Origin of the sequence: Halomonas elongata, from assembly GCF_029081005.1 — a bacterium.
GTDB classification, from domain to species: domain Bacteria; phylum Pseudomonadota; class Gammaproteobacteria; order Pseudomonadales; family Halomonadaceae; genus Halomonas; species Halomonas elongata_B.
On sequence record NZ_JAJQTQ010000026.1, the window covers coordinates 1 to 51,413 of the forward strand.

The window sequence follows — 51,413 nt, forward strand, 5'->3', positions numbered from 1 at the left end:
TCTCGAATCTCGAATCTCGAATCTCGAATCTCGAATCTCGAATCTCGAATCTCGAATCTCGAATCTCGAATCTCGAAGCTCGAAGCTCGAAGCTCGAATCTCGAATCTCGAAGCTCGAAGTCCAGATATACATACCAGGCAGTATTCATGACCGACCAGATACAACGTTTCCTTTTTGACAACACCAATGTCCGTGGTGAAGTCGTTTCCCTCGAGCAGGCCCATGCCGAGGTCCTCGAGCGGCACGACTATCCCCCGGCGGTCACTCGCCAACTCGGCGAGCTGCTGGCCGCCGTGGCGCTGCTCACCGAGACCGTCAAGCTCGATGGCACCATGAGCATCGAGGTCAGGGGCAAGGGGGCCCTGTCGTTGTTGATGGCCGAATCGAATCCCGGGGGCGAGCTGCGCGCCATCGCCCAACTGGACGAGAACGCGGCGATTCCTGATGATGATGCCGGTTTTGCCGAATTGCTCGGTGAGGGCCAGATCACCATCACCCTGGACCCTCGGGAAGGGCGTCGTTACCAGGGAATCGTCACGCTGGAGCAGGACAGCCTGGCCGGATGTCTGGAAGATTACTTCAGTCGCTCCGAGCAACTGCCCACGCGACTCTGGCTGGCCGCCGATCAACAGCGTTGTGCCGGTTTGCTGCTGCAGCGCTTGCCTGACGAATCCCTGGATCAGGATGAGGATGCCTGGGAGCGCATGGTCCACCTGGCCGCCACGCTTACCGCCGACGAACTCCTGTCGCTGGAGCAGCATGACCTGCTGCATCGTCTCTTCCATGAGGAACAGGTGCGGGTGTTCGATCCCAAGGCACTGTATTTCGGTTGCAGCTGTTCCCGTGAGCGCATTGCCGGCGCCCTGCTGAGCCTGGGCGACGAGGAATTGCGCGACATCCTGGCCGAGCAGGGAGGAATCGCCACCCAGTGCCATTTCTGCCATACCCGCTACCAGTTCACCGTCGCCGAGGTGGAGGCGATGCTCGACGATCCGGAGGGGCCGCCGCCGACGGTCCACTGAGCCGGGAAGAAAGGTCGTCTGGTTGAATCGTGAAGTGATCGGTCATGATGTAGTAGTAAAACTACAAGAACGTCGGGCAACGTCGGCGTTTCCCGGCGGCCGGGTTTTTGCCATAATGCGCGCCACTCATCCTCACGCGGACGTCGCCGAACACGAGACGGGTAACCGCATGCGGCGTTCGAGGGATGGGCAGACACGCGTCCAGGACGCCCGGCAAACGAGAGAGAATCGGCCGTAAGGCCCAGGAACCGACATGACCACGACTCAAGCCGTTCCACAGGCTGCCAGTGCGCAGTCCGCCACCGCCCACGTCAACCTCAGCAGCGCCGAGTTGATCGAGCGTGCCGTGGCCAATGGCGAAGGCCGTCTGGCGGCCAATGGCGCACTGGTGGTGAATACCGGTCAACGCACCGGCCGCTCGCCCACGGATCGTTTCATCGTCGAAGAGCCGTCCACCAGCGGCCAGATCGACTGGGGCAGTGTCAACCGCCCGTTCGACGCCGACAAGTTCGATGCCCTGTGGGGGCGCGTCGAGGCCTATCTGAGCGCTGGTGAGCGCTATGTGTCCGAACTGCACGTGGGCAGCGATCCGGTCCACTACCTGCCGGTTCGCGTGACCACCGAAACGGCCTGGCACAACCTGTTCGGTCGCACCATGTTCGTGCGCCCCGAGCCCTATAATCCGTCGGCCAAGGATGAATGGGCCATCCTCAACGCTCCCTTCTTCGAGTGCGATCCGGCGCGTGATGGCACCAACTCCGATGGCACCGTGATCATCAACTTCGCCCAGAAGAAGGTGCTGATTGCCGGCATGCGCTATGCCGGCGAGATGAAGAAGGCCATGTTCTCGGTGCAAAACTTCCTGTTGCCGGCGTCCGACGTGCTGCCCATGCATTGCAGCGCCAACGTCGGTGAAGATGGCGAGACGACCCTGTTCTTCGGCCTTTCAGGGACCGGCAAGACCACCCTGTCCGCCGACCCGTCGCGCTTTCTGATCGGTGACGACGAGCATGGCTGGGGCGTGGGGACCGTCTTCAACGTCGAGGGGGGATGCTACGCCAAGTGCATCGATCTCTCCGAGAAGAACGAACCGGTGATCTGGAACGCCATCCAGTTCGGCACCGTGCTCGAGAACGTGGTGCTCGACGACCGTCGCCAGCCGGATTATGCCGATGACAGCCTGACCCAGAACTCGCGTGCCGCCTATCCTCTCGAGCATGTCGAGAAGCGCGTGGTCGAGAATCGTGCCGGCGAACCGAATGCCATTGTCTTCCTGACTTGCGACATGAGCGGCGTTCTGCCGCCGGTTTCCGTGCTCTCCAAGGAAGCGGCCGCCTATCATTTCCTGTCCGGCTATACCGCCAAGGTCGGGTCCACCGAGATGGGGTCCTCAGAGGGGTTGGCGGCTACCTTCTCCACCTGCTTCGGTGCTCCCTTCTTCCCGCGTCCGGCCCGGGAGTATGCCGACCTGCTGATCAAGCGCGTGGCCGAGAAGGATGCCCAGGTCTATCTGGTCAATACCGGCTGGACCGGTGGCGCCTATGGTGAGGGCGGGGCGCGCTTTTCCATCCCTACCACTCGCGCCATCATCCATGCCATCCAGTCCGGCGTGCTGCGCGATGTGGAAACCAGGCGCATCGAGGGCCTCAATCTGGACGTGCCGACGGCCGTGCCGGGCGTCGACTCCCGTCTGCTCGATCCGCGCGAGACCTGGGCCGACCAGGCGGCCTATGACCGCCACCTCGAGGAACTGGCCGCCAAGTTCGTCGATAACTTCAAGAAGTTTGAAGGGGTCAGCGAGGCGATCGTCAAGGCCGGTCCCCGTCTCGACTGAGATTGCGTGCATGGGCGCCGTCGAACGGCGGCGCCTCCGGAGGGTCGAAGGCGGAGAGGGGAGACCCTCTCCGCTTTTTCGTGCAGGCTGGTGTCGGCGGCCTGTCACGAATCGGTGGGCCACTTGCTGGAAGAGGAGTCGTGCCATGCAGCGTCGTCACTTTCTCGGCCTGTTGGGTCTCGGTGGCCTGGCCGGCCTGGTCCCGAGCCTGGCCGGTGCCCGCCCCAAACCGGATCTGTCCCCGGCGCCAGGCCTCGAGACGCTCGAGCTCAGCGAGGTCGAATGGCGGGAAAGGCTCAGCGAGGAACAGTTCGAGATACTCCGGGAAGCGGGCACCGAGCCGGCCTTTTCCAGCCCGCTGGACAAGGAGACCCGTGAAGGGGTCTATCATTGCGCCGGTTGTGATCTGCCGCTGTTCGAGAGCGGCATGAAGTATGATTCCGGCACTGGCTGGCCGAGTTTCTTCACCCATATCGAGGGGCATCTGCTCACCGAGCGAGATCTGGTGCTGCTGATACCGCGTACCGAGTACCACTGTGCCCGCTGTGGTGGCCACCAGGGCCATGTGTTCGATGATGGACCCGAGCCCACCGGCTTGCGTTGGTGCAACAATGGGCTGGCGCTGACCTTCGTACCGGCTTAGCGACGAGCTACGAGATTCGAGCGGCGAGCCGGGCTATCGCAGTTAAGCGTTGTCGCTCGGGCTGATCCGTCGACAGGCCTGCGAGGAGGCGCTGTGAATCCTTCCCTGGAGGCTACCGATGCCATCCATGGCATCGGACCCCCTCTTCGGCCTGTCCCCGGCGCCCCTCGCCAGATCCAACTGCGATACCCCTTGAGTTGCGAGCCTTTGGCTTGCGTGCATTCCGCGTAGTCTATAGAATACTTGCGCCCGTTCGTCCAGCGAGCGGGCGTCGTATATTCCGAGAACCACCTCCTTGCTTCCCCTGGGGTGCACAACGCCTCCACCGGAAGCTGCCAAACCGCAAGGAGAATCCATGCGTCATTACGAGATCGTCTTCATGGTCCACCCGGACCAGAGCGAGCAGGTCCCGGCGATGGTCGAGCGTTATACCGGCATCGTCACCGAGAACGGCGGAACCGTGCATCGTCTCGAGGATTGGGGGCGCCGTCACATGGCCTACCCGATCAACAAGATCCACAAGGCTCACTACGTGCTGATGAACGTCGAGTGCAGCGGCGAGACTCTCGATGAAATCGAGAACATCTTCCGTTTCAACGACGCCATCATTCGCAGCCTGGTGGTGCGCTGCAAGGAAGCCATCACCGAAGCTTCACCGATGATGAAGCCGGCCGAGGACAAGCGTGCGCGTCGCGACGAAAAGCCGCGCGCCGCCGAGTCCGCCTGAGCCCAACCGTCGCACGTTTGAAGGAGTCTTCACATGGCACGTTTTTTCCGTCGCCGCAAGTTTTGCCGTTTCACCGCCGAAGGCGTGAAGCAGATCGACTACAAGGATCTGGACACGCTCAAGGCCTACGTCACCGAGACCGGCAAGATCGTTCCCAGCCGTATCACCGGTACCAAGGCTCGCTACCAGCGTCAGCTGTCCACCGCCATCAAGCGGGCACGCTACCTGGCGCTGCTGCCTTACACCGATAGCCACCAGTAAGCTGGCGAGCCGATGCTGCCTGTCGCTCGATGGCTGATGCAGGGGCTGCCCCAGGCGACAATCGGGGCAGCCATCAGCACCCTGGTGCCCTGGCTGTTCTGGCTAGGGGCAGCCATCGCAGCGTTGGTCACGTTGCGAAGAGGACTGTCGCCGGCCCTGCCGGTGATCGTCGCCGCCGCCTTGCCGGCGGGATGGTGGTGGAGCCAGGGGGATGTCATTCCCCTGGCCAGTGTCCTGCTGGTGACCCTGATGGCGGTAGTGCTGCGCTCCCGGATGCGCTGGAGCGAAGCCTTGGTCGTCGGTGCCCTGGGAGGGGCGCTGATGATCCAGTCGGGGATCTTCCTGCCGCCTGGCGGCGTCGAGCCTCTACTGGAGCAACTACGCCAGGGCGCGCCGGAGATCGCGACGATGCTCGACGATCTGGCCAGTCAAGGCATGGATACCAGGCAACTCGCCAATCTGTTGATCGGCGGAGTCACCGGCCTGGTGGTGCTGCTGGTGTCGGTGGGGTGCCTGGCGCTGGCCAGGGGCTGGCAGGCCGGGCTCTATAACCCCGGCGGTTTTCGCGAGGAGTTTCATGCCCTGCGGCTGGCGCCTCGTGAACTGCTGGTGCTGTTGGGGGTTGGCCTTGCCGGCGTGGTGCTCGACCTGCCCGGGCTGGGCATGCTGGTCTGGGTTCCGCTGCTGGTGGCCGGCATCGCGCTGGTACACGGTTTTATTGGATTGAAGGGAATGCATGGGGTGTGGCTGGGCATCTTCTATGTCCTGCTGATCTTCACCTGGCCCATGATTCTCATCGTGCTGCTCGTGGCCCTGCTGGATTCGTTCGCGGACTTCCGTGCACGACTCGGCCGCGGCCACTGACAAGAGGTTAACGAGATGGAAGTCATTCTGCTCGACAAGATTGGCAAGCTGGGCGGTCTGGGTGACCAGGTCAACGTCAAGCCCGGTTATGGCCGCAACTACCTGGTGCCTTACGGCCTCGCCGTGCCGGCCACCAAGGACAACATCGAGGCTTTCGAGGCCCAGCGCGCCGAGCTCGAGGCCGAAGCGGCCGAGCGCAAGGCCGAGGCCGAGGCTCGCGCGGAACAGCTCAACGACATCGAACTGTCGCTGGTCGCCAAGAGCGGCGATGAAGGCAAGCTGTTCGGTTCCATTGGTCCGCGTGATCTGGCCGAGGCGATCTCCTCTGCCGGCATCGAGGTGGCCAAGAGCGAGGTTCGCATGCCGCAGGGGCCGATTCGCCAGACCGGCGAGTACGACATCGACCTGCACCTGCATGCCGAAGTCGACGCCACCGTGCGCGTGGTGGTCGTGGGCGAGTAAGCCCGACCAACGACGTCCACGTTGATGTCCAGGGGCGCGAGGGCTATCCTCGCGCCCTTTTTTGCTTGCTCGAGAGCCACCACCGAGGCATGGGGTCATCTTTCCCCTTCGGGTAGAATGGTGGCGCCGATGTCGCCAAAGGCCCCGCCGTCATGAATGAACCCCTCGAGATCGACAAGGAAACCGCGGCGCTCAAGGTGCCCCCTCACTCGCTGGAGGCCGAACAATCGGTACTCGGCGGCCTGATGCTCGACAACCCGGCCTGGGACAATGTGGCCGACCGGTTGGTGGCGGATGATTTCTACCGCTATGAGCATCGCCTGATCTTCAACGTCATGGGCCAGCTTGCCGAGGAGGCTCGTCCCATGGACGTGGTGACGATGTCGGAGGCACTGGAAGGTCGCGATCAACTGGACACCGTGGGCGGCCTGGCCTATCTGGCGGAACTGGCACGCAACACGCCGTCGGCGAGCAATATTCGTGCCTACGCCGATATCGTCCGTGAGCGCGCCACGCTGCGCAAGCTGATCCGTGCCGCCAACCAGGTGGCGGAAAGTGCCTTCGCGCCCCAGGGGCGACCTGCCGACGAACTCGTCAATGAAGCTGAGCGGCTGGTCTTCCAGATCAGCGAGGAGAGACCCAAGTCCGGTGGTCCCATCGGCATGAGCGATCTGCTGGCCAAGGCCGTGGATCGCATCGATGAACTGTTCAACATGCAGGGCGAGATGACCGGGCTCTCCACCGGTTTCCGGGATCTCGACGACATGACGTCCGGCCTGCAGCCTTCCGACCTGGTGATCATTGCCGGACGACCCTCGATGGGCAAGACCACCTTCGCCATGAACCTGGTCGAGCATGCGGTGATTTCCAGCGACAAGCCGGTGATGGTGTTTTCCATGGAGATGCCGGCGGAGGCCTTGATGCTGAGGATGCTGTCGTCGCTCGGCCGCATCGATCAGACGCGGGTGCGCACCGGCCAGCTCGAGGATGAAGACTGGCCGCGGCTCACTTCGGCGGTGAATCTGCTCAAGGACAAGCAGTTGTTCATCGACGATACGGCGGCCCTGTCGCCCAACGAGATGCGTTCGCGCATCCGGCGGGTGGTGCGTGAACATGGCAACCTGTCGTTGATCATGATCGACTATCTGCAATTGATGCAGATCCCCGGTTTCTCCGAGAACCGTACCGGTGAGATCTCGGAAATATCGCGTTCGCTGAAGGGCCTGGCCAAGGAGTTCGGTTGTCCGGTGGTGGCGCTCTCCCAGCTCAACCGTTCCCTGGAGCAGCGGCCCAACAAGCGCCCGGTCATGTCGGACCTGCGCGAGTCCGGCGCCATCGAGCAGGATGCCGATATCATCGGCTTCGTCTATCGTGATGAAGTCTACAATCCGGATAACCTGGACAATCAGGGGCTGGCCGAGGTCATCATCGGCAAGCAACGTAATGGCCCCATCGGCACGGTGCACATGGCTTTCATCGGCAAGTACACGCGTTTCGAGGATCTCGCGCCCGACAGCTATGGGGGAGGTTTCGGCGAGTGAGCCGCGACGCTTGAGCCGACGGACGAGCCCCGTATAATCCGATTCCCCAACAGCATACTGGAGGAAGACCATGGCAGGCGGATTCCGGCGCGGCAATCGTCGCCGCGCCCCGAAACTCGAGGCGCGCGGCGAACTGCAATCGGTCGAGCGGGAAGGGCCGTTCAAGGAATGGCTGGGCATGCCCGACCTGTATCGCTACCAACTGGTCGTGGATGGCGAGCACTACAGCTATCAGACCGAGGATGCCGAGCTGCCCGTCGAGATTGGCGATCGGGTGGTGCTGCGCTACAAGGAAACCAAGGCCGGCAACTGGGTCGATCGCAACTCCCTGGGCAAGGCCATCGATCCCTCGGAATACCAGTAGGGAACCCCCGGTCCCGCTATCAGTCATAGAGGCGACACGGATCGGTCATCCGGATGTCATGCGATATCCCCAATCTGGAGCCGATCCACCCAAGTCGACTCCCTGATGGAGGGATTCATGGACCTCAATGACCTCAAGGCCTTCGTGGCCCGACACGACAATTTCGAAATCCGCGTGATCGGCCATGCGGGCAATCGGTTCTACCAGGTGGAACTCGAGGACGTGGAAGGCCAGCGTCACATGCTGGCCCGTGCCGGCAAGCCGGTACTGTTCCGTTCCCTGGACGATGTCTACCTGGAGCTCAAGCGTGCCGGAATACACCGCGCCTACCTGGTGGAACAGGTGCCCGAGGACGAGATGATCGGCCACCGGGCTCGTTATCATGACCCACTGAACGCGCGCATGCCGCTGGTCTTCTGAACGGCGCAGCGACCCCTGTATTACCCCTTCCCACTGATACCACGATCACGACATTCGGCTCCGATGCTGGCGAGCCGATATGGTCTTCTTCGACTGCCTTCACGAATAGCTGCGTCGACCGTCGGGCCTTCCTCATGCGGGCTACGGCGGAACCTTGCGCTGACTGGAGGCCGATCCATGGGCAATCGATCCATGTTTCTTCTTGATCAATTCTTGTACAAATCAAGTTGATAGTATAAGTCTATTCTGCCGTCCGCACCGTCGATGATATCCTTGTGCCACGCTCACGCCCCGTACCACAGGAGACTTCGACATGGCATACCCCGAGGACATGGCACCCTCGCCGCAGACGCCTGACGGGCATCCCGAGCCTGTGGGGGGCAAGGTTGGCGTGGTCCTGGCCAACCTGGGGACTCCGGACGCGACCGACTACTGGTCGGTACGGCGTTATCTCAGCGAATTCCTCTCCGACCGTCGTGTCGTCGACTATTCTCCCTGGCTGTGGCAGCCACTCTTGCAACTGGTGATCCTCAGTCGCCGTCCCTTCGCTTCCGGAAAGGCCTATCGTGGCATCTGGAATCGAGAAAGGGACGAAAGCCCTCTGTTGACCATCACGCGCGAACAGACCGACAAGCTCGCGACGCAACTCGAACGTACCTATGGAGATCGGCTCGAGGTGGCGTTCTGCATGCGCTACGGCAACCCGTCGATCGAGAGTGTCCTGAAGCGACTGCAGGCCAACGGTTGTGAGCGAATTCTGTTCTTTCCGCTGTACCCGCAGTACGGCTCGCCGACGACCGCGACGGCCAACGATCAGGCTTTCCGGACCCTGATGACGCTCAAGTGGCAGCCGGCGATCCGGACCGTGCCGGCCTATTTCGAGCATCCGGCCTATCTCGAGGCCTTGAGTACCTCGGTACGCGAGGCCTATGCCGCCGCCGGCACTCGACCCGAGGTGCTGGTGGCCTCCTACCACGGCGTCCCCAAGCGCTTTCTCGACGAGGGGGACCCCTACTATTGCCACTGCCGCAAGACGACACGGTTGCTGCAGGAACAGCTGGGCCTGGATGACGATGCCATCGTCACCACCTTCCAGTCGAAGTTCGGACCCGAGCAGTGGGTGGGACCGGCTACCGTGGAGCATGTTGCCGAGCTTGCCCGGCAGGGCACCCGGCACATCGCCGTGGTGTCCCCTGCCTTTTCCGCCGACTGCGTGGAAACCCTGGAGGAGATCGAGGAGGAAATCCGCGGCGCCTTTCTCGATGCCGGTGGCGAGACCTTCACCTATGTGCCCTGCCTCAATGCCCGTGACGATCACATCCGGGCGCTGACGGCCATCGTCGAACGAGAACTCGCCGGCTGGCTATAAGTCGGCGGCACGTCTTCTACGCCGGCCACTCTCACTGAGCACTTCGACCGGGTTTGCGCACGAGCCGAATTTCGACGCTGTATGGTCGAGCACAGTACGTTGTAGACACCCTCTTAGTCGTGTCCGGCCTCGGAGTGGTGGGGCACCGGCGTTTTCCCGACTTCTTCGTCCCGTAGCTCGGCCGGCTGCCCCTGGGTCTTGTCCACGCGCTTGAGCTGCTGGTGCAGCCCCGTCTTGGCCAGCAGGTGGGCACTGACGGGGGCGGTGATGAACAGGAACAGGGCGATCAGCAGTTCCTGAATCACGGGGTAGTTGTCGATGATGCCGAAGTAGAGCATCGAGGCGACCAGGATGCAGCCGATACCCATGGTGGTGGCCTTGGTGGGGCCGTGCAGGCGCATGTAGAAGTCCCGCAGGTGGGTCATGCCCAGCGAGCCGATGAAGATGAAGGCGCCGCCGGCGATCAGGAAGAATGAAATCACGCCTTCCAGGAGTACATAGATCGACATGGTGGCTTGCTCCCGCTATTCGATGATGTCGCCGCGCAACAGGTACTTGCACACGGCCACGGTGCTGATGAAACCGAGCATGGCGATCAGCAATGCGGCCTCGAAGTATGTCTTGGTATTGAGCCACAGGCCCATCAGCACGATCAGCGCGATGGAATTCACGTACATGGTGTCCAGCGCCAGGATGCGATCCGGCATGTCGGGGCCGACCGACAGGCGGTAGGTGTTGAGCACAATGGCGATCAGCACCAGGGCCAGGCTGATCTTCAGCGCGATATCTAGCATTCGTAGATCTCCTTGAGCGGCCGCTCATAGCGCTCGTGGATCTGTTCGATGAGCGCGTCGTCATCCTCCACGTCCAGGGCGTGGATCAGCAGGGTGTCGCCGTCCATGCGCAGGTTGGCCGATACCGTGCCTGGCGTCAGGCTGATGGTGTTGGCCAGCAGGGTGATGGTGAAGCGCTCCTGCAGCATCAGCGGATATTCCACGAAGTGGGGGCGCGTGCGTCGCCAGGGATTGACGATCAACCAGGCGACCTCGAAGTTGGCGACGATGATGTCGCCCAGCACGCGGAGCACGAAGCGCAGCAGCAGGCCTGGACGGCGGACCCTCGGCTGGACATCCCAGAAGCGGTAGGTATACAGCGGAATGACCACCGCCAGGACACCGCCCAGCAGGATATGACCCGGCGACAGGCTGCGCACCATCAGCAACCAGACCGCCAGCAGCAGCAACGACAGCAGGGGAATGGGAAGCCAGCGTCGGGGCTTGATCATGGGGCGCCTCCGTTATCGGTCAGTAACGCGCTCACCAGGGCATCGGGATTGGCCAACTGGTCGGCGGTGGCTCGCGTATAGTCGTTGACCGGCCCGGCCAGTGCCACCAGCAGTGGCGAGGTGGCGAGCAGCAGGCTCACGCCGACCCATTGTTGACGAGGCAGGCGCTCGCCGCCTCGTTCGCCTTCATGGCTGCGCCAGAACAGCGTCGATCCCGCTCGGGACAGCGCGATGATGGCGCACAGGCCACTGATCAGCAGAATGGGCCAGAGCCAGGGGCGTTGCCCGGCGTCGGCGGCGTGCAGCAACAGCGCCTTGCCGATGGCGCCGGAGAGGGGAGGCAAGCCGGCGACGGCTGCCGCGCCAAGGAAAAACAGCCCCGCCAGGGCGCCCCCTTGGGTCAACGGGCGACCCTTGACGATGCGGGTGCCGGCCTTGCCGCGCTGCTGGCCGATCATGTCCGCCAGCAGGAAGAGGCCACCGGTTACCAGGGTGGTATGCACCAGATAATAGAGTAGCGAGGCGGTGGCCTCCGGCGTATCCATGCCGACCCCGGCGAGCAGCGTGCCGGCGGATACCAGAACGAGATAGGCGACCAGCAGGCGCAGATCCCGTGCTGCCAGCACGCCGATGGTCGCGGCGACCAGGGTGGCGAGCGCCATCCACCACACCCAGGGCTGCTCGAGGGAGGTGAGTTCGCCGGCATTCTGGCCGAAGACCAGGGAATAGACGCGCAGGATGGCGTAGACGCCGACCTTGGTCATGATGGCGAACAGCGCCGCTACCGGGGCCGGCGCGGCGGCATAGGCACGTGGCAGCCAGAAGTAGAGCGGCAGGATGGCGGCCTTGAGGCCGAAGACCACCAGCAGCAGCAGGGCGCCGGCGGTGACCAGGCCGCTGCGCTCGGCGGGCAGTTCACCGAGCCGTGCCGCCATGTCGGCCATGTTGAGGGTGCCGGTGGCGCCATAGAGGACCCCCACGGCAATCAGGAACAATGCCGAGCCGGCCAGGTTGAGCACTACATAGTGAACGGCCGACTGGATGCGTGACTTGCCGCCACCATGCAGCAGCAGGGCATAGGAGGCCAGCAGCAGCACTTCGAAGAAGACGAAGAGGTTGAACAGGTCGCCGGTCAGGAAGGCGCCGTTGATGCCCATCAACTGGAGCTGGAAGAGTCCATGGAAGTTGCTGCCTCTCTCGTCGTCGCCGCCGCAGGCGAAGATCACGCAGCCGATCGCCAGAATCGAGGTGAGCATCACCATCAGGGCCGAGAGCCGGTCCAGCACTAGCACGATGCCGAAGGGGGGCTGCCAGCCTCCGAGAGCGTAATAGGCGATTTCGCCATCGGCGGCCCGCAGCAGCAGCGCCAGGGAGATGGCGGTCAGTATCAGGGTGGCGGCCACGCTTGCAATGCGCTTGAAACGCGTGCTGCCGAACCGCGAGCGCAGCAGGATGACACCCATGACGAGTGGCAGGACAATGGGCAGGACGATCAGATGCTGTATCACCGACGCGACTCCTCTCGATCCTCGTGTTTCCGGCCATCGACATGGTCGTTGCCCATGTCGCCCCGGGCACGCATGGCCAGGATGACCGCGAAGGCGGTCATGGCGAAGCCAATGACGATGGCGGTCAGCACCAGGGCCTGGGGCAGTGGGTCGGCGTAATCACCATCACCGTTGACGACGACCGCGCCATCGGTGGTCAGACCGCCCATGGAGAACAGGAAGAGGTTGACCGCATAGGACAACAGCGTCAGGCCGACCACTACCGGGAAGGTCCTGCCCCGTAGTGTCAGGTAGAGACCACAGGCACTGAGCACGCCGGTGGTGATGGCATACAGGCTTTCCATCAGCTCGTCTCCTCGCTGGGGGTCGCGGTGTCGCTTTCCTTGCTCGGCCGGTGGGGCGTGGTCAGCTTGCCGAGGTTGGCCAGGATCATCAGCGTTGCGCCGACCACGGCCAGGTAGACGCCGAGGTCGAAGATCATGGCGGTGGCCAGCTCGAAGTCGCCGATCACCGGAAGGTGGAAGTGGCCGAAGGACGATGTCAGGAAGGGATGGCCGAACAGCCAACTGCCGATGCCGGTCAGCGTGGCCAGGCCGACCCCGGCGATGGCCACGGGCTGATACTGGAAGTCCAGGCGGGACTGGGCCCATTCCACGCCTCGGGCCATGTAGAGCAGTATCAGGGCCACGGCGGTGATCAGGCCGGCGATGAAGCCTCCGCCGGGCAGGTTGTGACCACGCAGGAAGATGAAGACGGAGACCAGAAGGGCCAGGGGCAGCAATGCCTGGGAAATGGTGGTCAGGATCATCGGATAACGATCCGGTGACCAGAGTCGGCCCTCGACATCGCTGTGCGGCATGAACAGGCGCAGGCGGTTGAGCAGCTTGAAGATCGCCAGGCCGGCGATCGCCAGCACGGTGATCTCGCCCAGGGTATCGAAGCCACGGAAGTCGACCAGAATGACGTTGACCACGTTGTGGCCACCCCCGCCGGGCACGCTGTTGTCGATGAAGAAGCCGGAGATGCTGGCATTGTCGCGGGTCAGGACGGCGTAGTTGAGGCTGGCGATGACCATGCCGAGTGCGGAGGCCAGCACGACATCGCGCAGGTTGCGTGGCATCGAGGACTCGCGGGGCGTCTTCTGGGGCAGGAAGAACAGTGCCAGCATCAACAGGATCATGGTCACCACTTCCACCGAGAGCTGGGTCAGGGCCAGGTCGGGGGCGGAGAAGCGGGCGAAGGTCAGCGAGACGAGCAACCCCACCATTGACAGCATCAACAACGAAATCAGGCGGTAGCGATGGGTGGCCACCGTGGCGATACCGCTGAACATCAACAGGATGGCGCCGGTCAGCAGTATGCCGTCGATATCGCTGGTCGGCTGGTCGCCGGCCAGGTTCGGCATCATGAACAGGCCCAGACCGGCCAGTACCAGTGCGGTGAGCAGCAACAGGCTCATGTAGCGTTGCAGGGAGGCATTGTCGAAGCGTCCGAGCAGTGTCTCGGCATGGCGACCGATGCACTGTACCGCGCTTTCGAACACCTGACGTGCATCCACCGGCTTGAAGCCCTTGAGGAAGCGTCGCAGGTAACGATGTCCCAGATAGGTGCCGATCCCGGCGACCAGGGCGATCAGGCTCATCAGCAGTGGCAGGTTGACGCCATGCCAGATAGCCAGATGAAATTCCATGGGTTCGCCGAGCACCGCCTGGGTGGCCAGGTCGAGCAGCCCGCCGGCCAGCGGGGAGGGGAGCAGCCCGACCAGGATGCAGAGCACTGCCAGCAGTTCGACCGGCGCCCGCATCAGGCGAGGTGGTTCGTGAGGCGGCTTGGGCGGGGCTTCCCGGGCGGGCTTGAAGAAGACGGCATGTACCAGGCGCAGCGAGTATGCGACCGACAGGATGCCGCCCAGCGTGGCCAGCACCGGCAATAGCCAGCTGATGCCGCCGAGCATGTCGGCCTCGGTGGCACTGGTGAAGAACATCTCCTTGGAGATGAAGCCGTTGAGCAAGGGAACCCCGGCCATGGCCGCCGCGACGATCGACGTCAGCAGGGCGGTGACCGGCATGGCCCGGCGCAGGCCGCCGAGGCGCGAGAGGTCGCGGGTGCCGGTTTCGTGATCGATGATCCCCGCGCTCATGAACAGCGCCGCCTTGAAGGTGGCGTGATTGAGAATGTGAAATAGCGCGGCCAGCACCGCCATGGGGGTGCCGATCCCCAGCAGGGCAGTGATCAGGCCCAGGTGGCTGATCGTGGAAAAGGCCAGGATGCCCTTGAGGTCGGTCTTCATCAGCGCGAACCAGGCGCCGTAGAGCAGGGTCGTCATGCCGACGAGGGTGACCACCAGGGTCCACAGCTCGCTGCCGGCGATGGCCGGGTGAAGACGAGCCATCAACAGGATTCCCGCCTTGACCATGGTGGCGGAGTGCAGATAGGCCGAGACCGGCGTGGGCGCGGCCATGGCATGGGGCAGCCAGAAATGGAAGGGAAACTGGGCCGATTTGGCGAAGGCGCCAAGCAGAACCAGGCCCAGTGCCAAGGGGTAGCGGTCATCGGCCAGGATGGCATCGCCACTGGCCAGTACCCGGTTCATGTCGAAGCTGCCGACGATGTCGCCGAGCAGCAGCATTCCGGCCAGCAGGGCGAGGCCACCGGCGCCGGTGACCGCCAGTGCCATGCGCGCCCCCTTGCGGGCGTCGCTGCGATGCGACCAGAACCCGATCAGCAGGAAGGACGACAGGCTGGTGAGTTCCCAGAACATCCACAACAACAGCAGGTTGTCGGCCATGGCGATGCCGACCATGGATGACATGAACAGGATCAGATAGGCATAGAAACGCCCGTAGGGTTCCTCGGGCGCCAGGTAGTAATGGGCATAGAGCAGGATCAGCAGGCCGATGCCCAGGATCAGCAGGTTGAAGAGCACCGACAGGCCATCCAGCCGGAAGGCAAGCTCGAGTCCGAGCGACGGCACCCAGTCGACAGCGAAGCGCAATGACTCGCCTTCGACGAGGGCGGGTACCTGCGCCAGTGTCAGCAGCAGGGCCACAGCCGGCAACAGTGCCGTGATCAGTGAACAGGTGGGGCGCTCGAGGCGCGCGCCGAGTGCCGGCACCAGCACCCCGACAAGGGGTAGCAACGCTATCCAGAGCAATGTCATCGACCGGTCATCCTTCGCGTGTGCGTGTGGCCAAGGGTGCTGTCCCGCCATGGGAGCTATCGACGACAAGCGCTGGGCTGCGCGTCCGTCCCTGGGGTGAACAGGCCCATCAATGGCATTTGTTTTCTACTCTAACGCAAAATGGACGCGTCTCGCCCCCTCTCTTGCCTTCAAGTGATGAAACTCTTTAGAGTCGGGCCGGTCCGTGGGGCTAATCCCGGTCGGCAGGAGTAGGGCATCTCATGCAGCTCGCAATACTGGCAGGATTTATACTGGCGGGGCTGGCGCCGTTGTTTCATCACTGGCTTGGTGCGCGGACACCGCTCGTGATGGCCATGCTGCCAGCGGGTATTGCGGCTTGGCTGCTTGCCCAATGGCCGGTCATTGCGGCGGGTGACACTCTGCTGCTGGAGTGGGCCTGGGTGCCGGGACTGGATATCACCCTGACCTTCCTGATCGATGGCCTGGCCTGGCTGTTTGCCATGCTGATTACCGTGATCGGTGCGTTGATTCTGGTCTACACGGGAGAGTATCTGAAGGGGGAGCGCGACCTCCCTCGCTTCCTGGTGGTGATCATCGCCTTCATGATGTCGATGCTGGGCCTGGTGCTGGCCGATAACCTGGTGGCGTTGTTCGTCTTCTGGGAGCTCACCAGTATCACCTCCTACCTCTTGATCGGTTTTCATCATACCGACCCCGTGGCCCGGAAATCGGCACAGCAGGGGCTCTTTGTTACCGTCGGGGGCGGGCTGGCGCTGTTGGCGGGCTTCGTCATGCTGGCTCAGGCAGGCGATAGCTGGTCACTGTCCGTGCTCAATGAACGGGGCGCGCAACTCGTCGGGCACGACCTCTATACGCCGCTGCTGGTCTGCGTCCTTATCGGTGCCTTTACCAAGTCGGCCCAGTTTCCCTTCCATTTCTGGCTACCCAATGCCATGGCCGCGCCCACGCCGGTCTCGGCCTATCTGCATTCCGCCACCATGGTCAAGGCCGGGATCTACCTGATGGCGCGCCTGCACCCGGCCCTGGGGGGGACCGGGCTCTGGGAGACGACGCTTTCGCTGGTGGGGGCACTGACCATGGCGACGGGCGCCTTCCTGGCCATTCGTCATACCAATATCAAGAAACTCCTCGCCTATTCGACGGTGATGGCGTTGGGTACCCTGACCATGCTGCTGGGCATCGGCACCGAAGGGGCCCTGGTCGCCTTCGTGACCTTTCTTCTGGCCCATTCGCTGTACAAGGGCGCGTTGTTCATGGTGGCCGGTATCCTCGATCACGCGACCGGTACCAAGGATGTCTCCGCCATGGGGGGCCTGCGTCGCGTGATGCCGAAAACCGCGGTGGTAGCCTGTATCGCGTCGCTTTCGCTGGCTGGCATGCCGCCGCTGCTGGGGTTTCTCGGCAAGGAACTGATGCTGAAGTCGGTTCTTGCCGCCGATCACCATGGCGGGTTGATGCTGCTGCTGGCCTTCACCGGGGCTTTTCTGACGTTGGCGGTGGCGGCCGTCGTGTCGCTGAGACCGTTCTTCGGGCAGCGGCGTGATACCCCCGAAACGCCCCACGAAGCACCTGTCGGCATGCTCGTCGGTCCGGCACTGCTGGCCGCGCTGTCCTTGCTGTTCGGTCTGGCACCCGGGACGCTCGACGCACTGGTGGAGGCCACCGTGAATGGCCTGGGTGCCGTCGATCCGGATGTGCATCTGACGCTCTGGCATGGCATCAATCTGCCATTGTTACTGTCGGTGGCGAGCCTGGTACTCGGTGCGCTGGTCTTTCGACACTGGGACGCGGTTCGGCATCGGCTCGCCTATCTCGATCCGGTCATCCGCCACGGCCCCGAACGTGGCTACGAGATGCTGATGGCCGGTATGGTGTACGTCGCCGAGTGGCAGACCCGCATCCTGCAGAACGGTCATGTCCGCAATTATCTGGTGATGACACTGCTGGTCCTGCTGGGATTGGTGGGACATGCATTGCTGATTCGACATCCCCTGGAGATCGACTTTTCGGTCGATGCCTATTTCCATGAAATGGTGGTGGCGGGGCTGATGGTCGCCGGCGCCTTGACGGCCTGCGTGATGCGTTCGCGTCTGGCCGCCGTGGCGGCTGTCGGCATCATGGGGTTTTCCATCGCCCTGATCTTCGTGCTGTTCAGTGCCCCGGATCTGGCGATCACGCAACTGCTGGTGGAAACCCTGACCGTGGTGCTGCTGGTGCTGGTGCTCTTCCGACTGCCGCGTTTCGCGACGCTGTCCACTCCGCTTGAGCGCTGGCGCGATCTGGCGGTGGCGGGCAGCTTCGGCACGCTGATGACGCTGTTGATGCTGTCGGTGCTGAATGGGCAGCGCCTGCCGCGCATCTCCGATTACATGGTGGCCAATAGCCAGCCATTGGGCCATGGCCACAATATCGTCAATGTCATCCTGGTGGATTTCCGGGCGCTCGATACGCTGGGCGAGATATTCGTGCTGGCGCTGGCCGCGGTCGGTGTTCACGCGATGCTGCGTTTTCACGCCGCCGAATATGATGCCGGCTACGACCTGGCCGGGGGGAGGGACGACAATGGTTAGATCGGGCACCCTGATCCTCAATGTGGCGGCACGCTTGCTGTTGCCCCTGCAGCTGTTGTTTTCCGTGTTCCTGCTGCTGCGTGGTCATGACGAGCCGGGGGGCGGCTTCATCGCCGGCCTGGTGGCCTCCGGTGCCTTCACGCTCTACTTCTTCGCCTATGGCCGCAGTGCCTTGAGCGAGATGCTCAAGGTGTCACCTCGCGATCTGGTGGCCATGGGACTGCTGTTCGGTGTGCTCTCGACCCTGCCGGCCTGGTGGTTCGGCGAGCCCTTCCTTACTGCCCAGTGGTGGACGATCCCGGTGATCGGCTTCAAGGCATCCACTCCGCTGGTCTTCGATATCGGGGTCTATCTGGCCGTCGTCGGCTCGGTGCTGACGGCAATCACCGCCCTGGTCGATACGGATCACGCCACCGAGTCACGAGACTGAGGAGAGGATCATGGAATCGTTGATGGCCGTCACGATCGGCGTACTCTTCGCCACGGCGATCTACATGATGCTGCGCCGCTCCATCGTCAAGCTGGTGATCGGCCTGATGCTGCTTTCCAATGCCGCCAACCTGTTGATCTTCTCCATGGCGGGGATGGTGCGGGGGGCTCCTCCGCTGGTGCCTGAAGGGCTATCGGCACCACCGGATGTGGTGGCCGATCCGTTGCCACAGGCATTGGTCCTCACCGCTATCGTCATTGCCTTCGGTGTCTTGTCCTTTGCCGTGGTGCTGGTGCGTCGAGCCTGGGAAGTCGTGCGTGCCGATGATCTTGATCGGATGAAGGATACCGATACGTGAACCCTCAGATTGCGCTACCCATCTTGATTCCATTGCTGGCCGGCGCCGTGTCGCTGGTGTTCTGGCGTTCCAGGGGCATGCAGCGCCTCATCGCCGTGCTCGGTACCGCCGGGTTGCTGGCTACCAGTATATGGCTGTTGGCCACGGTGAATCGCGACGGCATCCTGGTGATGCAGATGGGCGGCTGGCCGGCACCCTTCGGCATCAGCCTGGTGGCCGACGTGCTGGGCGCCATCATGGTGGTGTTGACCGGGATCATCGGTTTCGCGGTGGCGTTGTACTCGCTGGCCACCACGGGGCGTGGCCATGAGGCCTTCGGCTATTTCCCGCTGATGCACCTGTTGCTGGCCGGGGTGGCGGGCGCCTTTCTCACCGGCGATATCTTCAACCTCTATGTCTGGTTCGAGGTCATGCTGGTGGCGTCCTTCGCGCTGCTGATCCTGGGCAGCGAGAAGCCGCAGATGGAAGGGGCGATCAAGTACGTCACGCTCAACCTGGTGTCGTCGGTGATCTTCCTGATCGCGGTGGGGTTGCTGTACAGCATGGTCGGAACCCTCAGCATGGCCGATATTGCCCAGCGCCTGCCCCGGCTGGACGACAACGGCATGGTCGATGCGCTGGCGATGATGTTCCTGGTCGCCTTCGGTATCAAGGCGGCGGCGTTCCCCCTGTTCTTCTGGTTGCCGGCGTCCTATCACACGCCGCCGGTGGCGGTATCGGCACTGTTCGCCGGCCTGCTCACCAAGGTAGGGGTCTATGCGCTCTATCGTGTCTTCACGCTGATCTTTCATCACAGTCCGGGGTATACCCATGAGGTCCTGTTGTGGGGCGCCGGCTTGACCATGCTCTCCGGCGTACTGGGGGCCGCGGCACAGTTCGAGTTTCGGCGAGTCCTGTCGTTTCATATCGTCAGCCAGATCGGCTACATGATCCTGGGACTGGCGCTGTTCACGCCCCTGGCGATCATCGGCGGCGTCTTCTATATCGCGCACCACATCATCGTGAAGGCCAACCTGTTTCTGATCAGCGGTATCGTGCATCGGCTGTACGGGAGCTATCGGCTCGAGGCCCTGGGAGGCGTGTATCGCCAGCATCCCTGGTTGGCGGTATTGTTCCTGATCTCGGCGCTTTCCCTGGCCGGGATGCCCCCCTTGTCGGGCTTTTTCGCCAAGTTCGTCGTGATTCGCGCCGGGCTCGAGGCTGAAGCCTATGGCGTGACCTTCATTGCCCTGCTGGTGGGGCTGTTGACGCTGTATTCGATGATCAAGCTCTGGTCCGAGGTCTTCTGGAAGGCCGATCCCGGCGAGGACGATGATGCGCCGCGTCCCGCGATCAGGCGAGGTGAGCTCTGGCTGATGGTGACCCCGGTGGCCGGGCTCGCGCTCTGCACCCTGTTCATTGGACTCAATGCCGGGCCGCTGTATGCCCTCGCCGAGACATCGGCCGGCCAACTGCTGGCACCGGAGCGTTACATCGAAGCCGTGCTCGGCGACGCCGAAGGGGGAGCACGATGATCGGAGCGGCCTGGAATCTGCTGCTGGGACTCGCCTGGGTCGTGCTGACCGGAGACTTCAGTGGCGGCAACCTGCTGGCGGGGCTGGTGTTCGGCTACCTGGTGCTGGCGTTGATTCAGCCCCAGGTGCCGGCATTGGCGGGCTATGCTCAGCGGTTGCCTCGCCTGGTGCGTTTTGTCGGCTTCTTTCTCAAGGAGCTTGTGGTGGCCAACTTCAAGGTGTCATACGACATCGTCACCCCGCCCTGGTACATGAAACCGGGGGTCATCGCCATGCCCCTGGAGGCCCGGACGGAGTTCGAGATCGCCTTCGTGGCCAACTTGATTTCCTTGACGCCGGGGACCCTGAGCCTGGACGTGTCGGATGACCGCCGGGTGCTGTACATCCACGCCATGTTTCTCGATGACGAGCCGGCGCTCCGACGCAGCCTGGCCGAGCTGGAGCGTCGAGCACTGGCGCTGTTTCATTAGCGAAGCGCTGAACAAATCGACGAGCGGAGCAAAGACTAGGCCCGTTCCTGACGGGCCATCGCATTTCCCACTTCCTTGTGGGTCATGCAAGGCGCCCGGAGCGCAAGAACCGGAGCCTATGAGGTATAGGTGAGGATTCTGACCGGGCTGGCGCACCAGCACCGCGTAACGCAGCAATTTGTCCGCATAGGCATTTGTACCGTGTTTCCTTAGCGAGGAGGGTCGTCATGTCGACCATATTCCTGATCAGTCTGGCGGTGATGGCGCTGGCGTTGTGCCTGACCTTCATTCGCCTGTTTCGCGGCCCCAGCCTGCCCGATCGGGTGGTGGCCATGGAACTGTTCTCGTCGATCCTCGTCGGCATCATCGGGGTGGTGGCCATCGCCACCGATGTGGCCCTGTTGCTGGATGTTGCCATCGTCGTGGCACTGATGGGGTTCATGGCCACGATCGGCTTCGCACGCTTCCTCGAGCGCGGAGGGCCTCGCGATGACTGAATGGCTCGTTGCGGGACTGGTCCTGGTGGGGGCGGTCTTCATGTGTCTGGCGGCCCTCGGCGTACTGCGACTGCCCGATCTGTTGACGCGCATGCACGCCACGACCAAGGCGGCGACCCTGGGTATTTCCCTGGTCATGCTGGGAGTGGCCATTCACTTCGCCGAGGAGGCGGTGGTAGCCAGGGCCTTCGGGATCATCCTGTTCATCATGATGACGGCGCCGGTGGCGGCACATATCATCGGGCGTGCCGGTTATTTCGTCGGCGCCCGACTATGGGATGGAACCGTGAAGGATGAACTCAAACCGCATTATGACCCGTTGAGTCACCGTCTGGACAGCGGGCTGGAAAGCGAGCGGTGCGACAAGGTCGATGAGCGTGACCGCGACGCGTGATGGAATGGGCTGGCACCCGCTGCCGTTGTAGGCGATGATCGGGGCCGACACCGCCAAGGAATGCGATGCCATGACACTCAAGCTGCTCCCTCTCGCCATCCTGTGTGCCGCCCTGGTCGGCTGCCAGAGCGCCCAGCCCCGGGATGCCCGGGCCGAGTCCCCCTCGACGGCAGATACCGCCGCGCCGACCGAAGAGGCGCCCGTTTCCGAGGCCGAGGAGGCCTCCTTCGGGACCTGGCTGGCGAGCTTTCGGCGCCGGGCCCGTGCCGAAGGCATCGCCGAGGCGACCCTCGAGCGAGCCCTTGACGGGCTGCGCTATCGGCCTCGGGTCATCGAGCTGGATGGTGCCCAACCGGAATTCGTGAGACCGGTCTGGGAATATCTCGACAGTGCCGTGTCGGCCTCGCGCGTCCGCAAGGGACGCGAGCGCCTGGCCGAATATCGTGATACGGCCCGGCAGATGGCCGAGCGATATGGGGTGCCCAGCGAGGTGCTGGTGGCCATCTGGGGCATCGAGAGCAGCTATGGCGACTATCTCGGCGACTTCTCGACGCTGGAGGCGCTGGCCACGCTGGCCCATGACGGTCGCCGCCGCGACTTCGCCCGCGGCGAGCTGATTGCCGCGCTGCGTATCATCGAGGCCGGCGATATTTCCCCGGCGCGCATGAAAGGTTCCTGGGCCGGCGCCATGGGGCATACCCAGTTCATTCCCTCGAGCTTTCTGGCCCACGCCGTGGACGGCGATGGTGACGGGCGTCGGGACATCTGGAACAGCATTGCCGACGTGCTGGCTTCCACCGCGAACTATCTCGATGACGCCGGCTGGCGCGAAGGCGAGCCCTGGGGAACCGAGGTCCGCCTGCCGGAAGACTTCGATTATACCCTGACCGAGCCCGATATCCGTCGCTCCAGTGCCGAGTGGGCGGCGGACGGTGTGCGCTCTCGGGACAGCCGGGCACTGCCCGACTTCACCTCCGCGTCGGTGATCACCCCGGCCGGCGCTCGGGGGCCGGCCTTCCTGGTCGGTCCCAATTTCCGAGTCATCCTGCGCTACAACAATGCCACCAGCTATGCCCTCGCGGTGGCGACGCTGAGCGATGTCATCGCCGGACGCGAGGGTATCCAGGGCGACTGGCCGCGCGAACAGCCGCCCCTGAAGCGCAGCGACGTACGGGAGATGCAGCAGCGCCTGAACGAGCGAGGCTTCGATACGGGAACTCCCGATGGCATTCTGGGGCCGAATACCCGTCGTGGGTTACGTGCCTTCCAGCGCGAGATTGGCGTGACGCCCGATGGTTTCGCCACCAGGGGACTGCTCGAGCGCCTGCGTCCCTGAGCAAGGGAAGCACGCATCGATATTGACGCGGCAAGCCTTCATGCCGGGTCGAGCGCGGTACAGGGACATGCCGCCGACAATCGAAAAGATCGGGATGATCCACTTGGTTGCCTACGCTGCCGTCATGATCAAGGAGAGCCCTTCATGGATGCCATTTTTCGTCCACTGTTGTTGAGCCTGGTGCTGTGTTCATCGTGGGCGCTGGCCGACGACGATGTCGCGTCGAAGCGGCCGCTCGGCTGGGTGGAGAAGGTCACGCTCGAGCCCGGGAATGTGGAGATCAAGGCCAAGCTGGACAGCGGCGCCCTGACCTCGTCGCTGGATGCCCGTGACATCGAGATCTTCGAGAAGGACGACGAGGAGTGGGTGGGCTTCCGGCTCAAGCTCAAGAACGAGGCCAATGGCGAGCGTTTCTCCGAACGCCTTGAGCGCCCGCTCTACCGCGACCTGACGGTACGAGGTGCGGGCGGCCGAGACGAGCGGCCGGTAGTGCTGCTCGAGGTTTGCGTGGGAGATACGCGTTACGAGGAGCAGTTCAGCCTGCGCAATCGCGAGGAGATGAACTATCCGATGCTGCTGGGGCGGCGTTCCATCGGCCATCTTGGCGTGCTGGACGTGCGCGAGACTTTCACCACCGAGCCGGATTGCGATGCCGACTCGCCGCTGGTGTCCTTCGACCCCGACGAGGAGTGAGGCCTCGACGCCCCTCAGGCGAGGCGTGCCAGCAGGGCAGTAACGGCGGTCTCCACCCGCAGAATGCGCGGTCCCAGGTGCACGCCTCGGCAACCCGCCTCGAGCAGCTTGTCGACCTCCCAGGGAATGAAGCCCCCCTCGGGTCCGATCACCAGGGTGATCGGCTCGTCGACGCCGCGTGGACAGGCCTCCGGCATGCCGGGGTGTGCCAGCAGCCCGCGGCTGGTGGCCAGCAGCGCCGGCAAGTGGTCCTCGACGAAGGGGCGGAAGCCCTTGGCCAGCGTCACCTCGGGGAGCCGGGTGTCCCGGGCCTGTTCGAGGCCGAGGACCAAGTGGCGGCGGATCCTGTCTGGTCCGAGTTCCGGTGATTGCCAGTAACTCTTCTCCACCCGACGGGTATTGAGCAGGGTCAGGGACTTCACGCCCAGGGCCGTGGCGTGCTCGAGGCTGCGTGCCAGCATGCGCGGGCGCGGCAGTGCCAGGACCAGGTGAACCGGCAATGCCGGTGGCGGCGCCTCCTCGAGACCGCTGATGTCGAACAGCGCTTCGTCGTCGCGGTATTCGAGCAGGGTGCCGCGCCCCAGGAGACCGTTCTCGAGCCCCAGTGTCATGGTGTCGCCGGCGCGTGCCCGATGGACGTCCTTGAGGTGTGCCAGGCGGCGGGGATCTCGGACCCGGGCCAGGTGTCCGTTCTCGAGGTCCCGGGGCGAGAGCAGGATCAGGTTCATGGTGTCTCGTGATACCTTGTGGAAGATGGAAGGGCCATCGGGTCGTCGGCCGAGCGCCGATTTCCCCGGTTGTCTTGCATGGTGGGTGGCGCGGTGCACAATACGTGGATGAAGGGCGATCGCCCAGTCGACAATGACAAGGAGCAGCGCCGTGCGCGTGATACGCAAGTATGCCAATCGTCGGCTCTATGATACCGAACAGAGCCGTTATGTAACCCTCGAGGACCTGCGCAGCCTGGTGCTCGACGAGGTGCCCTTCCGGGTCGAGGACGCCAAGTCCGGGGAGGACCTGACCCGTACCATCCTGTTGTCGATCATCATCGAACAGGAGCAGGCCGATGGCGAGGCCGAGGTCTTCTCCAACGACCTGCTGGCCCAGTTCATCCGGGTCTACGACATGGCCAAGCCGCTGCCTCTGGCGCGTTACCTGGAGCAGGGTACCCGCCTGATGATGGAGCAGCAGAAGCACATGCAGGATCAGTGGCAGCAGGCCATGCGACACACTCCCATGGAACTGATGCGTGAGCTGGCCGAGGAGAACATGCGCTTCTGGCAGCAGAATCTCGGTGGAGGCGGTCACAACAAGCAGGACGATGACGACAACGACAAGTCCTGATCGGGCGGCGGTCGAGGCAAGTTTCTGACATAATGCCGCGACGTTTTCCCGAGGTATTGAGGTAGAGCACCGGATGAAGGTTCTGATCATCGGCGGCGGTGGCCGCGAACATGCCCTGGCCTGGAAGGTCGCCCAGTCACCCCGGGTCGAGACGGTCCATGTGGCGCCGGGTAATGCCGGCACCGCCCGTGAACCAGGGCTCGAGAACGTGGCGATCGGCGTCGACGACCTGGAAGGCCTGGTGGCCTTCGCGCGCGACGAGGGTATCGAATTGACGATCGTCGGTCCCGAGGCGCCGCTCGTCGACGGTGTCGTGGATCGCTTCCGCGAGGCCGGCCTGACGATCTTCGGCCCTACCGCCGGTGCGGCCCAGCTCGAGGGGTCCAAGGCCTTCACCAAGGACTTCCTGGCGCGCCATGCGATCCCCTCCGCCGAGTATCGCACCTTCGTTGCGGTGGAACCGGCGCTCGACTATCTCGCCGAGAAAGGGGCGCCGATCGTCATCAAGGCCGATGGCCTGGCCGCCGGCAAGGGCGTCATCGTGGCCATGACCGAGGCCGAGGCCGAGGCGGCGATCCGTGACATGCTCGAGGACAACGCCTTCGGGGATGCCGGGGCCCGTGTCGTGATCGAGGAGTTCCTCGAGGGCGAGGAGGCCAGCTTCATCGTCATGGTCGATGGCGACACGGTGCTGCCCATGGCCACCAGCCAGGATCATAAGCGCGCCCTCGACGGCGATACCGGTCCCAACACCGGCGGCATGGGGGCCTATTCGCCGGCACCGGTGGTGACCCGCGAGATTCATGAACGGATCATGGCCCGGGTCATCGAGCCCACGGTGCGGGGCATGACCGAGGAGGGCCACCCCTATACCGGTTTTCTCTATGCGGGGCTGATGATCGACGCCGAAGGCAATCCCAGGGTGATCGAGTACAACTGCCGTTTTGGGGATCCCGAGACCCAGCCGATCATGATGCGCCTGACCTCGGATCTCGCCGAGCTGTGCCTGGCCGGCGCCCGGGGAGCACTCGAAGGACTCGCCTGTGACTGGGATGAGCGCGACGCCGTGGGGGTGGTGATGGCCGCCGGCGGTTACCCCGGCGACTACCGCAAGGGCGATGCCATTACCGGCCTGGAGGCCGCCGAAGCCACCGGCTGCAAGGTGTTTCATGCCGGCACCCGGTTCGGCGAGGGCGATGAGGTCGTCACCGCCGGCGGTCGGGTATTGTGCGTGACGGCGTTGGGCGAAGGGGTCTCGGCGGCCAGGGATCTGGCCTATCGAGGCCTGGCCGAGATCACCTGGCCCGATGTCGCCTATCGTCGTGATATCGCCCATCGTGCCATCGCCCGCGGCGACGGTTGAGATCCCCGCCCATCGCGCGTGACATTCCGTTCGCGAGAACATCCAGGAGGCCCGCAACATGGAACGCGTCAGGCTCGAGTTTCCCGAGACGGATATCTGCCATCGTCATCCCCTGTCGGTGCGTATCACCGACATGAACTATGGGCGTCATCTCGGCCACGACGCGGTGGTGTCCTTGATGCACGAAGCCCGCGTTCAGGCGTTGGCCAGCCTGGGGCTCTCCGAGGGCGACATGGGGGGATATCCCTGCGTGGCGGCGGATCTCGCCGTGCAGTATCAGGCCGAATCGCGGTGGCCGGATGCCCTGGTGGTCGATACCGCCATTCCGGCGCCATCGCGCAAGGCGATCACTGTCTACCATCGCCTCCGCCGTGAGTCGGATGGTCGCACCGTGGCGACCGCACGCCTCAATCTGATGCTGGTCGATCCCGATGCCGGTCGTCCCGTGCCGGTCCCCGTCGCCCTGGCAGATCGTCTGATGGAGGGAGGCTGATGTCCCGGGAATATCCGATCATCGCCGTCACCGGTTCATCCGGGGCGGGCACGACCACCGTGAAGCGCACCTTCGAGCGCATGTTCGCTCGGGAGGACGTGCATGCGGCCTTCGTCGATGGCGATGCCTTCCATCGCTATACCCGGCAGGAGCTGGCGCGCATGTTCCGCGAGGAACCCGAACGCAAGGACGAGCTCTCGCACTTTGCGGTGGAAGCCAATCTGCTCGACAAGCTCGAAGAGCTGTTCCTGGAATATGGCGACAACGGCATCGGCACCTATCGGCATTACATCCATGCCGAGGACAAGTCGATGATCGAGGCCGGTTACCAGGTCGGTACCTTCACCGAATGGCAGTCGCTGCCCTCGGGCACCGACCTGCTGTTCTACGAAGGCCTGCACGGAGGGCTGGTCACCGCCGAGCACGATATCGCCCGGCACGTCGACCTGCTGGTGGGCGTGGCACCGACCATGAACCTGGAATGGATCCAGAAGATCGACCGTGACATCCAGGCCCGGGGCTACACTCAGGAAGCGGTGATCGACACCATTCTGGGGCGCATGGATGACTATGTCCGCTATATCCTGCCCCAGTTTTCGCGCACCCATATCAATTTCCAGCGCGTCCCCACGGTGGACACTTCCAATCCCTTCGAGGTGCAGGATATCCCCACCGATGCCGAGTCCTTCGTGGTGATTCGCTTTCGTGACCCCGCCACCGTGGACTTCCCGTATCTGCTGGCGATGATTCAGGATTCCTTCATGAGCCGCCCTCATACTCTGGTGGTGCCAGGGTCACGCCTGTCGCTGGCCATGGAATTGATCCTTGGCCCTCTGGTACGTCACCTGCTGGCCCAGCGGCGTTTTCGTTGAGCGGCGTCGAATCTCCGAAGCCGGGTAAGCAACATGGCCAGACGTAGCAAGGTAACCATCAACGACATCGCCCGACATGTGGGCATGACCAACATGACGGTGTCGCGCGCCTTCCAGGATCCCGACAAGGTCAAATCGCAGACACGCGAGAAGATTCTGGCCGCGGCACAGGAGCTGGGCTACGTCCCCAATGCCTTTGCCAGTCATCTCAGGAGCCGCAAGAATCGCCTGATCGGCCTGGTGACGGCCAGTGTCGACAACCCCTTCTACAGTGAAGTCATCAAGGCGATTTCCCGCGCCGCCGATCAGCATGACTACACCATCATGCTGATCGATACCGACGGGTCGCCGGCGCGTGAAGAAGTGGCGATCGAGACCCTGCTCAGCTATCAGGTGGCCGGTGTCATTCTCTCCCCGGTCTCCGACGACACCACCTATCAGCCTGCCTACCTCGATCGGCTGCGCGCCGCCAGGCTGCCGGTCGTCATGCTCGACCGGACCCTGGACGTGGCGGATTTCAGTCGAGTGGTACTGGATAACCATCTTGCCGGCCGACTGGTGGGGGAAGCGTTGGCAAAGGCGGGTATCCGCCAGGTGCTGGCACTCACGGGACCGAAGGGGTCCCGAATCACGCAGCATCGATTGGCGGGGCTCAAGGAAGCCTATGGCACCGCAGGCATCTCATTGAACCTGGAACAGCGACCGGGCGACTATACCCTGCAACCGGCCTATCGCGACATGGCCGATTTCCTGCGCCAGCGCAGGCCCCCGGAGGCCGTGTTCGGCTTCAATCAGTTGATCACGCTGGGGGCCATGCGAGCCCTGCACGATGCCCATGTGTCCCGCGACGATGTCTTCGTGGCAGGGGTCGATCGTTTGCCCTACGCCGATATCTTCGAGGTGTCGGTGCCCTGCGCGGTGCACGACACATATCGGGCAGGGCATGAGGCTTTTCGTCTGCTTTTCGAGCAGATCGAGGACCCTTCGGTGGCCGGCCGCGAGGTCGTCGTCTCCGCCGCCCTGATGCATTGATCCGTCATTCGCCACCGGGCGAATGCCTGCCCCTGTTCTTGCCATGGCTGCCGACCCGCACCAGGGCCGACTTCATGACGTCGTGCCGAATTCGCGATGGGGCGCGCGTCGTTTCAGAGGGATGCCAGACGATCGGCGATCCGCGCCTCCAGGTGTTCCTGATCCTCGGCGAAGCGTCGGATGCCTTCGGCGAGCTTATCGTTGGCCATGGCATCGTGATTATGGTTCCAGCGAAAGGCAGGCTCGCTGAGCGGAGACGGCCGGGGCCCGCCACCGTGTGCCAGGAGCATCCTGGGCCTGACATCGCCCGTCGTGGTGGCGAGCTCCTCGAGCAGCTGCGGTGATATGGTCAACCGCGGGCACCCGGCCAGCGCCAATACCTGGCCGATGTTGCGGAAGCTGGCGCCCATCACCACGGTGTCGTAGCCGCCCTGGCCAACCCGTTGGCAGACGCCACGCACGAACTGTACCCCGGGGTCGGTATCGGGCGTGAAGTCCTGGCCGGTTTCCTTCTTGTACCAGTCCGTGACGCGGCCGACGAAGGGCGAGATCAGGAAGACGCCGGCATCGAAGCAGGCCTGGGCCTGGGCGTCGCTGAACAACAGGGTCAGGTTGCAGTTGATGCCTTCTCGTTCCAGGATCTCGGCAGCGCGGATGCCTTCCCAGGTCGAGGCCAGCTTGATCAGCACCCGGTCCCTGGACACGCCATGTCGCTCGTAGAGTGCAATCAGTTCAAAGGCCTTGCGGATGCTGGCCTGGGTGTCGAAGGAGAGCCTGGCGGCGACTTCGGTGGACACGCGGCCGGGCACGATCCTGGCGATTTCACTTCCCATGGCCACGGCGAGGCGGTCTACGGCATGTTCTTCCCGACGATTGCCGGCTTCGGCCTTGACGTCGGCCAGCTCGCGATCGATTAGTGCCTGATACCCCGGCAGCTCGAAGGCCTTGAGGATCAGCGAGGGATTGGTGGTGGCATCATGGGGCCGATAGCGCCGGATGGCATCCAGGTCGCCAGTGTCGGCGACTACCAGGGAGTGTTGACGAAGTGCGTCGAGTCGATGGGTCATGGAGGGGGCTTCTCTCGAGTGAATGGTGGATCTAGTGCGACGTGAAACCGCCATCGACCGGCAGGCAGGTGCCACTGACCATCGATGCTGCCTGGCTCAACAGGAAAGCCACCGGCAGGGCGACTTCCCGCGGGGTGGCGAAGCGGCCCAGCGGGATGGCGGCCAGCATCGGGTCGCGCTTGGCGGGATCCGCCCAGGCGCGTTCGGCCATGGGCGTCAGGGTCACCGTCGGGTTGACGCTGTTGACGCGGATCCCCTTGGGACCGAGTTCGAGACACAACACTCGGGTCATGGCATCCATCGCCGCCTTGGAGGCGCAGTAGCCGAGGTGGTCGGGCAGAGCCGCCATGGCGGCCTGGCTGGAGACGTTGACGATGCTGCCCTGGCGGCCGTGTTCCAGCATGTTGCGTGCCGTTTCCCGCGCCATCACGGCACTGGCGGTGACGTTGGTGGCCATGATTCGCTCGAGATCCTCGGCCCCGACGTCCAGGACACTGTCGAGAATCGAGATCCCGGCACAGTTGACCAGACCATCCAGGGCGGGCATCTCGATAAAGGCCTTCGAGACCGCAGTCTCATCGGTAATATCGACGATCAGGGTGCTGGCCCCCAGTTCATGCTGGAGTTCGTCGAGCTTGTCCCGGTTTCGGCCGAACAGCACCAGATCGGCGCCGAGTTCGGCGAGGGTCCGGGCGATATCGAGGCCGATGCCGCTGGTCGCTCCGGTGACGAGAATGCGTTGATTCTGGAGTTCGAAGTTCATGGTGTGGCATCGTCCGTGAGGGCATCATTGATGTTGAGCCGGTGCATGATGGGCTTGAGCGCTGGATAGAGCTGGCAGTAAAGAGAGAACAGCTTGTCGTATTGGCGTGCCGCCGCTTCGGATGGCACGGCGCGCTCGAGCAGGGTGCTATGTCGCATCGGCTGGTCGAGGTCGATCACGCCGGTTGCCTGTCCGGCCAGCAGGGCGGCCCCCAGGGCCGCCTCCACGTTTTCGCGGTAGGTGTAGACCGGCATTCGGGTCACATCGGCGATGATCTGCATCCACAGGTCAGAGCGGGTGGCCCCGCCGACCACGATCAAGCGGGAGTCGAGGGCGCCGCCCTGGCGCTTGCCGGCTTCCATGTTGTGACGCAGGGCGAAGGTCACGCCTTCCAGTACGGCGCGATACAGATGATGTCGACGATGATAGAGGCTGAGACCGATGAAGCCGGCGCTGGCCCGGGCATCCCATACCGGGCTGCGCTCCCCCATCAGGTAGGGCAGGAACAGCAGGCCTTCGGCACCGGGGGGAAGTGCTCGGGCGGGGGGCTCGAGCCGGTCGTGGACGCTGCCATGTTCATCGGCGGTCGAACCGTCGCTACCCAGCAGGTCAACGAACCAGCTGACCGAGGCACCGGCGGTCAGGGCGCCGCCGAAGGTATAGAGGTCACGGTCGCTGTTCAGCACGTGGGGCATGCTGATCAGCCCCTGGCTGGCATCGACGCTCTGGTTGATCACGCCCCAGCACATGCTGGTGCCGAGCATGGCGACGTGATTGCCGGGGCGGGTCGCGCCGGCGGCCAGCGTGGCCATTACCGCATCGACGCCGCCGGCGACTACGGGGATATCGGCTTCCAGGCCAAGCGAGTCGGCCAGCGACGGCAGCAGGCCGCCGATCGCATCTCCCGAGGCCACCAGCCGGGTCGGAAGCTTGTCCTGGTCGAGGTCCAGGGCATCGAGCATTTCCGTCGACCAGCGGCGTGCCGCCAGGTCGTAGATGCCGCCGATGTTCCCGGCCGAACTGTGATCGATGGCGATTTCGCCGCTCAGGCGATAGTTGATGTAGCTGTTGGGGGGTAGCAGGTAACGCGTCTGATGCCAGACATCGGGGCGTTCGGCCTTGAGCCACATCATCTTGGTGAAACCGTAATAGCTGTCCACGCCATTGCCGGTGATGGCCTCCAGGCGGGCCATGTCGAGGTTTTCCCTTATCCACTGGACCTGGGGTTCGGCCCGACGGTCCATCCAGATCAGGCAAGGATGCACGGGGCGTATATCGGCGTCGACCGGGACGCCGGATCCGCCATAAAGGCTGCTTACGCATAGTCCCCGAACGCCCCGGGGATCCACCTCCGGGGCATCGAGGCAGGCGCGGAGGCAGGCAAGCACGGCGTCCCACCATACGTCCGGCCATTGCTCGGCCCAGAGAGGGCGGGGAGTGTCGACGCGGTAACCCTGGCTGTGCTCGGCCAGGATTCGGCCATGATGGTCGATCACCAGCGCCTTGGTACTCTGGGTACCGATGTCGATACCGATGACGGTGTCCATACGATTCTCCTGCTTGCGGCCAGGGCTGATCCCGTTCGTGCCGTCGGTCAGAGGGCGCGTTTGCGGCTGATGTAGATCGCCAGGAGGATGATCAGGCCCTTGATGACATTCTGGAGGTAGGGCGAGACCCCCATCAGGTTGAGGCCGTTGTTGAGCACGCCGAGCAGCATGGCGCCGACCAGGGTGCCGAGGATCATGCCTCGCCCGCCGGTGATGGCGGCCCCGCCAAGTACCACGGCGGCGATGGCATCCAGCTCGAAACCGACGCCGGCGTTGGGCTGGCCGCTCATCAGGCGCGATGTCAGGATCAGGCCGGCGATGGCGGCGGTCGTTCCGCTCAGGGTGTAGACCAGCAGTTTGTAGCGCGAGACGCGAATACCGGATAGCCGGGTCGCTTCTTCGTTGCCGCCGATGGCATACAGGTAGCGCCCGGTCGCGGTATGGCCGAGCAGCACATACCCGAGCGCATAGACGGCGATCATGATCAGGATCGGCATCTCGATGCCCGCCAGCGTACCGCGTCCGAAAAACGCGAATTCCGGCGGCAGGCCGGAAATCGGGTAGCCGCCGGTATAGATCAGACCGAGCCCGCGGGCGATACCCATGGTGGCGAGGGTGACGATGATCGGTGGCATGCCGGCGAAGGCCACGAAGACGCCATTGAAGGCACCGAAGGCGGCGCCGACCAGCAGGCCAAGGATGATGGCCAGTACCGGAGGCACGCCGGCGACCATCAGGCCGGCCATGATGGTACCCGACAGGGCCATTACCGGACCGACCGACAGGTCGATGCCGCCGGTGAGAATGGCCAGGCTCATGCCTACCGCGATGATGGCGATGATGGATGCCTGACGCGCCAGGTTGGCGAGGTTGCTCGAGGTCAGGAAGTTGTCGTTGATCATCGCCATGGCGAAAAAGACGACGATGAAACCGATCAGCGGATAGAAGACCGGGGTGCGGCGCCAGCGGGCCAGTCGTGCGGTGAGGGGCTGACGGGCCGTACCGGGTGTTGAGGCGAGCTGGCTCATGAGCTGAGTCCCCCCGTGGCATGATGCATGATGGATTGCGAGTCGAGTGCACTGCCTTCGAGTTCGGCGGCGATTCGCCCTTGATAGAAGACCGCGGCGCGGTCACACAGGCCGAGCACTTCGGGAAGTTCCGAGGAAATCATGATGATGGATACTCCCTGAGCGGTAAGCTCCTTCATCAGGGCGTAGATCTCCGCCTTGGCACCGACGTCGATTCCTCGTGTCGGCTCATCGAAGATCAGTACTTTGCATTGGTGGCCCAGCCAGCGTGCAATGACGACCTTCTGCTGGTTGCCACCGCTGAGGTCGCCGACGGGGGTTTCGGGACCGGGGGCCTTGACGCGTACCGCTGCCATCAAGTCAGCGGTGGTACGCGATTCCTGGCGGCGGCGAAGCAGTGGCAGGCTTCCCTGGAACTGGGTCAGGTTGTTCAATGAAATGTTGTCACGGCATGAGAACGGCAGGATCAGGCCCTGTGTCTTGCGACTTTCCGGCAGCAGACCTATGCCGTGCTTGAGGGCGGCGGCGGGGTGACGAAGCTTGACCGGCTGGCCCTCGATACGAACGCTGGCATGGACGGGGCGAGTCGCGCCGATCAGCCCTCTGGCCAGTTCGGTGCGCCCCGAGCCCACCAGGCCGGCGAAGCCCAGTATTTCGCCGCGGCGGAGCTTCAATGAGTGGTCGGGGCCGTCTGCCTCGAGTCGCAGGGCCTGAATATCCAGCACGATGTCGTCATGGTCGGCATCGCAACGGTAGTCGGGGAAAATGTTCTCGACGCGCCGGCCGACCATCTTCTCGATCAGGTCGTCAGGCGTGGTCGCGTGGGTATCGCAGTCGTCGACCTTCTCGCCATCGCGCATCACGGTGACGCGATCGCAGATGGTGAAGATCTCCTCCATGTGATGCGAAATGAACACCATCCCGACACCCTGCTGACGTAACTCGCGCATGATGGTGAACAAGTGGTCGGCTTCGCTGGGCGTCAGGGTCGCGGTCGGCTCGTCAAGGACCAGCAGGCGGGCATCCAGCGACAGGGCCTTGGCGATCTCGATGAACTGCTGGTCGGCAATGCTCAGCTCGGCGATGGGAAGGTCGAGGGGGATCGAGACATTGAGGCGGTCGAACAGGCGCCGGGCCTCACGGATCATGCCGGCCCGGTCGCGCAGTCCGAGACGGTTGCGTTTCTCGCGGCCGAGGAAGATGTTGTCCACGGCATCCAGGTCGGGAATCAGGCTGAACTCCTGGAAGATGATGCCGATCCCGGCGTCGAGGGCGTCCTGGTAACCATGGAAGTCGCGAGCCTGGCCATCGACGACGATGTCGCCCTCGTCCTGTCGGTAGATGCCGCAGAGGACCTTCATCAGGGTCGACTTGCCGGCCCCGTTCTCGCCGAGCAGGGCATGCACCTCTCCGGCGTGGACATCGAGCGATACATCCTGCAAGGCCTTCACCCCGGGGAACGACTTCGAGATGTGTCGCAGGGAGAGTAGTGGCGTCATGGGGGTATCCTCGTGTGCCGCCCGAGGCGGCACACCTTGTCAGCGTCTGGGAGCGAGGGTTACCAGCTGAAATCGGCAGCCTTCTCGTGATCGATCAATTCCACATCGATGGGGATCTCGGCGGGAGCCGTGCTGGCGCCCCAGTGCTTGGCCAGTCCCAGGCCGAGCCCCAGGCGCACCATGTCGCGAGGATACTGGGCGGAGGTGGCAATGAAGGAGGAATCGGGCTTCTGGATCTCGGCAACGGCCTCGGGGTGACCGTCGACGCTGACCAGCTTGATATCCTGACCGCTGGCGTTGATGGCGATCAGCGAACCCAGGGCACCGATGTCGTTGACGCTGAACAGGCCATCGAGCTCCGGGTTGGCCTGGATGATGTTCTCGGTCACCGTCATGGCGTGGGTGCGCTCCTGGCGACCGTTCTGCTTGTCGACCACTTCGATTCCGGCATACTCATCGAGTGCCGCGGTGCAGCCTTCGATGCGCTGCAGGATCGGCACGACCGGAATACCGTCAAGCAAGGCTACCTGACCTTCGCCATCGAGCTGCTTTGCCAGGTAATCGCAGGCCTTGTAGCCGGCGTCGTAGTTCCTGGAACCCACGAAACCATCCACCGGGCCGTTGGCCTGGGCATCGATGGCGATCGTGGTGACGCCAGCTTCCTCGGCGGCCAGAACCGCTGTCTCGACACCGACCGAGTCGGCCGGGTTGAGCAGAAGAATATCGATGCCGCGCTGAATCATGTCTTCGACATCGCTGACCTGCTTGGCGACGTCATGGCGGGCATCGGTCGTGATCACCTCGGCGCCGAGGCTGTCGGCGGCGCTTTCGAGCGCCTCCTGCATGGTCACGAAGTATTCGTTGTTGAGCTCCTGGAAGGACATGCCGATGGTCAGGTCCGACTCGTCGGCCGAGGCGGTGCCTGCGCCTGCGCCAAGAGGGAGCGCACAGGCGGTAATGAGGGCGGTCTTGCGGCAGCGTGCTGCGATCTCGCTGATCTTCATGTTGGGCTCCAGATTTGTTCTTGTCTCGTTAGGGATAGTGCAGTGTCGATGTAATGTTAACGTCAACATTTTGAAGGCTAGAAAGCCCTGTCGAGCGGGTCAATGGACTTGCGACCAATGTCTAGTGTCTGTCGAACCATGCGCTGGGGTGCCGGGAGGGCTCGATACGCCTTCGGGCCATCGCCATGGGGCACTGTCGGGCCGGCGATGATGGCGCGACTTTCAGCCGACAGGCTGCTCCAGGGATCATGCCGTCGGACGTTGGCTCAAAGATCGAAGTTGCTCGGCAGGACCACCATGTCCCGAATGGTCACATGTCGAGGACGGGTCAGCATGTACATGATGGCATCGGCCACCTCGGCGGGCTCGATGATGCTGCCGGATTCCTTCGCCTTGCGCAGGTTCTCTTCGGGCCAGTCGGCCAGCAGGGCGCTGTTGACGGGGCCCGGCGAGACGGAAGCGACTCGGATACCGTGTTTCAGGACCTGACGCCGGACCGTCTGTACAAAGTTGGTCATGGCCCACTTGGACGAGGCATAGACAGGCTCCCAGGGAACGGGGAAGTGCCCCGCCACCGAGCTTGTCACCATGATGTCTCCCGTACCGCGCTCGATCATGTGCGGCAGGATATTATGGACATTCTTCATCACCACGCTGACGTTCAGGCTGATCATCCGGTCGATGGCGTCCGGGTCGGTATCGAGCAGGTCACCGCCGATGTAGCTGCCGGCATTGGCGTGGAAGATGTCGAGCTGTCCGGTCTTTTCCAGGACCTGCGACAACAGCGTCGCGCAGTCTCTCGGGTCGAGCAGGTCGATGACCAGTGGAATCGCGGCTTCGCCCAGCGTCTCGCGGACTTTCCTCAGGGCCGCTTCGTCACGGTCGATCATGACCACTCGGGCGCCCGAGGCAATTATTGCCTCGACACTGGCCAGTCCAATGCCTGATGCCGCGCCGGTCACCGCGGCCACCTTGCCGGTCAATTCATTCGTCATTTCGCTGTCTCCTGTTCATGGTGTTTCGCCGAGCGAGGTATCGCCTGGGCCTTCGGGTCAGGCGTCGCGAGCCCCGGCGCGACAATTCGGGATTTAATGTTAACGTCAACATAAAGAGGCTAGGCAGCCATTCCCTCGAGGGCAATAGAGACAAGACCAATGTCTAAGGAAGCGCTGAACAAATCGACGAGCGGTGCGAATTGCAAGGCGCACGGAGCACAGCACCGAGCGGAGCGACAAACATCCGAAGGATGGCCCCGAAGGGGCGAGAAACCGGAGGTTTCGAGTCAACCGGAGCCTATGGGGTATAGGTGAGGATTCCGAGCACCGCGCACAAATTCGCCAGGAGCGAATTTGAACCGTCTTTAGACGGGCCCGCAGGGTAGCCGCCATGGATGGCGGCTATAGCGCAGTGATTTGCCCGCGCAGGCATTTGTGCAGTGTTTCCTCTAAGTCATCCATGATGACTGACAGGAGAGAGAACGCGGGGTAACCTCATGACCTGACAGCCTCATCCAGTATTCAACCCGATCGGAGCCCGACATGGATTGCCTGTTCTGCAAGATCATCAATCGCGAGATTCCCTCCGATATCGTCTATGAGGACGATGATGTCCTGGCCTTCAACGATATCGACCCCAAGGCGCCGACCCATATGCTGGTGGTGCCGAAGAAGCACATCGCGACCCTGAACGATATCGAAGAGGGCGATCTGGCCCTGGTGGGACGCCTCCAGTACACCGCCGCACACCTGGCCAGGGAGCAGGGATTCGCCGACGATGGTTATCGCGTGGTGATGAACTGCAATGACCAGGGCGGCCAGACGGTCTATCATATTCATATGCACCTGATGGGCGGTCGTCGCTTCACTTGGCCGGCTGGATAGCCGGAACCCGCGCGGCGCCAGGCCGTGCTACCGAAAGCGCTCGACGCATCGGGTGCATCTGCGCCGCCCGTGAGGCGGCGTTTTGCTTCGCGGGCGCTGTGCCTGGCGAGGCGCTCGGTTACAATGGCGTCACCGACCGCACAAGGGGGTGCCATGACTCGCCAATATTCCCGCGCCGACGACCTGATCCACCAGTTCGATACCGTATTGCGCACCCTGGTGCCCAGGGCGGCTCAGCCCTCGCGTCCTTCACCCGCCACCGACGAGGTGGAGGACGAGGCGCTCGACGAGGAGCAGCGCCACCATGCTGCTGGGCTGATGCGAATCAATCATACCGGTGAGGTCTGTGCCCAGGCGCTGTATCAGGGCCAGGGGCTGACCGCCAAGCTGCCCGAGATCCGTGGCCAGATGGAGGAGGCCGCCCAGGAGGAGGTCGATCATCTGGCCTGGTGCGATGCCCGCCTGCAGGAGCTCGATGGCCGTACCAGCCTGCTGAATCCACTGTTCTATGCGGCCTCCTTCGGCATCGGTGCCGTGGCGGGGGCCGTGGGTGATCGTGTCAGTCTGGGTTTCGTGGCTGCCACCGAAGAGCAGGTGGGCCGCCATCTCGACGAGCACATGGAAAAGCTGCCGTCCGGCGACCGTCGTTCCAGGGCGGTCCTTCGCCAGATGGCCATCGACGAGGCGCATCATGCCCAGCAGGCGCTGGAGGCGGGCGGGGCCCGTTTCCCGGCTCCGGTCAAGGCGGGCATGACGCTGATGTCGAGGGTGATGACCAAATCGGTCTACAGGCTCTAAGCTGGAAGCTTGAAGCCGTAAGCTGGAAGAAACCCCAAAAAGCGCCCCCCACCCCGATCTTGCCGGGGTGGGGGGCGCTTTTTCTTCCAGCTTCAAGCTTACCGCTTAAGGCTCCCGCGCTCCGCGCGGGCTAGTCCATGTTGCGCGAGTAGAAGATCTCGAGCATTTCCTTGCGCAGTCGTCCCTCGATGTCGCGGGCTTCCTCGAAGGAGATATCGCGACGCGACGTGCCGAACAGGTAGTTGTCCAGCGCGAAGTCCTTGAGCAGCATCTTGGTGTGGAACATGTTCTCCTGATACACGTTGACGTCGATCATCTGGTAGGCGCGCTTGGTGTCCTCGGCCAGGTAGTCCTGGATGGAGGTGATGTCGTGATCGATGAACAACTTCTTGCCGTCCACGTCCCGGGTGAAGCCGCGCACCCGGTAGTCCATGGTCACGATGTCGGAGTCGAAGCTGTGGATCAGGTAGTTGAGCGCCTTCAGCGGGCTGATCTGGCCGCAGGTGGAGACGTCGATGTCCAGGCGAAAGGTGCTGATGCCGTTGTCCGGGTGGGATTCGGGATAGCTGTGCACCGTGACGTGGCTCTTGTCCAGATGCGCCACGACGGTCTCCGGCAGGGGGCCGGGGCCAGGTTCCATCTGCTCGGGGTCCGTCTCTTCCAGCTCGTGCTCGGCGATCAGGATGGTCACGCTGGCACCATGGGGCTCGTAGTCCTGGCGAGAGATGTTGAGCACCTGGGCGCCGATGATGTTGGTGACATCCTTGAGGATCTGGGTGAGACGCTCGGCATTGTAGAGCTCGTCGATGTAATCGATGTAGGCGCGCCGCTGTTCCTCGGTCTTGGCGTAGCAGATGTCGTAGATGTTGAAGCTCAGGGAGCTGGTCAGGTTGTTGAACCCGTGGAGTCGGAGATTGCCGGTCACGTCCGAGCCTCCTTCGATATGGCTGATGGTGTTCATCCCGACGAGCGGCGCCGGAACCCGCGTGGCGATGGAAAGGCGCGTATTATGCACAGCCGGCGGTGGGCGCGCACCCGACAAGCCATGTTTTTTCCCGCCGGGCCTGGGCGAGGTGTCTCATTGCTCGACGATGGTGAAGGAGTGCGTCACCTCGACCCCGCCGTTGGCCAGCATGATCGAGGCGCTGCAATACTTGTCGGCGGAGAGTTCCACCGCGCGCTTGACCTGTTTCTCCTTGAGGCCCTGGCCGCTGACGGTAAAGTGCACATGGATCCTGGTGAAGACGCTGGGCACGCTGTCGGCGCGTTCGGCCTCGATGCTGGCCACGCAGTCCGATACCGGAGCACGGGACTTCTCGAGGATTTCCAGCACGTCGAAGGAGGTGCAGGCGCCGAGTCCCATCAGCAGCATCTCCATCGGACGCGGACCGGTATTGCGACCGCCGTGATCGGGCGGGCCATCGATGACCACGCTATGGCCACTGCCGGATTCGGTGACGAACTGGCGACCGTCTGTCCACTTGACGCTGGCTTTCATGGGGCAAGGTATCCTTGTTCAGAGGAGGAGTAGGGGAGGAGCAGCATAGCAGTTGCCCGCTTCCAACTCAGCCCCGCAAGGCCTGGTCCAGGGTGGCGAGTCGTTCCGGGGTGCCCACGTCGACCCAGTGCCCCTGATGGTGATGGCCGGCAATTCGACCGTCGGCGATGGCCGCGCGGAGCAGGGGTGCCAGGGCGAAGGCGCCCTCGGCACGGTCGGCCACCAGTGCCGGAGCGATCTGGGCGATGCCGGCATAGGTCAGTCGGGGGCCCGGTCCTTCTCGAACGCGACTGTTGGCATCGAGGAGGAAATCGCCCTCGGGATGATGGGCCGGGTTGTCGACCAGTACCAGCCGCGCCAGGTCGCTGCCCAGCGACGACGGTAGCGTGGCGGGATCGAGGTCGCACCAGACATCGCCGTTGACGAGCAGGAAGGGCATATCGCCCAGCAATGGCAGGGCCTGGCGGATACCGCCACCGGTCTCCAGGGGCGTCGTTTCATGGCTCCAGGCGATGGAAACCCCGTAGGCGCTGCCGTCACCCAGGGCGTCGACGATCTGTTCGGCGCGGTAGCTGACATTGATCACCAGGTCCCGAATGCCGGCATGGGCGAGCCGCTCCAGGTGGTGGACGATCAGCGGCTTGCCGCCCACGTCCAGCAGCGGCTTGGGGCAGTGGTCGGTCAGCGGGCGCATGCGCGTGCCGAGTCCTGCGGCCAGGATCATCGCCTTCATGCCACGCGCTCCCAGGCGATGCCCTGGGCTTCCAGTTTCGCCAGCAGGGCAGGGCGGAGGGTGTAGGCGACCCAGTCGCGGAAGTCGGCGAACTCGTCCTGTTCCGCCAGTGCATCCTCAAGGTGATCGAGGAAATGAGGCACGCGAGCCAGATAGCCCTGACGTCCGTCGCGCAGGGTCAGGCGGCAGAAGATGCCGATGACCTTGAGGGCGCGTTGCACGGCCATGCCGGCGGCCCAACGCTGGAAGGACGATGCGTCGATATCGTCCAGGCGGCCATCGGCCATGGCTCGCTGGCGGAACGCTTCGATCCAGGCGTGGCGCCGGCTCGCCGGGAAACGGCAATAGCGACCGTGCAGCAGCGAGATCAGGTCGTAGCTCAGCGGGCCGGCCACGGCGTCCTGGAAATCGATCAGGTGCAGATCGTCGTCGGCGACCATCAGATTCATGGCGTCGAAATCGCGGTGCACGGTGACGACCGGCTGGGCCAGGGCGTTATCGATCAGTTGTTGACGCAGCGTGGGCCAGCTCGGCGGTGGTGTCAGCGTCAGCCAGTGGTCGAGGCACCAGACCGGGAAGAGATCCAGCTCTCGTCCCAGCAGGTCGGCGTCGTAGGCCGGCAGCCCCACCGGTTCGGCACGATTCTGCAGCGCGTCGAGCAACGTCAGGGCCCTGTCGTGCCAGGCCAGGGTGGCCGGCGCTTCCGAGGCCCCGAAACAGAGCTGGAGGGGGGTGTCGCCGAGGTCCTCGAGCTCCAGGAAGCCGGTGTCCAGATCCACCGCATGGAGACGGGGGACCGGCAGGTCGGCGTCCGCCCAGCGACGTGCGATGGCCACGAAGGGGGCGCTGTCCTCCTTGTCCGGGGGCGCGTCCATCAGGATACGACGGGTGCCGTCGGCGAGGACCAGCCGAAAGTAGCGACGGAAGCTGGCGTCGTCGGCGGCCAGGTGCAGGTCGAGAGCGTCGGGTGCGACCCCGTGACGTTCGGCAGCCCAATGGCGGAGGGCGGATTGGCGCGAGGTCGTGTCGGCCTCTGGCATCTTCACCTCAATGTTTCGTCTGAGTTCGGGGCGTCCTTCGGTTGACGCCCCCGGGGCGTCGCCGCATGCTGAGGCCCGATGTCGTCGGCGATGAGAGGGGCTCGTCGGCGGGACAGTTTGAACAGTGACTGTATAATACCGATTCACTCCGCCAAGGACATCGTTGAACATGGGCAATCGATCCTCCTGGACGGCCCTGGCCGGCCTCGTGACCTCGAGCATGGTGACCGCCCCGCTATGGGCGGCGCCTCCCGAGTCGTTGCCGGCCGAGCAGCTGGACTGGCAGCCCTGGGGCGAGGATCGCCCCGAAGGTGCCGTGTGTCGGGGGTACTACCGGATGCCGGCATATCGGCTGCCGGCGCCGTCCGAAGGCAAGGTCGCCAGCGAGGCCGATGATGGCCAGTACGGTGAGGACGGCGAGACGACCCTCAGCGGTGAAGTGCTGTTGCGTCGTGGCGATACTCAACTGGAAGCGCCGCAGGTGCGTGTGCCTGCCTCCCGCGAACGCGTGCTGGCCGAGGGCCCGTTGGCGCTGCGTGATCGCAATCTGCTGGTGCGTGGCGATGCCGCCTCCTTCTCGCTGGACAGCGAGGCGGCAAGCATCGACCAGGCCCACTATGTGGCCCACGAGGAGCGGTTGCGTGGCGATGCCGTGCAGCTGGCGCGTGTCGCGGAAGGACGCTACCAGTTGACCGAGGCCAGCTTCACGACCTGCGAGCCGGGTAACGACCTGTGGCGCCTGGTCGGCAATGACATCGTCCTGGATCGGCAGAGCGGTTTCGGCACCGCTCGACATGCCCGCCTCGAGGTCGGCAAGGTGCCCGTCTTCTACTGGCCCTGGGTACGCTTCCCCATCGACGAGCGCCGCCAGACCGGCTTCCTGTGGCCGACGCTCGGCGTCTCCGGCGATGGTCTCGACTATGCCCAGCCGTTCTACTGGAATATCGCGCCGAACCAGGATGCCACCATCACGCCGCGTGTGATCAGCGACCGGGGCCTGTTGCTCGGGGGGGAGTACCGCTACTTGCTGCCCTCCGATGCCGGCGCCATCGAGGGGGCCTACATTGCCGACGACCGGCGCGCCGGCGATGATGCCTCGAGGTATTCGGCGCTGGAAAACGGCGACGCCCGCTGGTATCTCGATTACCGCCACGCCGGCCATGTCGATGAGCGTACCCGCTATCGGCTGCGCTATGGCGCCGCCAGCGATGGCCGCTATTTCGACGACTTCGGCCAGACGTTCGGCGAGACCGATACCCAGAGCATGAAACGCCTGGCCCAGCTCGAGTACCGCGGCGACACCTGGCGCCTGGAGGGCAAGGCCCAGGGCTACCAGGTACTGGACGATCCCCTGAACGAGAACGACAAGCCCTTCTATCGGTTGCCGAGCCTGACTGCTGCGGCACGCTGGGAACAGGATGTCGGTTTCTACGAGGAGTGGAATGCCAACGCCACCTACTTTTGGCGCGATATCGAGGGTGACGAGCAGGGTTTCTACGATTACAAGGACCAGCAGCGGCAGGTGCCGCTGCGCGAGGCGGCCAACGGGGCCCGGTTGCAATTGACGCCGGCCGTCGGTTGGCGGGGCGATACCACCTGGGGCTTTCTCGAGCCGCGACTGCAGCTGCATCACACCAGCTATGAGCTGGATTATGGCGACCGCCTCACCGAGCGTGACGAGAGCTTGACCCGTACGTTGCCGGTGGCCTCCCTGGATGCAGGCCTGGTCTTCGAGCGGGATCTCGATGTCGCTGGGGATGCCTACCGTCAGACCCTCGAGCCTCGGCTCAACTATGCCTATGTGCCGGCTCGGGACCAGAGCGAGTTTCCCGACTTCGACACCTCGGAGCTGGCCTTCTCCTGGAACCAGCTGTGGTCGCCCTATCGCTTCAGCGGCGGTGATCGCGTCGGCGATCTCAACCGACTCTCCTACGGGGTGCGCAGTCGCTTCCTCGAGGACCGTAGCGGGCGTGAACGGCTTTCCTTCGGTCTGGGACAGGCGGCCTATTTCGAGGATCGCCACATCGACATGCAGGGGGATGCCGACACCCTGCCGTCCGACCCGGACGAGCGCTATCGCGCCACCCGTCAACGTTCGCCCTGGGTGACGCAGCTCGACTGGCGGATCGACGATCACTGGCGTACCCGCTGGGAGTGGCTCTACGACGACCGCAAGAGCCGTACCGAGAGCACGGGGGTCGATGTGCAATACCGGGCGGATGCCGGGCATGTGGTGAACCTCGGCTATCGCTGGCAACTCGAAGGCTTCGAGCCCACCGAGGATATCGAGGACACGCGTACCTACGATCGGGAAGAGTTCTCCGCTTCCTTCGCCTACAAGGCGATGAATCGCCTGGACCTGATCGGCGGAGTGCGTTACGACAACACCAACGACCGGATGCTCGAGCAACTGGCGGGTGTGCAGTGGAACGACTGCTGCTATGGTCTGCAGCTGGTGTGGCGTGAGTGGATCGACGACGAGGACACCGCCAACACCATCGAGGACGACACCACCGATCGCGGGCTCTTTTTACGTTTCGTGTTCAAGGGGCTGGGTGGCGTCGGCGGAGAGGCCGGTCACTTTTTCGAATCGGCGGTTCCCGGCTATCGCGGCACCGACCTCGGCCGGCCCTGAGAGTCGCCTGCAAGCTCGCAAGGCAGCCATCTGCAGACGTCTCGCAACATTCATGACGAAAGGAAGGATAGACATGCGCAGCCGACAACTCGCCACCCTGACACTGGCCCTGTGCCTCGGCCTGGCGCCGGTGGGCGCCATGGCCCAGGATGTACGTCAGCCCCTGGACCGCATCGTGGCGGTGGTCAACGAGGGCGCGATCATGAACACTCAACTGGAAGATCGGGTCGCGCGCACGCGTGCCCAGATGGAAGCCCAGGGCATGGAGATGCCGCCGAACGATGCGCTGCGCCAACAAGTGCTCGATCGGTTGATTGTCGAGGAGATCCAGCTGCAGATGGCACGGGACGCCAATCTCAGCGTGGACGATACCGAGCTCAATCGTCAGGTGCGGGCCATCGCCCAGAATAACGAGATGAACCTGGAGCAGTTCGCCGATGCCCTGGAGGCCGATGGCCTGTCGCTCGGCGTGGTGCGTGACCAGGTGCGTCGTGAACTCCTGATGCGCCAGATCCAGCAGCGCCGCGTCGGCAGCCGGGTCAGCATCTCCGAGGCCGAGGTCAATCGCTTCATCGAACAGCAGGGCGGTGGCATGACGGCCGAGCGGGCGCGTCGGGCGCTGTTCCAGCGCAAGGCCAGCGACGAGATGGAAGCCTGGATGCAGGAAATTCGCTCCCAGGCCTTCGTCGAAGAGCGTCTCGGATCGGAGTCGTGAGCGACACCGACTTACCCGTTCTTGCCCTGACCACCGGCGAGCCAGCCGGTATCGGCCCCGAGCTCGCCGTGATGATGGCGAGCGAGTCGCCGCCTCCCGCCAGGGTGGTGGCGGTGGGCGATCCGGCGCTGCTCGAGGAACGTGCCCGTGCCATCGGTCGTTCCGTCACGGTTCATGCCCTCTCGCCGGGCGAGTCGCCACCGGCACCTCGCGCCGGTGTGCTGCCGGTATGGCCGGTGTCACTGCGGGCTCCGTGCCGGCCGGGGACACTGGACACGCGCAATGCGGCTTATGTGCTGGAGACCCTGACCCGGGCGGTTGCTGCCTGCCGGGCCGGCGAGGCGGCGGGCATGGTCACGGCCCCTCTGCACAAGGGGGTGATCATCGAGGCCGGTCACGCCGGTTTTCAGGGCCATACCGAATACCTGCGTGACGCCTGCGGGGTCGACGAGGTGGTGATGATGCTTGCCACCGACCCTGCCCTGCACGCCACGTCGCCCTCATGGCATGGCGAGACGGCGCTGCGTGTCGCCCTGGCCACTACCCATCTGCCATTGCGCGAGGTGAGCGACGCCGTGACCGGGCCGCGGCTGACGCGTATCCTGCGTATCCTCGACGCCGAGTTGCGGCACCGTTTCGGCATCCCGTCGCCACGCCTCCTGGTCTGCGGGCTCAATCCCCATGCCGGCGAGGCGGGACACCTGGGGCGCGAGGAACTCGATGTCATCATCCCGACCCTCGAGGCGCTGCGTGGCGAAGGGTTGACGCTCGACGGTCCGCTGCCGGCGGATACCCTGTTCACCCCGCACCATCTGGCCCGGGCCGACGCCGTCCTGGCGATGTATCATGATCAGGGCCTGCCCGTGCTCAAGTATGCCGGTTTCGGGCGCGCCGCCAATATCACCCTGGGGCTGCCGCTGGTGCGCACCTCGGTGGATCATGGCACGGCGCTGGATCTCGCCGGTCGCGGCGAGGCCGATCCGGGAAGCTTGTCCACCGCCGTGAGGCTGGCCATCGAAATGGTTCGGCGCGGCGATTGAGGCAGAGAAGACCATAGCGATAGAAGGACTCCCCCGAATGTCATCCCGCCCAACGGGTCATCGCGCACGCAAGCGCTTCGGCCAGAATTTCCTGCGTGACCCCGGCATCATTTCCCGGCTGGTTCGTGCCATCGGCCCCGGAGCCGATCAACGGATCGTGGAAGTCGGCCCCGGCCAGGGAGCGTTGACCGAACCCTTGCTCGACGCGGCGGACGGGCGGCTCGAGGTGATCGAACTGGATCGCGATCTGATACCGGGGCTGCGCGTGCAGTTCTTCGACAAGCCGGGGTTCGTCATCCACGAGGGCGATGCCCTCAAGTTCGATTTCCGTGAGCTGCGCGGCGATGGCCCCGCGCTGCGTGTGGTGGGGAACTTGCCCTACAATATTTCCACGCCGTTGATCTCGCATCTCCTGTCGGCCGGCGATGCCGTGGCGGACATGCACTTCATGCTGCAGAAGGAGGTCGTCGAGCGTCTCTCGGCCGAACCCGGTGGTGCCGAGCGCGGCCGTCTTTCGGTGCTGGCCCAGTATCACTGTCGTGTCGAATCGTTGTTCACCGTGCCGCCCGAGGCCTTCGTGCCTCGCCCCAGGGTGGAATCGGCCATCGTGCGCCTCACACCGCACGAGACGCCGCCGGCTCGCGCCCGGGACGAGGCCTTGATGTTCGAGGTAGTGCGCGAGGCCTTCGCCCAGCGGCGCAAGACGTTGCGCAACAATCTCAAGTCTCGCCTGTCGGGGGAGGCGCTGGCAGCGTTGGACATCGATCCGGGGCGCCGTCCCCAGACCCTTTCGGTGGCGGAATTCGTGCGTATCGCCGATTACCTGACGAAGGAGGGGAGCCGATGAATGCCGCACCCCAGAGCGAGCAGGTACATGTCGATGTCGAGCCGGCCTTCTGCGCCGACGAATCGGCGCCGGCGGAGCGGCGTTATGTGTTCAGCTATACCATCACCGTGCACAATCACTCCCGGCACAGCATGCAACTGATGGCGCGGCACTGGACGATCACACAGGGGAGCGGCCAGGTACAGGAAGTCAGAGGCAAGGGCGTGGTCGGCCAGCAGCCGTTGATCGGTCCCGGTCAGACCTTTCGCTATACCAGCCGGGCGATTCTCGATGGCCCGGTAGGCGTCATGGAAGGCGCCTTCACCTGCGTCGACACCGCCACGCAGCGCCCCTTCGAGGTGTCCATCGCACCCTTTCGGCTGGCCGGACCCAACCAGGTGCATTGATGTCACGCCTTCACCGTAACGGGAGAGAGCATGCCTACCTACGCCATCGGTGACCTCCAGGGTTGCCATGCCGAATTCGTTGCCCTGCTCGAACGCCTGTCGTTCGACCCGCGCCGCGACCGTCTCTGGCTGGCCGGCGATCTGGTCAATCGAGGTCCGGGCTCGCTCGACTGCCTGCGCGAGGTCATGGCGCTGGGCGAGCGTGCCGAGGTGGTGCTCGGCAATCATGATCTGCACTTGCTGGCCGTGGCGCGGGGCGGCGCCGGGCTCAAGCGCAAGGACACCCTGGCGGCCATTCTCGAGGCGCCCGATCGCGAGGCACTGCTCGACTGGTTGCAGAGTCGTCCGCTACTGGTGCGTCGGGCCGATACGCTGATGACGCATGCCGGTGTCCCGCCGCAGTGGGAAGCCGATCAGGCCGAGCGGCTGGCCGGTGAGGTCGAGGCCTGCTTGCGCGGAGAACGTGCCGGGCATTTCCTCGAGCGCATGTACGGTAATGAGCCATCATGCTGGCGGGATGACCTCGATGGCATCGAGCGCCAGCGAGTGATCGTCAATACCTTGACGCGGATGCGCTTCATCGATGTCGAGGGGTGCCTCGACTTCGCCGCCAAGGAAGGACTCGACAGCGCACCTGAAGGCTTTGCACCCTGGTTCCAGTTTGCCCGTGACGATCAGTCGCGCCTGCTGTTCGGTCACTGGGCAGCCCTGGAGGGGCGCACGCCGGGCAGTCGAGTGCGTGCCGAAGCCCTGGATACCGGTTGTGTCTGGGGCGGCGAGTTGACCGCCCTGAATCTCGAGACCGGTGAACGCATCAGCGTGCCCGGCTGGCGCTGACCCTTTCTGCCGACGACGGAGGCCTGCATGACATCCTCATCCTTTCAACACCTGGACGTCGCGACCCTGGCCGGCTGGCTGGACGCGGCACGTCCGTTGACCCTGGTCGACATTCGTGATCCGGCAAGCTTCGCTGCCGGCCATCTGCCCGGCAGCCGGCATCTGGACAACGACGGAGTGCCGGCGCTGCTGGCCGAGGCCGATCGCGAGACGCCCCTGGTGGTGGTCTGTTATCACGGCAACTCCAGCCAGCAGGCCGCCGCCTGGCTGGCGGGTCAAGGCTTCGACGACGTCTACAGCCTGGATGGCGGCTTCACCGACTGGCGAACGCAACATCCCGAACGGGTGGCCTCGGGCGATGTCGACGGCACCTGATCGTCGTCTCGATGGCCTCGATGTCTATCGAGTCGGGGGTGCCGTGCGCGATGCCCGGCTGGGCTGGCCGGTCACCGACGTCGACTGGGTGGTGGTTGGCGCCACCCCCGAGGCCATGCGGCAACGCGGTTTCAAGCCGGTAGGGCGTGACTTTCCGGTCTTCCTGCACCCCGACAGTCATGAGGAGTTCGCCCTGGCGCGCACGGAGCGCAAGTCAGGGCATGGCTACACCGGCTTCGAGATCCACGCCAGCCCGTCGGTCACTCTCGAGGAGGACCTGGCGCGGCGAGACCTGACCATCAATGCCATGGCCGAGACCCCGTCGGGCGAGTTGGTCGACCCCTTTGGCGGCCGCGATGACCTTGAAGCGCGGGTGTTGCGTCATGTCTCGCCGGCCTTCATCGAGGATCCACTGCGGGTGCTGAGGGTCGCGCGTTTCCTGGCACGCTATGCCGGTCTCGGCTTCGTCATCGCCGACGAGACCCTGACGCTGATGCGTCGGCTGGTGACGAGTGGCGAGATCGGTCATCTGGTCGCCGAGCGGGTCTGGACGGAAACCGAAAAGGCGCTGGGGGAGCCCTGGCCCGATGTCTACTTCCAGACGCTCGATGACTGTGGTGCCCTGGCGGTGCTGATGCCGGAGTTGGTGGCGAACGAGGGGCAACTGGACGAGGCCATGGGGCGACTGCAGCGCTTGCCCGAAGATATCGCCTCCCATGAGGCGGCTCCCTGGCGTTGGGCACGCCTGGTGGAGCATCTTGCAGCGGAGGCGCGGCATCGACTGGCTGAACGGCTGCGCCTTCCCAAGGCGGTGAGTCGTCTGGCCGATCAGGCGGCACACACGCACCGTCTGGTCCACGATGATGGTGCGGTCGATGGCCAGCGGGTCATGGCCTGGCTCGAGGGTATCGATGCCTGGCGACGCAGCGAGCGGGTGCCGCCGCTGATCGCCCTGGTCAGCCTGGACGATGCCGCCCTGGCCGAGGACCTGGCCCTGGCCTGGCGGCTGGCGATGCAGATCCTGCCGCGAGCCCTGGTCGATGAAGGCTACAAGGGGCGGGCATTGGGCGAGGAACTGGCGCGGCGGCGTCGCGAGGCGATCGATGAGGTGATGGGGGCGGCCCGATGAGCATGTCAGTGTCGGTCAATCCGACAGGTCGCGTCCCCGCCAGATGAAGCTCACCGGCCAAAGGTGCTGGTCCCGGCTGTCCAGGGCATTCCACAGGTCACGATACCGCTTGCCGTTCACCGGATGGGGGGTGTCGGGCAGGAGTTCTGCCAGGGGCTTGAGCACGAAGGCGTGATGCAATATCTCCGCACGGGGCAGGCTGACGCCGTCGTGCTCGCCATTGAGTCCCCCCACGTCGAGCAGGTCCACGTCCAGAGTGCGCGGACTGAACTTGGGGCTGTCGGGAAGCCGGCCGTTGGCGACTTCCAGGCGCTTGCACCAGGCCTGCAGTTCTCCCACCGTCCAGTCGCAATCGAACAGCGCCACCAGGTTATAGAAGTTGCGACCGTCCTCGAAGCCCACCGGTTCACTCTCGTAGACCCTCGAAACCTGCAGGCTGTCGAAGGTGTCCGCGAGGGCATCCAGACAGGCGCAAACGTGACGCTCGCGCTCGATGTTGCTGCCGATGCTGACGCTGACTCGGGCCATCAGTTCGCTACCTCTCGCGTGCCGCGTTCGATACGCACTCCTACCGCTCTGGCCGCCGGTACCGCGCCGGGCTTGCGCAGCGTCAGGCGTAGCCAGGGAATGGCGTACTCGTGGCGCAGTGTCTCGGCGAGGCGCTCGGCGAAGGTCTCGACGAGCTCGAACCGGTAGGTCGCGCCGAAATCGGCGATGCGCTCACTGATCGCGGCATAGTCGAGGGTCTCGTCGACGGCGTCGCGGGTGGCGGCGGGACGGATGTCGGTGGCCATCTCCAGGTCCAGCACCAGTGTCTGGGTCATGGTGCGTTCCCAGTCATAGACGCCGATCACGGTATCGACGTTGAGGGCTTCGATCAGTACGAGGTCCATCAGGATTCCTGGCGCGTTTGCGTTTGGCGGTGAAGGCGCGGCCGATTGTACGCGAGCCCGGTCGCTGACGACAGCGGGGTGCTGTTCTCGACGGAGCGTGGCTGGCAGAATGCCTCTTCGTACCCTGCTTCGAGGCGCGGTCGTGCTGACGACACTTGAAACGACCCTGCCGTTGATGGCACTGGGTTATCTCAGCGGAACCTGGCTCGGCGCCCTGACGGTGTGCCGCCTGGCCGGCGTGCGCGATCCCCGTCTGGCCGGCTCCTGCAATCCCGGCTTTTCCAATGTGCTGCGCCTGCACGGGATGCGTCTGGCGCTGGCGACGCTGCTGGTGGATACCGTCAAGGGCATGCCGGTGCTGGGGCTGGCGTTGCTCGGGGACCTGCCACCCTGGGCGCAAGGGCTGGTGGGGCTCGGCGTCATGCTGGGTCACAGCTATCCCGTCTGGTATCGCTTTCGAGGCGGCCGGGCGGTGGCCAGCGCCTTCGGCGTGATGCTCTTGCTGACACCCCGGGTGGCACTGTGCTGCGCACTGCTATGGTGCCTGCTGGCCTGGAGTGGTCGGACCGCGGCACTCGCTTCCCTGGCCAGCGCGGCTCTGGCGCCGTTGTTCGCGCTCTGGCTGGCGCCGGCCTATACCGAGGTGGTGATCGTCTTCACCCTGCTGGTGCTGGTCAGGCACGCGCTTTATTTGCGGGGGTTGTCCGCGTCGAAGCGGGATGACTAGCTGGCGACGAGCGACGAACTACGCTGCCTTGGGGTTGCCCTTCGAATCTCGTGGCTCGATGCTCGCGGCTTACGGCTTACGGCTTACGGCTTACGGCTTACGGCTTACGGCTTACGGCTTACGGCTTACGGCTTACGGCTTA

Annotated in this window: 56 protein-coding genes; 36 read left to right on the plus strand and 20 right to left on the minus strand. The window is 64.1% G+C overall.

The features are described from left to right. Positions 1-147 precede the first annotated feature (147 nt). The 11 genes from hslO to hemH all read left to right on the plus strand — a co-directional run bounded on the left by hslO (position 148) and on the right by hemH (position 9,508). On the plus strand, positions 148-1,023 hold the full coding sequence (hslO, locus tag LU493_RS15680; RefSeq protein WP_275288738.1) for an Hsp33 family molecular chaperone HslO: 876 nt from the start codon (positions 148-150) through the stop codon (positions 1,021-1,023). A gap of 253 nt (positions 1,024-1,276) precedes the next feature. After that, entirely contained in the window at positions 1,277-2,857 is a 1,581-nt protein-coding gene (locus LU493_RS15685; RefSeq protein WP_275288739.1) for a phosphoenolpyruvate carboxykinase, read from the plus strand. A gap of 145 nt (positions 2,858-3,002) precedes the next feature. After that, positions 3,003-3,500, plus strand: a complete 498-nt coding sequence (gene msrB, locus LU493_RS15690) for a peptide-methionine (R)-S-oxide reductase MsrB (protein WP_275288740.1) — start codon at positions 3,003-3,005, stop codon at positions 3,498-3,500. A 355-nt stretch (positions 3,501-3,855) separates the two neighbouring features. Continuing rightward, entirely contained in the window at positions 3,856-4,227 is a 372-nt protein-coding gene (rpsF, locus tag LU493_RS15695; RefSeq protein WP_275288741.1) for a 30S ribosomal protein S6, read from the plus strand. A gap of 33 nt (positions 4,228-4,260) precedes the next feature. Then, positions 4,261-4,488, plus strand: coding sequence for a 30S ribosomal protein S18 (gene rpsR / locus LU493_RS15700; protein WP_013333281.1), 228 nt, complete (start codon positions 4,261-4,263; stop codon positions 4,486-4,488). A 12-nt stretch (positions 4,489-4,500) separates the two neighbouring features. Further along, positions 4,501-5,352, plus strand: coding sequence for a hypothetical protein (locus LU493_RS15705; protein WP_275288742.1), 852 nt, complete (start codon positions 4,501-4,503; stop codon positions 5,350-5,352). Positions 5,353-5,367: 15 nt separating this feature from the next. Further along, complete coding sequence (gene rplI, locus LU493_RS15710) at positions 5,368-5,814, plus strand: 50S ribosomal protein L9 (RefSeq protein WP_275288743.1); 447 nt, start codon at positions 5,368-5,370, stop codon at positions 5,812-5,814. A 152-nt stretch (positions 5,815-5,966) separates the two neighbouring features. Next, positions 5,967-7,355, plus strand: a complete 1,389-nt coding sequence (dnaB, locus tag LU493_RS15715; RefSeq protein WP_275288744.1) for a replicative DNA helicase — start codon at positions 5,967-5,969, stop codon at positions 7,353-7,355. A 70-nt stretch (positions 7,356-7,425) separates the two neighbouring features. After that, entirely contained in the window at positions 7,426-7,719 is a 294-nt protein-coding gene (locus LU493_RS15720; RefSeq protein ID WP_275288745.1) for a hypothetical protein, read from the plus strand. 117 nt (positions 7,720-7,836) lie between these two features. Then, a complete protein-coding gene (locus LU493_RS15725; RefSeq protein WP_275288746.1) occupies positions 7,837-8,139 on the plus strand; it encodes a DUF6482 family protein in 303 nt (100 codons plus the stop codon). A gap of 331 nt (positions 8,140-8,470) precedes the next feature. Continuing rightward, positions 8,471-9,508, plus strand: a complete 1,038-nt coding sequence (gene hemH, locus LU493_RS15730; protein ID WP_275288792.1) for a ferrochelatase — start codon at positions 8,471-8,473, stop codon at positions 9,506-9,508. A 113-nt stretch (positions 9,509-9,621) separates the two neighbouring features. On the opposite strand, the gene LU493_RS15735 is transcribed toward hemH, so the two are convergent. The 6 genes from LU493_RS15735 to LU493_RS15760 are packed head-to-tail and all read right to left on the minus strand — an operon-like array spanning position 9,622 to position 15,461. Continuing rightward, a complete protein-coding gene (locus LU493_RS15735; RefSeq protein ID WP_275288747.1) occupies positions 9,622-10,017 on the minus strand; it encodes a Na+/H+ antiporter subunit G in 396 nt (131 codons plus the stop codon). Positions 10,018-10,032: 15 nt separating this feature from the next. Beyond that, complete coding sequence (locus LU493_RS15740) at positions 10,033-10,302, minus strand: K+/H+ antiporter subunit F (RefSeq protein ID WP_275288748.1); 270 nt, start codon at positions 10,300-10,302, stop codon at positions 10,033-10,035. After that, positions 10,296-10,793 (minus strand): Na+/H+ antiporter subunit E, encoded by a 498-nt coding sequence (locus tag LU493_RS15745; RefSeq protein WP_275288749.1) that lies wholly within the window; start codon positions 10,791-10,793, stop codon positions 10,296-10,298. Before LU493_RS15745 ends, LU493_RS15740 begins: the two co-directional genes overlap by 7 nt. Next, entirely contained in the window at positions 10,790-12,301 is a 1,512-nt protein-coding gene (locus LU493_RS15750; RefSeq protein WP_275288750.1) for a monovalent cation/H+ antiporter subunit D, read from the minus strand. The genes LU493_RS15745 and LU493_RS15750 overlap by 4 nt, the downstream gene beginning before the upstream one ends. Then, entirely contained in the window at positions 12,298-12,645 is a 348-nt protein-coding gene (locus LU493_RS15755) for a Na+/H+ antiporter subunit C (protein WP_275288751.1), read from the minus strand. The genes LU493_RS15750 and LU493_RS15755 overlap by 4 nt, the downstream gene beginning before the upstream one ends. Further along, complete coding sequence (locus tag LU493_RS15760) at positions 12,645-15,461, minus strand: monovalent cation/H+ antiporter subunit A (RefSeq protein WP_275288752.1); 2,817 nt, start codon at positions 15,459-15,461, stop codon at positions 12,645-12,647. Before LU493_RS15760 ends, LU493_RS15755 begins: the two co-directional genes overlap by 1 nt. A 242-nt stretch (positions 15,462-15,703) precedes the next feature. On the opposite strand from LU493_RS15760, the gene LU493_RS15765 reads away from it, so the two are divergent. The 9 genes from LU493_RS15765 (at position 15,704) to LU493_RS15805 (ending at position 23,726) form a co-directional block, all read left to right on the plus strand. Beyond that, positions 15,704-18,034: a putative monovalent cation/H+ antiporter subunit A gene (locus LU493_RS15765; RefSeq protein ID WP_275288753.1), complete on the plus strand. Its 2,331-nt coding sequence runs from the start codon at positions 15,704-15,706 to the stop codon at positions 18,032-18,034. Then, positions 18,027-18,464: a Na+/H+ antiporter subunit B gene (locus tag LU493_RS15770; RefSeq protein WP_275288754.1), complete on the plus strand. Its 438-nt coding sequence runs from the start codon at positions 18,027-18,029 to the stop codon at positions 18,462-18,464. Before LU493_RS15765 ends, LU493_RS15770 begins: the two co-directional genes overlap by 8 nt. A 10-nt stretch (positions 18,465-18,474) precedes the next feature. Beyond that, entirely contained in the window at positions 18,475-18,822 is a 348-nt protein-coding gene (locus LU493_RS15775; RefSeq protein ID WP_275288755.1) for a Na+/H+ antiporter subunit C, read from the plus strand. Then, entirely contained in the window at positions 18,819-20,336 is a 1,518-nt protein-coding gene (locus LU493_RS15780) for a Na+/H+ antiporter subunit D (protein ID WP_275288756.1), read from the plus strand. The genes LU493_RS15775 and LU493_RS15780 overlap by 4 nt, the downstream gene beginning before the upstream one ends. Next, positions 20,333-20,806 carry a Na+/H+ antiporter subunit E gene (locus LU493_RS15785; protein WP_275288757.1) on the plus strand — a complete coding sequence of 158 codons (474 nt, stop codon included), beginning with the start codon at positions 20,333-20,335 and terminating at the stop codon, positions 20,804-20,806. The genes LU493_RS15780 and LU493_RS15785 overlap by 4 nt, the downstream gene beginning before the upstream one ends. A 227-nt stretch (positions 20,807-21,033) precedes the next feature. Further along, positions 21,034-21,303: a monovalent cation/H+ antiporter complex subunit F gene (locus LU493_RS15790; RefSeq protein WP_275288758.1), complete on the plus strand. Its 270-nt coding sequence runs from the start codon at positions 21,034-21,036 to the stop codon at positions 21,301-21,303. Beyond that, on the plus strand, positions 21,296-21,697 hold the full coding sequence (mnhG, locus tag LU493_RS15795; protein ID WP_275288759.1) for a monovalent cation/H(+) antiporter subunit G: 402 nt from the start codon (positions 21,296-21,298) through the stop codon (positions 21,695-21,697). The genes LU493_RS15790 and mnhG overlap by 8 nt, the downstream gene beginning before the upstream one ends. 70 nt (positions 21,698-21,767) lie before the next feature. Then, positions 21,768-23,033, plus strand: coding sequence for a lytic murein transglycosylase (locus tag LU493_RS15800; protein WP_275288760.1), 1,266 nt, complete (start codon positions 21,768-21,770; stop codon positions 23,031-23,033). Positions 23,034-23,177: 144 nt separating this feature from the next. Continuing rightward, on the plus strand, positions 23,178-23,726 hold the full coding sequence (locus LU493_RS15805) for an ATP-dependent zinc protease family protein (RefSeq protein WP_275288761.1): 549 nt from the start codon (positions 23,178-23,180) through the stop codon (positions 23,724-23,726). 14 nt (positions 23,727-23,740) lie between these two features. Here the strand turns inward: LU493_RS15805 and LU493_RS15810 are convergent, their stop codons facing one another. Continuing rightward, the gene (locus tag LU493_RS15810; protein WP_275288762.1) at positions 23,741-24,454 is read right to left on the minus strand and encodes a 16S rRNA (uracil(1498)-N(3))-methyltransferase; all 714 of its coding nucleotides are present in this window, start codon (positions 24,452-24,454) and stop codon (positions 23,741-23,743) included. A 151-nt stretch (positions 24,455-24,605) separates the two neighbouring features. Between LU493_RS15810 and phaR the strand changes: the two genes are divergently transcribed. The 5 genes from phaR (at position 24,606) to LU493_RS15835 (ending at position 28,830) form a co-directional block, all read left to right on the plus strand. Continuing rightward, entirely contained in the window at positions 24,606-25,070 is a 465-nt protein-coding gene (gene phaR / locus LU493_RS15815; protein ID WP_275288763.1) for a polyhydroxyalkanoate synthesis repressor PhaR, read from the plus strand. 73 nt (positions 25,071-25,143) lie between these two features. Next, positions 25,144-26,433, plus strand: a complete 1,290-nt coding sequence (gene purD / locus LU493_RS15820) for a phosphoribosylamine--glycine ligase (protein ID WP_275288764.1) — start codon at positions 25,144-25,146, stop codon at positions 26,431-26,433. Between the two features lie 58 nt (positions 26,434-26,491). Then, positions 26,492-26,926 (plus strand): acyl-CoA thioesterase, encoded by a 435-nt coding sequence (locus LU493_RS15825; RefSeq protein ID WP_275288765.1) that lies wholly within the window; start codon positions 26,492-26,494, stop codon positions 26,924-26,926. Beyond that, positions 26,926-27,798 carry a phosphoribulokinase gene (locus LU493_RS15830; protein WP_275288766.1) on the plus strand — a complete coding sequence of 291 codons (873 nt, stop codon included), beginning with the start codon at positions 26,926-26,928 and terminating at the stop codon, positions 27,796-27,798. Before LU493_RS15825 ends, LU493_RS15830 begins: the two co-directional genes overlap by 1 nt. Positions 27,799-27,831: 33 nt before the next feature. Further along, complete coding sequence (locus LU493_RS15835; protein ID WP_275288767.1) at positions 27,832-28,830, plus strand: LacI family DNA-binding transcriptional regulator; 999 nt, start codon at positions 27,832-27,834, stop codon at positions 28,828-28,830. Positions 28,831-28,943: 113 nt separating this feature from the next. Here LU493_RS15835 and tal read toward each other — a convergent pair whose 3' ends face one another. From tal to LU493_RS15870, 7 genes are all read right to left on the minus strand, one after another. Beyond that, complete coding sequence (tal, locus tag LU493_RS15840; RefSeq protein ID WP_275288768.1) at positions 28,944-29,897, minus strand: transaldolase; 954 nt, start codon at positions 29,895-29,897, stop codon at positions 28,944-28,946. Positions 29,898-29,928: 31 nt separating this feature from the next. Further along, a complete protein-coding gene (locus LU493_RS15845) occupies positions 29,929-30,660 on the minus strand; it encodes an SDR family oxidoreductase (RefSeq protein WP_275288769.1) in 732 nt (243 codons plus the stop codon). Then, a complete protein-coding gene (locus LU493_RS15850; RefSeq protein ID WP_275288770.1) occupies positions 30,657-32,207 on the minus strand; it encodes an FGGY-family carbohydrate kinase in 1,551 nt (516 codons plus the stop codon). Before LU493_RS15850 ends, LU493_RS15845 begins: the two co-directional genes overlap by 4 nt. 47 nt (positions 32,208-32,254) lie before the next feature. Further along, the gene (locus LU493_RS15855; RefSeq protein ID WP_275288771.1) at positions 32,255-33,235 is read right to left on the minus strand and encodes an ABC transporter permease; all 981 of its coding nucleotides are present in this window, start codon (positions 33,233-33,235) and stop codon (positions 32,255-32,257) included. Further along, positions 33,232-34,734 (minus strand): sugar ABC transporter ATP-binding protein, encoded by a 1,503-nt coding sequence (locus tag LU493_RS15860; RefSeq protein ID WP_275288772.1) that lies wholly within the window; start codon positions 34,732-34,734, stop codon positions 33,232-33,234. The genes LU493_RS15855 and LU493_RS15860 overlap by 4 nt, the downstream gene beginning before the upstream one ends. 59 nt (positions 34,735-34,793) lie before the next feature. Continuing rightward, on the minus strand, positions 34,794-35,738 hold the full coding sequence (locus tag LU493_RS15865; RefSeq protein WP_275288773.1) for an ABC transporter substrate-binding protein: 945 nt from the start codon (positions 35,736-35,738) through the stop codon (positions 34,794-34,796). A 266-nt stretch (positions 35,739-36,004) separates the two neighbouring features. Further along, positions 36,005-36,733: an SDR family oxidoreductase gene (locus LU493_RS15870; RefSeq protein ID WP_275288774.1), complete on the minus strand. Its 729-nt coding sequence runs from the start codon at positions 36,731-36,733 to the stop codon at positions 36,005-36,007. Positions 36,734-37,276: 543 nt separating this feature from the next. Between LU493_RS15870 and LU493_RS15875 the strand changes: the two genes are divergently transcribed. Both LU493_RS15875 and coq7 read left to right on the plus strand, forming a co-directional pair. Beyond that, a complete protein-coding gene (locus tag LU493_RS15875; protein WP_275288775.1) occupies positions 37,277-37,618 on the plus strand; it encodes a histidine triad nucleotide-binding protein in 342 nt (113 codons plus the stop codon). Positions 37,619-37,771: 153 nt separating this feature from the next. Continuing rightward, positions 37,772-38,416 carry a 2-polyprenyl-3-methyl-6-methoxy-1,4-benzoquinone monooxygenase gene (gene coq7, locus LU493_RS15880; protein ID WP_275288776.1) on the plus strand — a complete coding sequence of 215 codons (645 nt, stop codon included), beginning with the start codon at positions 37,772-37,774 and terminating at the stop codon, positions 38,414-38,416. Positions 38,417-38,546: 130 nt separating this feature from the next. On the opposite strand, the gene speD is transcribed toward coq7, so the two are convergent. From speD to LU493_RS15900, 4 genes are all read right to left on the minus strand, one after another. Beyond that, positions 38,547-39,341 (minus strand): adenosylmethionine decarboxylase, encoded by a 795-nt coding sequence (gene speD, locus LU493_RS15885; protein ID WP_275288777.1) that lies wholly within the window; start codon positions 39,339-39,341, stop codon positions 38,547-38,549. A gap of 153 nt (positions 39,342-39,494) precedes the next feature. Next, a complete protein-coding gene (locus tag LU493_RS15890; RefSeq protein ID WP_275288778.1) occupies positions 39,495-39,914 on the minus strand; it encodes an OsmC family protein in 420 nt (139 codons plus the stop codon). Positions 39,915-39,981: 67 nt separating this feature from the next. Beyond that, on the minus strand, positions 39,982-40,647 hold the full coding sequence (gene murU, locus LU493_RS15895; protein ID WP_275288779.1) for an N-acetylmuramate alpha-1-phosphate uridylyltransferase MurU: 666 nt from the start codon (positions 40,645-40,647) through the stop codon (positions 39,982-39,984). After that, the gene (locus tag LU493_RS15900) at positions 40,644-41,687 is read right to left on the minus strand and encodes an aminoglycoside phosphotransferase family protein (protein ID WP_275288780.1); all 1,044 of its coding nucleotides are present in this window, start codon (positions 41,685-41,687) and stop codon (positions 40,644-40,646) included. The genes murU and LU493_RS15900 overlap by 4 nt, the downstream gene beginning before the upstream one ends. Before the next feature lie 169 nt (positions 41,688-41,856). Here LU493_RS15900 and LU493_RS15905 point away from each other — a divergent pair, with 169 nt between their 5' ends. From LU493_RS15905 to LU493_RS15940, 8 genes are all read left to right on the plus strand, one after another. Continuing rightward, complete coding sequence (locus LU493_RS15905) at positions 41,857-44,322, plus strand: LPS-assembly protein LptD (protein WP_275288781.1); 2,466 nt, start codon at positions 41,857-41,859, stop codon at positions 44,320-44,322. Positions 44,323-44,395: 73 nt separating this feature from the next. Further along, complete coding sequence (locus LU493_RS15910; protein WP_275288782.1) at positions 44,396-45,037, plus strand: SurA N-terminal domain-containing protein; 642 nt, start codon at positions 44,396-44,398, stop codon at positions 45,035-45,037. Then, entirely contained in the window at positions 45,034-46,077 is a 1,044-nt protein-coding gene (gene pdxA / locus LU493_RS15915; protein ID WP_275288783.1) for a 4-hydroxythreonine-4-phosphate dehydrogenase PdxA, read from the plus strand. Before LU493_RS15910 ends, pdxA begins: the two co-directional genes overlap by 4 nt. Before the next feature lie 37 nt (positions 46,078-46,114). Then, complete coding sequence (gene rsmA, locus LU493_RS15920; RefSeq protein WP_275288784.1) at positions 46,115-46,924, plus strand: 16S rRNA (adenine(1518)-N(6)/adenine(1519)-N(6))-dimethyltransferase RsmA; 810 nt, start codon at positions 46,115-46,117, stop codon at positions 46,922-46,924. Next, positions 46,921-47,310, plus strand: coding sequence for a Co2+/Mg2+ efflux protein ApaG (gene apaG / locus LU493_RS15925; RefSeq protein WP_275288785.1), 390 nt, complete (start codon positions 46,921-46,923; stop codon positions 47,308-47,310). Before rsmA ends, apaG begins: the two co-directional genes overlap by 4 nt. 30 nt (positions 47,311-47,340) lie before the next feature. After that, on the plus strand, positions 47,341-48,147 hold the full coding sequence (locus LU493_RS15930) for a symmetrical bis(5'-nucleosyl)-tetraphosphatase (protein WP_275288786.1): 807 nt from the start codon (positions 47,341-47,343) through the stop codon (positions 48,145-48,147). A gap of 27 nt (positions 48,148-48,174) precedes the next feature. Beyond that, positions 48,175-48,522: a thiosulfate sulfurtransferase GlpE gene (glpE, locus tag LU493_RS15935; RefSeq protein WP_275288787.1), complete on the plus strand. Its 348-nt coding sequence runs from the start codon at positions 48,175-48,177 to the stop codon at positions 48,520-48,522. Beyond that, a complete protein-coding gene (locus LU493_RS15940) occupies positions 48,506-49,651 on the plus strand; it encodes a polynucleotide adenylyltransferase (RefSeq protein WP_275288788.1) in 1,146 nt (381 codons plus the stop codon). The genes glpE and LU493_RS15940 overlap by 17 nt, the downstream gene beginning before the upstream one ends. 15 nt (positions 49,652-49,666) lie before the next feature. Here the strand turns inward: LU493_RS15940 and folK are convergent, their stop codons facing one another. Further along, positions 49,667-50,179, minus strand: coding sequence for a 2-amino-4-hydroxy-6-hydroxymethyldihydropteridine diphosphokinase (folK, locus tag LU493_RS15945; RefSeq protein WP_275288789.1), 513 nt, complete (start codon positions 50,177-50,179; stop codon positions 49,667-49,669). Continuing rightward, positions 50,179-50,544 (minus strand): dihydroneopterin aldolase, encoded by a 366-nt coding sequence (gene folB / locus LU493_RS15950; protein ID WP_275288790.1) that lies wholly within the window; start codon positions 50,542-50,544, stop codon positions 50,179-50,181. Before folB ends, folK begins: the two co-directional genes overlap by 1 nt. A gap of 142 nt (positions 50,545-50,686) precedes the next feature. Between folB and LU493_RS15955 the strand changes: the two genes are divergently transcribed. Next, positions 50,687-51,271 (plus strand): glycerol-3-phosphate acyltransferase, encoded by a 585-nt coding sequence (locus LU493_RS15955; protein ID WP_275288791.1) that lies wholly within the window; start codon positions 50,687-50,689, stop codon positions 51,269-51,271. The last annotated feature ends 142 nt before the right edge of the window (positions 51,272-51,413 follow it).

Excerpts from the sequence above, each read along its gene's own strand:
- hslO (WP_275288738.1), top strand. The coding sequence starts at position 148 with ATGACCGACCAGATACAACGTTTCCTTTTTGACAACACCAATGTCCGT.
- LU493_RS15685 (WP_275288739.1), top strand. The coding sequence starts at position 1,277 with ATGACCACGACTCAAGCCGTTCCACAGGCTGCCAGTGCGCAGTCCGCC.
- msrB (WP_275288740.1), top strand. The coding sequence starts at position 3,003 with ATGCAGCGTCGTCACTTTCTCGGCCTGTTGGGTCTCGGTGGCCTGGCC.
- rpsF (WP_275288741.1), top strand. The coding sequence starts at position 3,856 with ATGCGTCATTACGAGATCGTCTTCATGGTCCACCCGGACCAGAGCGAG.
- rpsR (WP_013333281.1), top strand. The coding sequence starts at position 4,261 with ATGGCACGTTTTTTCCGTCGCCGCAAGTTTTGCCGTTTCACCGCCGAA.
- LU493_RS15705 (WP_275288742.1), top strand. The coding sequence starts at position 4,501 with ATGCTGCCTGTCGCTCGATGGCTGATGCAGGGGCTGCCCCAGGCGACA.
- rplI (WP_275288743.1), top strand. The coding sequence starts at position 5,368 with ATGGAAGTCATTCTGCTCGACAAGATTGGCAAGCTGGGCGGTCTGGGT.
- dnaB (WP_275288744.1), top strand. The coding sequence starts at position 5,967 with ATGAATGAACCCCTCGAGATCGACAAGGAAACCGCGGCGCTCAAGGTG.
- LU493_RS15720 (WP_275288745.1), top strand. The coding sequence starts at position 7,426 with ATGGCAGGCGGATTCCGGCGCGGCAATCGTCGCCGCGCCCCGAAACTC.
- LU493_RS15725 (WP_275288746.1), top strand. The coding sequence starts at position 7,837 with ATGGACCTCAATGACCTCAAGGCCTTCGTGGCCCGACACGACAATTTC.
- hemH (WP_275288792.1), top strand. The coding sequence starts at position 8,471 with ATGGCACCCTCGCCGCAGACGCCTGACGGGCATCCCGAGCCTGTGGGG.
- LU493_RS15735 (WP_275288747.1), bottom strand. The coding sequence starts at position 10,017 with ATGTCGATCTATGTACTCCTGGAAGGCGTGATTTCATTCTTCCTGATC.
- LU493_RS15740 (WP_275288748.1), bottom strand. The coding sequence starts at position 10,302 with ATGCTAGATATCGCGCTGAAGATCAGCCTGGCCCTGGTGCTGATCGCC.
- LU493_RS15745 (WP_275288749.1), bottom strand. The coding sequence starts at position 10,793 with ATGATCAAGCCCCGACGCTGGCTTCCCATTCCCCTGCTGTCGTTGCTG.
- LU493_RS15755 (WP_275288751.1), bottom strand. The coding sequence starts at position 12,645 with ATGGAAAGCCTGTATGCCATCACCACCGGCGTGCTCAGTGCCTGTGGT.
- LU493_RS15760 (WP_275288752.1), bottom strand. The coding sequence starts at position 15,461 with ATGACATTGCTCTGGATAGCGTTGCTACCCCTTGTCGGGGTGCTGGTG.
- LU493_RS15765 (WP_275288753.1), top strand. The coding sequence starts at position 15,704 with ATGCAGCTCGCAATACTGGCAGGATTTATACTGGCGGGGCTGGCGCCG.
- LU493_RS15770 (WP_275288754.1), top strand. The coding sequence starts at position 18,027 with ATGGTTAGATCGGGCACCCTGATCCTCAATGTGGCGGCACGCTTGCTG.
- LU493_RS15775 (WP_275288755.1), top strand. The coding sequence starts at position 18,475 with ATGGAATCGTTGATGGCCGTCACGATCGGCGTACTCTTCGCCACGGCG.
- LU493_RS15785 (WP_275288757.1), top strand. The coding sequence starts at position 20,333 with ATGATCGGAGCGGCCTGGAATCTGCTGCTGGGACTCGCCTGGGTCGTG.
- LU493_RS15790 (WP_275288758.1), top strand. The coding sequence starts at position 21,034 with ATGTCGACCATATTCCTGATCAGTCTGGCGGTGATGGCGCTGGCGTTG.
- mnhG (WP_275288759.1), top strand. The coding sequence starts at position 21,296 with ATGACTGAATGGCTCGTTGCGGGACTGGTCCTGGTGGGGGCGGTCTTC.
- LU493_RS15800 (WP_275288760.1), top strand. The coding sequence starts at position 21,768 with ATGACACTCAAGCTGCTCCCTCTCGCCATCCTGTGTGCCGCCCTGGTC.
- LU493_RS15805 (WP_275288761.1), top strand. The coding sequence starts at position 23,178 with ATGGATGCCATTTTTCGTCCACTGTTGTTGAGCCTGGTGCTGTGTTCA.
- LU493_RS15810 (WP_275288762.1), bottom strand. The coding sequence starts at position 24,454 with ATGAACCTGATCCTGCTCTCGCCCCGGGACCTCGAGAACGGACACCTG.
- purD (WP_275288764.1), top strand. The coding sequence starts at position 25,144 with ATGAAGGTTCTGATCATCGGCGGCGGTGGCCGCGAACATGCCCTGGCC.
- LU493_RS15825 (WP_275288765.1), top strand. The coding sequence starts at position 26,492 with ATGGAACGCGTCAGGCTCGAGTTTCCCGAGACGGATATCTGCCATCGT.
- LU493_RS15830 (WP_275288766.1), top strand. The coding sequence starts at position 26,926 with ATGTCCCGGGAATATCCGATCATCGCCGTCACCGGTTCATCCGGGGCG.
- LU493_RS15835 (WP_275288767.1), top strand. The coding sequence starts at position 27,832 with ATGGCCAGACGTAGCAAGGTAACCATCAACGACATCGCCCGACATGTG.
- tal (WP_275288768.1), bottom strand. The coding sequence starts at position 29,897 with ATGACCCATCGACTCGACGCACTTCGTCAACACTCCCTGGTAGTCGCC.
- LU493_RS15845 (WP_275288769.1), bottom strand. The coding sequence starts at position 30,660 with ATGAACTTCGAACTCCAGAATCAACGCATTCTCGTCACCGGAGCGACC.
- LU493_RS15850 (WP_275288770.1), bottom strand. The coding sequence starts at position 32,207 with ATGGACACCGTCATCGGTATCGACATCGGTACCCAGAGTACCAAGGCG.
- LU493_RS15855 (WP_275288771.1), bottom strand. The coding sequence starts at position 33,235 with ATGAGCCAGCTCGCCTCAACACCCGGTACGGCCCGTCAGCCCCTCACC.
- LU493_RS15860 (WP_275288772.1), bottom strand. The coding sequence starts at position 34,734 with ATGACGCCACTACTCTCCCTGCGACACATCTCGAAGTCGTTCCCCGGG.
- LU493_RS15865 (WP_275288773.1), bottom strand. The coding sequence starts at position 35,738 with ATGAAGATCAGCGAGATCGCAGCACGCTGCCGCAAGACCGCCCTCATT.
- LU493_RS15870 (WP_275288774.1), bottom strand. The coding sequence starts at position 36,733 with ATGACGAATGAATTGACCGGCAAGGTGGCCGCGGTGACCGGCGCGGCA.
- LU493_RS15875 (WP_275288775.1), top strand. The coding sequence starts at position 37,277 with ATGGATTGCCTGTTCTGCAAGATCATCAATCGCGAGATTCCCTCCGAT.
- coq7 (WP_275288776.1), top strand. The coding sequence starts at position 37,772 with ATGACTCGCCAATATTCCCGCGCCGACGACCTGATCCACCAGTTCGAT.
- LU493_RS15890 (WP_275288778.1), bottom strand. The coding sequence starts at position 39,914 with ATGAAAGCCAGCGTCAAGTGGACAGACGGTCGCCAGTTCGTCACCGAA.
- murU (WP_275288779.1), bottom strand. The coding sequence starts at position 40,647 with ATGAAGGCGATGATCCTGGCCGCAGGACTCGGCACGCGCATGCGCCCG.
- LU493_RS15900 (WP_275288780.1), bottom strand. The coding sequence starts at position 41,687 with ATGCCAGAGGCCGACACGACCTCGCGCCAATCCGCCCTCCGCCATTGG.
- LU493_RS15905 (WP_275288781.1), top strand. The coding sequence starts at position 41,857 with ATGGGCAATCGATCCTCCTGGACGGCCCTGGCCGGCCTCGTGACCTCG.
- LU493_RS15910 (WP_275288782.1), top strand. The coding sequence starts at position 44,396 with ATGCGCAGCCGACAACTCGCCACCCTGACACTGGCCCTGTGCCTCGGC.
- rsmA (WP_275288784.1), top strand. The coding sequence starts at position 46,115 with ATGTCATCCCGCCCAACGGGTCATCGCGCACGCAAGCGCTTCGGCCAG.
- apaG (WP_275288785.1), top strand. The coding sequence starts at position 46,921 with ATGAATGCCGCACCCCAGAGCGAGCAGGTACATGTCGATGTCGAGCCG.
- LU493_RS15930 (WP_275288786.1), top strand. The coding sequence starts at position 47,341 with ATGCCTACCTACGCCATCGGTGACCTCCAGGGTTGCCATGCCGAATTC.
- glpE (WP_275288787.1), top strand. The coding sequence starts at position 48,175 with ATGACATCCTCATCCTTTCAACACCTGGACGTCGCGACCCTGGCCGGC.
- LU493_RS15940 (WP_275288788.1), top strand. The coding sequence starts at position 48,506 with ATGTCGACGGCACCTGATCGTCGTCTCGATGGCCTCGATGTCTATCGA.
- folK (WP_275288789.1), bottom strand. The coding sequence starts at position 50,179 with ATGGCCCGAGTCAGCGTCAGCATCGGCAGCAACATCGAGCGCGAGCGT.
- folB (WP_275288790.1), bottom strand. The coding sequence starts at position 50,544 with ATGGACCTCGTACTGATCGAAGCCCTCAACGTCGATACCGTGATCGGC.